At 40.6% G+C, this 57,671-nt stretch carries 57 protein-coding genes (2 of these 57 cut by a window edge); 1 reads left to right on the top strand and 56 read right to left on the bottom strand.

The annotated features are described in order from the left end of the window. The 41 genes from hypF to G631_RS17520 all read right to left on the bottom strand — a co-directional run. On the bottom strand, positions 1-1,895 hold the 5' portion of the coding sequence (gene hypF / locus G631_RS17550; protein ID WP_051196680.1) for a carbamoyltransferase HypF. It extends 493 nt beyond the left edge of the window; only the first 1,895 of its 2,388 coding nucleotides appear in the window; its start codon is at positions 1,893-1,895; its stop codon lies beyond the left edge, outside the window. Next, complete coding sequence (locus G631_RS19780) at positions 1,895-2,410, bottom strand: 4Fe-4S dicluster domain-containing protein (protein ID WP_051196678.1); 516 nt, start codon at positions 2,408-2,410, stop codon at positions 1,895-1,897. The genes hypF and G631_RS19780 overlap by 1 nt, the downstream gene beginning before the upstream one ends. Before the next feature lie 47 nt (positions 2,411-2,457). Then, positions 2,458-3,540 (bottom strand): hydrogenase large subunit, encoded by a 1,083-nt coding sequence (locus G631_RS0100510; RefSeq protein ID WP_026487752.1) that lies wholly within the window; start codon positions 3,538-3,540, stop codon positions 2,458-2,460. A 13-nt stretch (positions 3,541-3,553) separates the two neighbouring features. Beyond that, positions 3,554-3,886, bottom strand: a complete 333-nt coding sequence (locus G631_RS0100505; protein WP_026487751.1) for an NADH-quinone oxidoreductase subunit C — start codon at positions 3,884-3,886, stop codon at positions 3,554-3,556. After that, entirely contained in the window at positions 3,886-4,554 is a 669-nt protein-coding gene (locus tag G631_RS21495; protein WP_026487750.1) for an NADH-quinone oxidoreductase subunit B family protein, read from the bottom strand. Before G631_RS21495 ends, G631_RS0100505 begins: the two co-directional genes overlap by 1 nt. Positions 4,555-4,581: 27 nt before the next feature. Further along, complete coding sequence (locus G631_RS0100495; protein ID WP_051196677.1) at positions 4,582-5,460, bottom strand: respiratory chain complex I subunit 1 family protein; 879 nt, start codon at positions 5,458-5,460, stop codon at positions 4,582-4,584. Then, positions 5,457-7,382 (bottom strand): NADH-quinone oxidoreductase subunit 5 family protein, encoded by a 1,926-nt coding sequence (locus G631_RS0100490; RefSeq protein ID WP_026487748.1) that lies wholly within the window; start codon positions 7,380-7,382, stop codon positions 5,457-5,459. Before G631_RS0100490 ends, G631_RS0100495 begins: the two co-directional genes overlap by 4 nt. A 39-nt stretch (positions 7,383-7,421) precedes the next feature. Continuing rightward, positions 7,422-7,730, bottom strand: coding sequence for a metal-sensing transcriptional repressor (locus tag G631_RS0100485; protein WP_026487747.1), 309 nt, complete (start codon positions 7,728-7,730; stop codon positions 7,422-7,424). Positions 7,731-7,830: 100 nt separating this feature from the next. Further along, complete coding sequence (locus G631_RS0100480; protein WP_026487746.1) at positions 7,831-8,274, bottom strand: MarR family winged helix-turn-helix transcriptional regulator; 444 nt, start codon at positions 8,272-8,274, stop codon at positions 7,831-7,833. 73 nt (positions 8,275-8,347) lie between these two features. Beyond that, positions 8,348-10,771 carry an HAD-IC family P-type ATPase gene (locus G631_RS0100475; RefSeq protein ID WP_242829037.1) on the bottom strand — a complete coding sequence of 808 codons (2,424 nt, stop codon included), beginning with the start codon at positions 10,769-10,771 and terminating at the stop codon, positions 8,348-8,350. A 2-nt stretch (positions 10,772-10,773) separates the two neighbouring features. Further along, positions 10,774-11,055, bottom strand: a complete 282-nt coding sequence (gene minE, locus G631_RS0100470; protein WP_026487744.1) for a cell division topological specificity factor MinE — start codon at positions 11,053-11,055, stop codon at positions 10,774-10,776. 16 nt (positions 11,056-11,071) lie between these two features. Continuing rightward, positions 11,072-11,851: a septum site-determining protein MinD gene (gene minD, locus G631_RS0100465; protein ID WP_026487743.1), complete on the bottom strand. Its 780-nt coding sequence runs from the start codon at positions 11,849-11,851 to the stop codon at positions 11,072-11,074. A gap of 16 nt (positions 11,852-11,867) precedes the next feature. Next, entirely contained in the window at positions 11,868-12,611 is a 744-nt protein-coding gene (locus G631_RS17540) for a septum site-determining protein MinC (protein WP_051196675.1), read from the bottom strand. A 119-nt stretch (positions 12,612-12,730) separates the two neighbouring features. After that, positions 12,731-13,684 carry a translation elongation factor Ts gene (gene tsf / locus G631_RS0100455; RefSeq protein WP_026487742.1) on the bottom strand — a complete coding sequence of 318 codons (954 nt, stop codon included), beginning with the start codon at positions 13,682-13,684 and terminating at the stop codon, positions 12,731-12,733. A gap of 107 nt (positions 13,685-13,791) precedes the next feature. Continuing rightward, positions 13,792-14,544 carry a 30S ribosomal protein S2 gene (gene rpsB, locus G631_RS0100450; RefSeq protein ID WP_026487741.1) on the bottom strand — a complete coding sequence of 251 codons (753 nt, stop codon included), beginning with the start codon at positions 14,542-14,544 and terminating at the stop codon, positions 13,792-13,794. A gap of 293 nt (positions 14,545-14,837) precedes the next feature. Next, the gene (locus tag G631_RS19775) at positions 14,838-15,626 is read right to left on the bottom strand and encodes a hypothetical protein (protein WP_051196673.1); all 789 of its coding nucleotides are present in this window, start codon (positions 15,624-15,626) and stop codon (positions 14,838-14,840) included. Between the two features lie 35 nt (positions 15,627-15,661). Next, on the bottom strand, positions 15,662-16,702 hold the full coding sequence (locus G631_RS0100440; protein ID WP_026487740.1) for a DUF6115 domain-containing protein: 1,041 nt from the start codon (positions 16,700-16,702) through the stop codon (positions 15,662-15,664). 50 nt (positions 16,703-16,752) lie between these two features. Next, entirely contained in the window at positions 16,753-17,145 is a 393-nt protein-coding gene (locus G631_RS0100435) for a hypothetical protein (protein WP_026487739.1), read from the bottom strand. A 29-nt stretch (positions 17,146-17,174) separates the two neighbouring features. Beyond that, positions 17,175-18,752: a DUF342 domain-containing protein gene (locus G631_RS0100430; RefSeq protein WP_026487738.1), complete on the bottom strand. Its 1,578-nt coding sequence runs from the start codon at positions 18,750-18,752 to the stop codon at positions 17,175-17,177. A 5-nt stretch (positions 18,753-18,757) separates the two neighbouring features. Then, entirely contained in the window at positions 18,758-19,531 is a 774-nt protein-coding gene (locus G631_RS0100425; RefSeq protein WP_026487737.1) for a FliA/WhiG family RNA polymerase sigma factor, read from the bottom strand. Positions 19,532-19,559: 28 nt separating this feature from the next. Next, the gene (locus tag G631_RS0100420; RefSeq protein ID WP_026487736.1) at positions 19,560-19,913 is read right to left on the bottom strand and encodes a hypothetical protein; all 354 of its coding nucleotides are present in this window, start codon (positions 19,911-19,913) and stop codon (positions 19,560-19,562) included. Further along, complete coding sequence (locus G631_RS0100415) at positions 19,910-20,395, bottom strand: chemotaxis protein CheD (protein ID WP_026487735.1); 486 nt, start codon at positions 20,393-20,395, stop codon at positions 19,910-19,912. The genes G631_RS0100420 and G631_RS0100415 overlap by 4 nt, the downstream gene beginning before the upstream one ends. A gap of 15 nt (positions 20,396-20,410) precedes the next feature. After that, the gene (locus tag G631_RS0100410) at positions 20,411-21,043 is read right to left on the bottom strand and encodes a chemotaxis protein CheC (protein ID WP_026487734.1); all 633 of its coding nucleotides are present in this window, start codon (positions 21,041-21,043) and stop codon (positions 20,411-20,413) included. 14 nt (positions 21,044-21,057) lie between these two features. Continuing rightward, complete coding sequence (locus G631_RS17530) at positions 21,058-21,552, bottom strand: chemotaxis protein CheW (protein WP_035789074.1); 495 nt, start codon at positions 21,550-21,552, stop codon at positions 21,058-21,060. A gap of 43 nt (positions 21,553-21,595) precedes the next feature. Next, complete coding sequence (locus G631_RS0100400) at positions 21,596-23,731, bottom strand: chemotaxis protein CheA (protein ID WP_026487733.1); 2,136 nt, start codon at positions 23,729-23,731, stop codon at positions 21,596-21,598. Positions 23,732-23,872: 141 nt separating this feature from the next. Further along, positions 23,873-24,943 carry a protein-glutamate methylesterase/protein-glutamine glutaminase gene (locus G631_RS0100395; RefSeq protein ID WP_051196671.1) on the bottom strand — a complete coding sequence of 357 codons (1,071 nt, stop codon included), beginning with the start codon at positions 24,941-24,943 and terminating at the stop codon, positions 23,873-23,875. 2 nt (positions 24,944-24,945) lie between these two features. Beyond that, positions 24,946-25,668: a flagellar brake protein gene (locus G631_RS0100390; RefSeq protein ID WP_026487731.1), complete on the bottom strand. Its 723-nt coding sequence runs from the start codon at positions 25,666-25,668 to the stop codon at positions 24,946-24,948. Between the two features lie 32 nt (positions 25,669-25,700). After that, complete coding sequence (locus tag G631_RS17525) at positions 25,701-26,627, bottom strand: MinD/ParA family protein (protein ID WP_035789073.1); 927 nt, start codon at positions 26,625-26,627, stop codon at positions 25,701-25,703. Between the two features lie 11 nt (positions 26,628-26,638). Next, positions 26,639-27,904 (bottom strand): flagellar biosynthesis protein FlhF, encoded by a 1,266-nt coding sequence (flhF, locus tag G631_RS0100380; RefSeq protein ID WP_026487730.1) that lies wholly within the window; start codon positions 27,902-27,904, stop codon positions 26,639-26,641. 1 nt (position 27,905) lies between these two features. Further along, complete coding sequence (gene flhA, locus G631_RS0100375; protein ID WP_026487729.1) at positions 27,906-29,963, bottom strand: flagellar biosynthesis protein FlhA; 2,058 nt, start codon at positions 29,961-29,963, stop codon at positions 27,906-27,908. 53 nt (positions 29,964-30,016) lie between these two features. After that, entirely contained in the window at positions 30,017-31,168 is a 1,152-nt protein-coding gene (gene flhB / locus G631_RS0100370; RefSeq protein WP_051196669.1) for a flagellar biosynthesis protein FlhB, read from the bottom strand. Beyond that, a complete protein-coding gene (locus G631_RS0100365) occupies positions 31,143-31,928 on the bottom strand; it encodes a flagellar biosynthetic protein FliR (RefSeq protein WP_026487727.1) in 786 nt (261 codons plus the stop codon). Before G631_RS0100365 ends, flhB begins: the two co-directional genes overlap by 26 nt. A gap of 12 nt (positions 31,929-31,940) precedes the next feature. Next, positions 31,941-32,213 carry a flagellar biosynthesis protein FliQ gene (gene fliQ, locus G631_RS0100360; protein ID WP_026487726.1) on the bottom strand — a complete coding sequence of 91 codons (273 nt, stop codon included), beginning with the start codon at positions 32,211-32,213 and terminating at the stop codon, positions 31,941-31,943. Between the two features lie 14 nt (positions 32,214-32,227). Beyond that, entirely contained in the window at positions 32,228-33,091 is an 864-nt protein-coding gene (fliP, locus tag G631_RS0100355; RefSeq protein WP_442855798.1) for a flagellar type III secretion system pore protein FliP, read from the bottom strand. A gap of 28 nt (positions 33,092-33,119) precedes the next feature. Beyond that, positions 33,120-33,470: a flagellar biosynthetic protein FliO gene (locus G631_RS0100350; RefSeq protein WP_026487724.1), complete on the bottom strand. Its 351-nt coding sequence runs from the start codon at positions 33,468-33,470 to the stop codon at positions 33,120-33,122. A 22-nt stretch (positions 33,471-33,492) separates the two neighbouring features. Continuing rightward, complete coding sequence (fliY, locus tag G631_RS0100345; protein WP_026487723.1) at positions 33,493-34,731, bottom strand: flagellar motor switch phosphatase FliY; 1,239 nt, start codon at positions 34,729-34,731, stop codon at positions 33,493-33,495. A gap of 4 nt (positions 34,732-34,735) precedes the next feature. Further along, positions 34,736-35,719 carry a flagellar motor switch protein FliM gene (fliM, locus tag G631_RS0100340; RefSeq protein WP_026487722.1) on the bottom strand — a complete coding sequence of 328 codons (984 nt, stop codon included), beginning with the start codon at positions 35,717-35,719 and terminating at the stop codon, positions 34,736-34,738. A gap of 44 nt (positions 35,720-35,763) precedes the next feature. Beyond that, positions 35,764-36,303: a flagellar basal body-associated FliL family protein gene (locus tag G631_RS0100335; RefSeq protein ID WP_026487721.1), complete on the bottom strand. Its 540-nt coding sequence runs from the start codon at positions 36,301-36,303 to the stop codon at positions 35,764-35,766. 21 nt (positions 36,304-36,324) lie between these two features. Next, positions 36,325-37,158, bottom strand: a complete 834-nt coding sequence (locus G631_RS0100330) for an OmpA/MotB family protein (RefSeq protein WP_026487720.1) — start codon at positions 37,156-37,158, stop codon at positions 36,325-36,327. Next, positions 37,158-37,958, bottom strand: coding sequence for a motility protein A (locus G631_RS0100325; RefSeq protein WP_026487719.1), 801 nt, complete (start codon positions 37,956-37,958; stop codon positions 37,158-37,160). The genes G631_RS0100330 and G631_RS0100325 overlap by 1 nt, the downstream gene beginning before the upstream one ends. A gap of 57 nt (positions 37,959-38,015) precedes the next feature. Continuing rightward, positions 38,016-38,201 (bottom strand): flagellar FlbD family protein, encoded by a 186-nt coding sequence (locus tag G631_RS17520; RefSeq protein WP_035789072.1) that lies wholly within the window; start codon positions 38,199-38,201, stop codon positions 38,016-38,018. A gap of 1,212 nt (positions 38,202-39,413) precedes the next feature. On the opposite strand from G631_RS17520, the gene G631_RS17515 reads away from it, so the two are divergent. Then, positions 39,414-40,274 carry an alpha/beta hydrolase gene (locus G631_RS17515; protein WP_051196667.1) on the top strand — a complete coding sequence of 287 codons (861 nt, stop codon included), beginning with the start codon at positions 39,414-39,416 and terminating at the stop codon, positions 40,272-40,274. A 115-nt stretch (positions 40,275-40,389) separates the two neighbouring features. Here G631_RS17515 and G631_RS21270 read toward each other — a convergent pair whose 3' ends face one another. The 15 genes from G631_RS21270 to topA all read right to left on the bottom strand — a co-directional run. Beyond that, a complete protein-coding gene (locus G631_RS21270; RefSeq protein WP_051196665.1) occupies positions 40,390-43,557 on the bottom strand; it encodes a flagellar hook-basal body complex protein in 3,168 nt (1,055 codons plus the stop codon). Between the two features lie 209 nt (positions 43,558-43,766). Next, complete coding sequence (locus tag G631_RS0100300; RefSeq protein WP_026487718.1) at positions 43,767-44,195, bottom strand: TIGR02530 family flagellar biosynthesis protein; 429 nt, start codon at positions 44,193-44,195, stop codon at positions 43,767-43,769. Between the two features lie 109 nt (positions 44,196-44,304). Continuing rightward, positions 44,305-45,021: a flagellar hook capping FlgD N-terminal domain-containing protein gene (locus G631_RS19765; protein WP_051196663.1), complete on the bottom strand. Its 717-nt coding sequence runs from the start codon at positions 45,019-45,021 to the stop codon at positions 44,305-44,307. Between the two features lie 54 nt (positions 45,022-45,075). Next, entirely contained in the window at positions 45,076-46,650 is a 1,575-nt protein-coding gene (locus G631_RS0100290; RefSeq protein WP_026487717.1) for a flagellar hook-length control protein FliK, read from the bottom strand. A 110-nt stretch (positions 46,651-46,760) separates the two neighbouring features. Further along, on the bottom strand, positions 46,761-47,702 hold the full coding sequence (locus tag G631_RS17495; RefSeq protein WP_051196661.1) for a hypothetical protein: 942 nt from the start codon (positions 47,700-47,702) through the stop codon (positions 46,761-46,763). A 17-nt stretch (positions 47,703-47,719) separates the two neighbouring features. Beyond that, entirely contained in the window at positions 47,720-48,175 is a 456-nt protein-coding gene (locus G631_RS0100280; protein WP_026487716.1) for a flagellar export protein FliJ, read from the bottom strand. A gap of 56 nt (positions 48,176-48,231) precedes the next feature. Further along, entirely contained in the window at positions 48,232-49,590 is a 1,359-nt protein-coding gene (gene fliI / locus G631_RS0100275; protein WP_035789070.1) for a flagellar protein export ATPase FliI, read from the bottom strand. Positions 49,591-49,623: 33 nt separating this feature from the next. After that, positions 49,624-50,499: a FliH/SctL family protein gene (locus G631_RS0100270; RefSeq protein ID WP_026487714.1), complete on the bottom strand. Its 876-nt coding sequence runs from the start codon at positions 50,497-50,499 to the stop codon at positions 49,624-49,626. Further along, positions 50,492-51,535 (bottom strand): flagellar motor switch protein FliG, encoded by a 1,044-nt coding sequence (gene fliG / locus G631_RS0100265; RefSeq protein WP_081671171.1) that lies wholly within the window; start codon positions 51,533-51,535, stop codon positions 50,492-50,494. Before fliG ends, G631_RS0100270 begins: the two co-directional genes overlap by 8 nt. A 30-nt stretch (positions 51,536-51,565) precedes the next feature. Then, positions 51,566-53,185: a flagellar M-ring protein FliF C-terminal domain-containing protein gene (locus G631_RS0100260; RefSeq protein WP_026487712.1), complete on the bottom strand. Its 1,620-nt coding sequence runs from the start codon at positions 53,183-53,185 to the stop codon at positions 51,566-51,568. An 85-nt stretch (positions 53,186-53,270) separates the two neighbouring features. Next, complete coding sequence (gene fliE / locus G631_RS0100255) at positions 53,271-53,609, bottom strand: flagellar hook-basal body complex protein FliE (RefSeq protein WP_026487711.1); 339 nt, start codon at positions 53,607-53,609, stop codon at positions 53,271-53,273. 80 nt (positions 53,610-53,689) lie between these two features. Then, positions 53,690-54,136 carry a flagellar basal body rod protein FlgC gene (flgC, locus tag G631_RS0100250; RefSeq protein WP_026487710.1) on the bottom strand — a complete coding sequence of 149 codons (447 nt, stop codon included), beginning with the start codon at positions 54,134-54,136 and terminating at the stop codon, positions 53,690-53,692. 66 nt (positions 54,137-54,202) lie between these two features. Continuing rightward, positions 54,203-54,598 (bottom strand): flagellar basal body rod protein FlgB, encoded by a 396-nt coding sequence (flgB, locus tag G631_RS0100245; RefSeq protein ID WP_026487709.1) that lies wholly within the window; start codon positions 54,596-54,598, stop codon positions 54,203-54,205. A 215-nt stretch (positions 54,599-54,813) separates the two neighbouring features. Further along, positions 54,814-55,593, bottom strand: coding sequence for a GTP-sensing pleiotropic transcriptional regulator CodY (gene codY / locus G631_RS0100240; RefSeq protein WP_026487708.1), 780 nt, complete (start codon positions 55,591-55,593; stop codon positions 54,814-54,816). A gap of 180 nt (positions 55,594-55,773) precedes the next feature. Then, positions 55,774-57,671, bottom strand: partial view of a type I DNA topoisomerase gene (gene topA / locus G631_RS0100235; RefSeq protein ID WP_051196659.1) — the 3' portion only. It continues 211 nt past the right edge of the window; the window shows 1,898 of its 2,109 coding nt (coding positions 212-2,109); the start codon falls outside the window, past its right edge; the stop codon is at positions 55,774-55,776.

The following is a 57,671-nucleotide window of genomic DNA, read 5'->3' as shown; positions in this document are numbered from 1 at the left end:
TCTTTTATGCAAAGAACCGCACATACCGCATCAAAAAGGCGTCCCATACTGGAGGTCTCGAAGCAGTTAATATTATTTGAAAGAGCTGCCTTTACCAAATCTGTAGTCTTGTCATTTTTGCCTGTTGCATAATGATAACACTCTTTGACAAGTTTTGCATTCTTTGATGCATTATCTCCGCCGCATAGCTTAACATAGGACAAATGGCCTTTTCTGTCAAAATTCTGCCCCTTGCAGTACAGAATTTCTCCGCCCCATACCTTTTTATCTGTTCCAAATCCCGTTCCGTCAAAAGAGATTCCTATGGCGCTTTTTAGAGAATTTTCCGCCATAACGGAAAGAATATGGGCATAGTGATGTTGAACCTGTAAAAGGGGCAAATTTTGCAATTTACAATAGTCTGTAGCCATTCTCACAGACTCATATAAAGGATGCATATCACAAACAACAAATTCCGGATTAAATTTAAAAATATCACGGTACTGACTAATGAGTTTTTTCAGGTTCTCGTTAACTCCGTAGTCCTTCAAATCCCCTAAATACTGAGATGTAAGTATCTTATCCTTGTAGCCAAAAGAGAAAGTGCTCTTCAGATCTCCTCCAAAGGCCAGAACTCTTTTGCCAATTCCAGAGGTGTTTATTGGAAGAGGTACATATCCCCTTGCTCTTCTATTAAAGCAGGTTATTTCCTCTCCGCTATCTGTCTTTACAACAAATACAACAGAGTCGTCCTGAGGCATATTGATGCGTCTTTTATGAGTAAGAACACCCTTAACTGCAGTACTTCCAAAGGCTTCATCAAAGGCCTTATCTTCAGTGATAATAGGTTCATCAGATTTATTGGCACTAGTAACAATCAAAGGTCCACATCCATCGCACAAAAGCCTGTGAGCTCCGGTTGATGGAAGGAAAGCCCCGATATATCTGCTATCCTTGCAGACTTCGTAAGGGAAATCCTTTTTCTTTGTCAAAAGAACTATTGGCCTTGCGCTACTTACAAGCAGTTCCTTTTCTTTATCTGAAATCTGGCAGTACTCAGAAACAGCCTCCACATCTGAGAACATAACCGCAAAGGGCTTCTTCTCACGGCCCTTAATATTCCTTAGCAAAAGAGCTGCCTCATCCGTAGGCTTGCAGATAAGCTGGAAACCTGAAACTCCCTTAAAACCTAAAACAGCGCCATCATTAAGCAGCCTTATAGCTTCGTCTATGGAAGAGTCAAGACCAATTACCTTCTGTACATTTGTATCGCTTGCAGAATCCAGCTCATCACTTACGCCATATAGTTTAAGCTCAACCTGAGGTCCGCAATCAAAACAGGAAATAGTCTGGGCATGTCTCCTTCGCCCTTTTCCATATTCCGCAGCGCATTCAGGGCACATATCAAAATCTATCATAGCTGTGGTATCTCGGTCATAGGGAAGCTTATCAAGAATACTTATTCTTGGACCGCAGGAAGCACAGCTAATAAGCGGATATCTGTATCTTCTATTTGTCTCATCCAACATCTCCGCCATACAGTCATCGCAAATGCCAATATCCGGCAAAAATACAGGAATCTCAGAAGTAAGGTCAATCTCGCCGCTATTTATAATACAAAAACCGGACTCAACAATATCTTTTTTAAGATCAAGGACCTTTAATAAGTCCTCATATTCAATATTATCCAGTTCATTTTTTTCAACACTCAAAATAAAAGCACCTGCTGGATACTCGCGTGACAAATCTGAAGTGAATTCAGAAATTACATTTTCTTCACCAATCGCAAGTATTTCAACAGCTGCCCCAATATTCTTAACATAGCCACGAATTCCATATTCAGTTGCTTTTCTTAGAATAAAGGGGCGATAACCAACTCCTTGTACCGCCCCTTTAACTGTAATCTTAGAAATCATTATTTCTCTTCTGTCTTATTCTCAGACGCTTTTACAGGTGCCTGAGCTGGCGCACCTTGAGCTGGTGCTGTTCCTGTAGCATTTGTTTGTGCTGCCTGAGCTGCCTGTGCTGCTTTTGCAGCTGCAGCAGCTGCTGCACGCTCCTTGGCTGCCTTCATAAGGGCCTCCTGCGCAGCTATAGCTTTCTCAGACTGTTTGAATGTGCGTGTGACCTTCTCTGAACCTGGTTCCTGGAAACGAAGGCCCATAGAAAGACATTTCTTTGGACAGTTATCTACACAACATCTACACTGAATGCAGCTCATTGGTCTGATAGACCAGGTCTTAGCAACCTTATCTACAGTAATAGCATGTGTAGGGCACTTAATGGAGCAAAGTCCGCAAAGTACGCATACATCCATATCATTTTCAACATGTCCTCTTGTACCAGCTGGATATTCCTTCTCAGTTCTTCTGGTCTTTGGCTTAGATACAAGATTATGAAGAATTGTTGATTTAAAACTTGCAAGTGACATCTTTTATCTCCCATCTATTACAACTCATAATATCAAAAGTTGTAATATTACCTTTCTGTACAGCTGATACAAGGATCGATAGTAAGTACAAGAATCGGAACATCAGCAAGGTCGCAGCCCTTAAGAGTCTCAACCATTCCTGGAAGGTTAGAGAATGTGGGGGTGCGGACACGAAGCCTGTCTATAAACTTTGTTCCGTTAGCCTTAACGTAATACAGAGCCTCACCTCTTGGCTGCTCAATACGCATCATGTACTCGCCATTTGGCATTCCCTTAACAGGAACATCTATTTCACCGCCCTTTGGCATCTTGGCGATACACTGGCGGATAATATCAAAGGCCTGGAAAATCTCTTTTATACGGCAATCTGTACGAGCATAAGAATCACCTTCTGTGCTGATGATTGGTTCAAAATCAATATCGCCATATGCACAGTAACCTGTAGTTCTGATATCTCTGTTTACACCACTGGCACGAAGGAAAGGTCCTGCACAGCCGAGAAGGTCAGCCTGTTCTGCAGAAAGATATCCAACACCACGAAGACGAGTCTGTACTGCCTTGTCGTTAAGGAATGGCTTGGCAATAGTCTTAAGATCTTCCTCCATCTTATCAATGCGCTTAGAGAAATCTGCAAGCATTTCATCGGAAACATCTCTTCTGATACCACCTACCTTCATTACGGAAAAGATAACTCGTCCGCCTGTAGATGCCTCAAACATATCAAGAGCATCCTCTCTTAGTCTCCAACAATCCATGTAAAGAGACTCAAATCCAAAAGCATCAGCCAAAAGGCCAAGCCAGAGAAGATGTGAATGTATTCTTGAAAGCTCTGACCAGATTGTTCTAAGGAATTTAGCACGGGCTGGAACATCAATATCCATAATATGCTCAATAGCCTCAGAATAGCCAAGGCCATGACCTAAAGAACAGATACCGCAGATACGCTCTGCAACATATACCATCTCATTAAAATCTTTTTTATCAACCAGCTTCTCAAGACCTCTGTGAATAAAACCGATAGATGGAATAGCTTCTACAACCTTCTCATCCTCAAGTACAAGGTCTAAATGTATTGGTTCCGGAAGAACCGGATGCTGGGGTCCAAATGGAATTACACTTCTAGTAGACATATGGTTCCTCCAATTACTTGAATGGTGTTTCGATCGCTGTACGATAGAACTTACCTTCAAAGTCTAAATTAATCATTTTTATGTTAACACCGAAAAGATCATGCATCTCATTCTCATGAATAAAGGCACAAGGAAACGCACTTGAAATACTTGAAACTTCCTGATCCTCAGAAAGAGTTACCTTGAGCTGTTTAACTTCGTAATCCTTACCAAATGTATATAAAAGCTCATATCCATCAGGAATACGAGTAGCACACTGCTGCATCAAATGGTATCCTGCAAATTTAAGTTTGTGTGCTTCATCCAGAATACTTTCAGGAGCAACATTAGTAAAATCCATATTCATTATTTGTCATCTCCTTTCTCAGTATTAGCAGTAGCCGCGGCCTTAGCTGCTGGTGCAGCCGCAGGAGCCGGCTTAGCAGCTGGAGCAACTGGCTTATTGGATGCCTTTATCTTTTCCTCAGCCTGCTGTCTAAGAGCTTCCTCAGTAAGAACTGCATCATACTGAGTGCTTGGATCATAGTCATCAGCTGTCATATGTACAGCCATCTTGCTGTAGTCAACAGCACAATAACCAACTTTCATAGATTCCTTGAGTTTCTTTCTCTTCTCCTCAAGGATTCCAACTGCCTTGACAACGCCTTCAATCAAGGCTTCTGGTCTTACTGCACATCCAGGAACATATACGTCAACTGGAACAACCTTGTCAGCGCCTCCAAGAATGTTGTAGCACTCCTTGAAAATGCCGCCGTCGCATGCACAGATACCACAGGCAACAACTACCTTTGGATCAGGCATCATGTTGTAAAGCTGCCTGATTACAGGAGCAGTCTGAGCATTAACACCGCCTGTAAGAAGCAAAACATCAGCATGCTTGGGATTTCCAGTATTTATAATACCAAAACGCTCTACATCATAAAGTGGAGTCATTGTGGCAAGAACTTCTATATCACAGCCATTACAGCTGGAGCCATCATAATGTAACACCCAAGGTGATTTAGAAATATTCATCGATCTTCCTACCCTTCATTTATTAGCTTAAAACATCTTCAGTACGTTAAGAATCAGCAGATTAGTTCCTGCAAATACTAAGATAACACTCCATGTAACAATTAACATTGTCTTGTACTTAACACGTGGAAACAGATTATCAATAAGTGTTTCAAGGAAAAATACAACAGCACATGCAATAATTGCCCAAACAACACTGATTGGATTCTCAGTGATAAAGAACATTCCAACAATACCCATCATCAGAACTACATCATACCACTCTGCTATCTCAACAAGTGCCAGGTTACGACCTGACAGATCAGTAGTAAGACCCTTTACCATCTCCTGATGCATATGATGTGAAGTACTAAGGTCAAATGGTGACTTACGAAGTTTGATAATAAGGATAAATACAAATCCAATAAAGAAACCAGGAATCTGTGCGATTGCTGGAACCTTTGCATGGATAAGATCATCGACCATGAAACTTCCATTTGCATAGTAGAAACCAATTGCTACTAAAAGAGTCATTGGCTCATAACACATCATCTGTAAAAGCTCACGCTGTGCGCCCATGATACTGTAAGGTCCATTTGTAGAAAATGCTGCAAGAACAAGCATAACCTCAGACATTGAAAGCGCAAAAAATACAAGGAGCATATCTCCGCCTGCAAAGAACAGCGCGCCTGTAAATACAGTAAATATAAGGTATACAGTTACAAACAGAACCTGAATGCTGTTAACAACAGTAGTCTGCTTGTGAAGGAGCTTGTTAACATCATAAAATGGCTGAATAAGTGGAGGACCTACTCTTCCCTGCATACGTGCAGAAAAGACTCTGTCCATACCGGATAATAATCCTCCTACAACCGGTGCCAGGATTATATAAAGTAAAGCCTTCAAAATCATTTCTAGTGTAATCATAAAGCACCTCCAACAACCACAATAAGCATAACCAGAACAAGTACTGTTGAAATCCAGATGCAAGGCCAGAGTAGTTTCTTTTCACCAAAGAAGTCCTCCATATACCAGTTAGACATATAAAGAGCTCTCTCTCTGCCAAAAGAGTCAATGTAATGTCTGTCATCACCAGCATTAACACCAGATACATAAGACATAGTCATCTTGGAGTTCTTACCAATTGATAAGAATCTTGCTCCGACTGGAATCAGGAAGATCATGATTACCATGATCATCATGATAATGACATCGCCTCTTCCAATAACATCAGGTATATTGTCGTTAAATGCTTCATTAAGGATTGGCTGTACCATATGACCAGACATCCATGGGAATGCAAAGCACATGATAACGATCATTGCTGTAAGAGGGAAAATTGATACCATTTCACTCTTAGGTGTAATATCCTCAAGCTCGAATGACTGATGGATTACTGTACAAATCTTGCCAAGCCATTTTGCCCAGTAGAAAAGAGTTGATCCTGAACCAAAAACAAGGAAAAGGACAAGCCATACTGAGCCTGAATCTACGAAAGACTTAAGAGCAGCCCACTTAGAAACAAGCATACCAAATGGAGCCATGAACATGCCACAGATACCAATGATCATGATAAAAGCAAGTCTTGGAAGCTTGATGATAAGTCCGTGCATATCCTCGATATCACGGCTGTGCATACAGTTCTCGATATCACCAACAGTCTGGAACAGAAGTGACTTGGAAACAGCATGGAATAATACAAGCATTACAGCAGCCCAGACACCCTCTCTTGTACCAGTGCCAGCACAGGCTGTAATAAGTCCAAGGTTTGAAATTGTTGAATAAGCAAGTACCTTCTTGCCATCGCTTACAGTAATTGCTAAAAGAGATGCGGCAAAGAAAGTAAATCCACCTATAACAGTGATCATAATACCTGTAAGAGTATTCTCCATAACAGGTGAAAGTCTGATCAGCATGTAAACGCCAATCTTAACCATTGTAGCTGAGTGAAGAAGTGCACTTGAAGGTGTTGGTGCAACCATGGCACCAAGAAGCCATCTTGAAAATGGGAACTGTGCACTCTTTGTAAGAGCAGCAAAAGCAAACAATGTAACAGGAATGATTATAAGCTCAGAAGATACAGCGCTTGTAACCTGGCTCAGATTAGAAATACCAAGAGCCATATTGCAGTACATAAGACCTGCTGCAAAGCCGCATCCACCAAGAAGGTTCATCCAAAGAGCTCTAAAGGAATTATCAACAGCCTCCTGAGTTCTTGTATAACCAATCATAAGGAATGAACATACACTAGTGATCTCCCAGAAGAAATAAATCCAGGAAAGTGAATCAGATGAAATCAGACCAAACATTGCTCCAAGGAACACAAACATAAGAGCAAGGAAATAGTTAGAGCGGTCCTTGACATCTGTGTGATGGTGGTGATAGTCCTTCATATAGCCAGAAGCATAGATACAGATAAGAATACCAACAACACCAACAATAAGATACATAACAGCCGCAAAGGTATCAATACGTAAATGAGTATTACCCTCTACTGCCTTACCTGTAAGATCCATCCAGAGAACTGGAATTGTACCAGCAAATGAAATAAGTATTGCATAGTACTTCTTGTACTTGATACTAAGGAAACATACAAGACACATCAGGAATACTTCTCCTGCCATAACCAAATGATCAGGGATTTGTGTCTCCTCCAAGTACATAAACTGAGATGTATCACCGGACATTAGTACATTTACAGCAGCATAAATAGCCACACCCATAATTGCAAAGCCGCCTACAATAATTGTAAAGCTTCTAACTGGTGTAGCTTCCTTCTGAATGAAAATCAACGCTGCCATCAAGAAAGGAAAAAAGATCAGAAAATTAACTAAATTAGGAATTGCCAAGATGTTACGCCCCTTTCAAAACATTTTTTTCATGATACCTCATGAATTTTTCATAAATTTGTCGATAGCCTCATTTAATTCAATGATAGCTTCCTCATCCCCATCCTCAACTGCGTGAACAATGCAGTGACTAATATGTTCCTTGAGTATCTCCTTCCCTGTATTGTTGATCGCAGAGCGAACTGCAGACAATTGTATTAGAACCTCAGCGCAGTCCCTGTCATCCTCAACCATTTTCTTAACAGATTCAAGATGTCCGATAGCCTTGGATAGTCTGTTAGAAATGGCCTTAGTATGCTCAGAATCATGATGATGGTGATGGTGGTGATCATGGGTATGAGAACTCATAAAAAACCTCCATACAAATAAAAAGTGCGTTTTAGCTAAGTAAAACGCACACAAAGCCGCTATTTATTGTATTCCCTTGTTAAGAAAAAATCAATAATGATTATCTTACATTTCCAATAATCTTATATAAAAGAGAGTACAGTAATTCAGCATCCTTTGAAGTTAAGCTCACGCAACTTCCTATTTTACTAGGAATATTAAGAGCTTTTTCCTTGAGTTTCTCACCTTCAGGAGTAATTGTGACAACTAGATTTCTCTCATCCTCATTAGATCTTACTCTGCTGATGTAGCCCTTAGACTCAAGCTTCTTAAGAACAGGTGTAAGTGTTCCTGAATCAAGATACAGACACTCACCTAAAGTTTTTACATTGACGCTCTTCTTCTCCCAAAGAACCATCATGGTAATGTATTGGGTATAAGTCAGATCGATCTCATCAAGATATGGTTTATACTTTCTGATGATTTCCTTTGAACAAGCATACAGAGGAAAGCAAATCTGGTTCTCCAGTTTAAGTGATGCATATTTGTCTTCTTTTTTATCCATAACAATCTCCCTGATAAATAATTGAATGCTATTTAATTATATCACAAGCCATAATATAATTCACATTTAATTTTTAAATTTTATCGGAAATTAAGGCTTTTTTCTGTATTTTTTTCTCAATACTGGTAAAAATTTTAGTAAGGTAACGCATAAATGGTTCTGTTGCTATAGCAAACAAAACAAAAAGCATAATACACTCAACTGAAACATAACTGATTGAAAACAGATCATGGAAGAAAAATGCTCCCGCCATCATCCCGATAATACATCCTAAAAGAACCTTTACCCTATATGCATTAAATGGAGCCGAAATATTGGCAAGAATAATAAATCCTACAATTGCCAAAAGAAATGTTGATGCAACAGATATATCCTCCGGATTAACACCAAAAGTATTTCCAAACACAACAAGGGCAGCTATTGCAAAAAAGTCCGTCAAAGCCGCCGGCATCGCCTTTAATAATACCTTTACAAGGAAATGACCTTGTATCCTTTTGTTATTGGGCTCCATAGCCAGGAAAAATCCTGGAATTCCAATATTCACAAGGCTCACCATAGTGATCTGTGAAGGTTGAAGCGGATAAGTAAGTACACTGATTATAGAAAACAGTGCAAGTAGCAGTGAAAAAATATTCTTAACAAGGAACAGTGTTGCTGTTCGCTCTATATTATTTATATTTCTCCTGCCCTCTGAAACAATCCCTCTCATTCTGGAAAAATCGCTATCCAAAAGTACAACCTGTGCTGCCTGGATTGCAGCATCAGACCCGGCTGCCATAGCTATAGAGCAGTCGGCATCCTTCATGGCAAGAATATCATTGACGCCATCACCAGTCATGGCAACTGTTCTGCCTTTTTTCTTGAGAGCATTTATTATCTTCTGCTTCTGCTCAGGAGATACCCTTCCAAAGACAGCTGTATTCTCTACAAGTCCTGGAATATCCTCGTCCAGCATTTTGCTGGCATCAACATACCTGTCAGCATTTTCAATCCCTGCATTTTTGGCAACTTCAGAAACAGTAAGCGGGCTGTCACCAGAAATAACCTTAACCTCTACTCCCTGCTTTCTAAAAAATTCAAATGTCTCTTTTGCATTTTCCCTGATAGGATTTTGCAGCAAAACAAAAGCTATTGGAATATTTAGTGCCCCATCAAGACTCGTCTGTGGAACAGGAAGCGAAACAGGCCCATTGACTGGATCCAAAACCGTAGTCCCATCAGCTCCTCCATAGTACCTTGCAAAGCAAAGTACTCTAAGTCCCTTCTGGGCAAAAGAGTTTATCCTATCGCTATAGCTCTCATACAAGCCTCCTAGCACAAATTCAGGAGCTCCAAGAACATAGGTTGAATCCTCAAACTGAACAGAACTATATTTATACCTGGACGAAAAAGCATGAAAACTAATGCATGTCCTTCCTGTGGCAGATTTAAAATAATCCTCAAGGGCATGCATTGTAATATTATCATCAGGAACGCATCCTATATAATCTGAAATAAGCGTATTTACAGCCTGAATCTTGCCTTCAGAATCATCTATATCCGGATCAGCAAGAACAGCATCTGCTACAAGCATGCTATTATCTGTAATAGTACCTGTCTTGTCAACGCATATAGTATCTACCCTAGCAAGAGTCTCAATGCTGCGCATATCATGAAGCATTACCTTGTCCTTGGCAAGCCTAATGGTGCTAAGACCAAGCGTAATACTAAGAAGAAGATATAATCCCTCTGGGATCATACCAATAAGAGCCGCAACAACAGAAGGTACTGTTTCAGCAAAAGAATTTCCCTGAATGTAAAAACTCTGTATAAAAAGAGCTATTCCAATAGGAATAATGGCAATACCCGCTGCTATTACTATCCTGTTAATAGACTTGACCATATCAGACTGGTCAGAAGCAGGCATCTTCTTGGCTCTTAGCATGAGCTGTGATATATATGAGTCAGCTCCCACCTTGGTTAATCTTGCAAGACATTTTCCAGAAACCACAAAGCTTCCAGACATGAGTTCAGATCCTTCCCCCTTAATGATCTCATCTGCCTCGCCTGTCAAAAGAGCCTCATTGACAGCAATTTCACCTTCAACCACAACTGCATCTGCGCAGATCTGGCTTCCAGCAGTCAAAACTACTACATCTCCAAGGACAAGCTTGTCTATAGAAACAATATCCTCGGAGCCATCTCTTATAGCAGTGGCTGTAGACTGATTCAAAACGTTTAAACGATCCAATACCTTTTTAGCTTTAAGCTCCTGTGCTATACCTATAAGAGAATTACAGATAATAACTGGTAAAAAAGTAAGCGAATTAAAGGCACCAGAAACTATCAGCAGAATAGCCATTATAAGGAAGATTAAGTTGAAATATGTAAAAACATTTTCCTTAATGATATCTGCTGTAGTCTTGGCGGTATTATCTACCTGAGTATTACCATACCCCTGGGCATGGAGTTCTTTTGCCTTTGCTGTCGAAAGTCCAACGTTTATCTCTTCGTACATATTCATTTCTTCATGTTATGATTCATATTCTTGATAGGGATGTTAGCATAAAGAGCTGGCACAGTCTTGCCATCATTTTCCTCTGTATCCATCTGGGTAAAGTTAATATCAATACCCTCCATATCAATCTCAGCGTATTTAGAAAGTACCTCTATGATATCGCTTCTGATTCTCTGCATTATTTCAGGGGAACATGTGGCACGATCTGAAACAAGTACAAGCTTAAGTCTGTCTTTCGCAACATCACTTGAAGATTTCTTTTTGAAAAAATCTGATAGTTTCATTAGTCCCTCCCCCTAATTATTTCTTCTTAAACCAAGAGAAAATTCCTTTCTTAGCATCAAGATCTAAAAATGGAACCTGTTCACCTATTACTCTGCGACAAATATTCATATATGCCTGTCCAGCAAGTGAATTATCGCCAACTAAAGGCTCACCGTTATTAGTAGCAACAACAATGTTCTCGTCATCAGGAACCTGGCCGATCAGATCGATTGCAAGGATATCGATTACATCCTCTGCAGACATCATATCCCCTCTCTTGACCATATCTGGACGAAGTCTGTTGACAATAAGGGCGGTCTGCTTGATCTCATTGGCTTCAAGAAGGCCAATGATCCTGTCTGCATCACGTACAGCAGAAACCTCAGGTGTTGTAACAACAAGTGCTCTATCAGCACCAGCAATGGCATTCTTAAATCCCTGCTCGATTCCAGCCGGGCAATCCAAGATTATATAGTCATATTCCTGCTTGAGTTCTTCTGTAAGTTTCTTCATCTGCTCAGGAGTAACGCTTGTCTTATCCTTGGTCTGAGCAGCAGGTAAAAGAAATAATGAATCATATTTCTTATCCCTGATAAGAGCCTGCTTGAGTTTGCAGTTTCCCTCAATTACATCAACAAGATTATATACAATCCTGTTCTCAAGCCCCATGACAACATCAAGGTTACGAAGTCCTATATCTGTGTCAATAAGTACAACTTTCTTGTTAAGTTTGGCAAGGCCTGTACCAAGGTTAGCAGTTGTAGTAGTCTTACCTACACCGCCCTTACCAGATGTTATTACGATAACTTCTCCCATATTATCCTCCAATAATTTACTTACTAAACTGTCTAAGGAACGAAGGTCCATAAGAGGTCTTAACAATATGACCATTCTCTATGTAAGCAACCTCCGGCTCATTCTCATCAGTTTTTAGTCTCTTTTTCTTGAATTTGAGCTTAGGCCCTTTCTCGGCATCAGGTGAAATAGCAATAGCATCCGCAATCCTGACCTGAAGAGGGTTGAGTTTAAGAGCCATTACTATGGCGCCATGATCTCCGCCAGCTCCAGCAAAAGCATTGCCTCTTAGCTCACCAAGGATAAAAATACTACCATATGAAGTAACACTTGCGCCTGGCTTGACATCGCCAAGTATCACCACATTTTGCTTGCAGGAAACATCCTGACCAGAACGAAGATTACCTACTAAAACCTGCGCATTATTATCGCTGCCTGAAGGTACATCTGTGGACTTAACTTCTACAGGAACAACATCTTCGTCAGCTTTATCCTGATGGCTCTTCATAGTGAATAGTCTCTCTGTCTCAGATTCCTCATCAATTATGCAAGTAATCGTCAGCTGAGTATTATCTGCAATTATCTGCATAACTTCCTGTTCCTCTTCTTCAGAAAGATTTCTCCCTCTAACGATAAGTCCCATCTTGTTCTTGCCAAGGAATGAAGATGCCTCAATAAAGTGGCTCTTAATTTCCCCGCGAAGATCTGAAAATGCCACGTCAGGATCGAGTACTAGAATTATCCCCGATTTAGTGCCTTTAATAGTTACAGAACTGTTCAAAACTTAATACTCCCAACAAAATCTTCTAAAAAATCGTACCTTATTAGTATACAACAAAATCCTAATAAGAAAAGAGCTCCGGAAAGATTTCCGAAGCTCCGTAAAAATCTAATTATAAATTAGTTAAGACCAGCTGCCTGCTTAGCAACTTCCTCAGCGAAGTTCTCGTTCTTCTTCTCTATACCTTCACCAGTCTCGAAACGTACAAATCTCTTGATTGAAAGGTTAGCATTGTTAGCCTTACCAACCTGTGCAAGGTACTGTCCAACTGACTGCTTGCCATCCTCAGCCTTTACATAAACCTGATCGTTAAGGCAGATTTCCTTGAACTCCTTGTTAAGACGTCCAATAAGCATCTTCTCGATGATCTCCTGAGGCTTTCTCTTGCCTTCTGGAAGCTCCTCGTTCTCCTTCATAGCCTGTGCAAGAAGGATCTCCTTCTCGTGATTTCTGTACTCCTCTGAAATTTCATCAGAAGAAACAAATTTAGGATTAAGAGCTGCAACCTGCATAGCTACGTTCTTAACAGCTTCTTTGATTTCATCGTTAACAACATCTGTAGCAGCCTCAACGATAACAGAAATTCTTCCGCCACCATGTACATAAGGAACTACAATACCATTCTCTGCAACAACCTTCTCAAATCTTCTGATAGAAATCTTCTCAGAGATAACTGCTGTGATCTCTACAAGTGCATCATTTACTGTCTGAGCCTCGTTCTGGTTCCACTTCTCAGCCATGAATGAATCCATGTCCTTAGAATCAGAATTAACTGCCTGTGTAGCAACTGCCTCAACAAATGCCTGGAACTTTTCGTTCTGAGCAACGAAGTCAGTCTCTGAGTTAACCTCAACAACTGCTGCTGTCTTGTCGTCCTTTGTAGCTACTCTTGTAAGACCCTCAGCTGCGATTCTGCTAGCCTTCTTCTCAGCCTTCATAATACCATTTTTTCTAAGATACTCAACGGCTGCATCCATATCTCCGTTAGTCTCTGTAAGAGCCTTCTTGCACTCCATCATACCTGCGCCAGTTGACTCACGTAACTCTTTAACCATTGCTGCTGTGATAGCCATTTTGTTTTCCTCCGTATATTTGATTGTATAAAAATCATGAGACAAGACTCAGAATCACAAAGGATTCTGAGTTTCGGCATCCGCCATCACTTGTCTCATTAAAAAAATTACTCGTTAACTTCCTCAGTCTCTGCCTCAGCATCCTCTGCAACATAGTCAGCTGCAGCGTCAGACTCAGCACCCTGATTAGCCTCGATTACAGCATCTGCCATCTTACCAACGATAAGCTTAACAGCTCTGATAGCATCATCGTTACCAGGAATGATGAAATCAAGCTCTTCAGGATCACAGTTTGTATCACCGATACCGATAAGTGTGATTCCAAGAGACTCAGCTTCCTGAATGCAGATTCTCTCCTTCTTAGGGTCTACTACGAAAATAGCGTCAGGGATTCTCTTCATATCTCTGATTCCGCCAAGATTAGCCTGAAGCTTAGCAAGCTCTTTCTTGAGCTGAGCAACTTCCTTCTTAGGAAGAACATCAAATGTTCCATCTTCCTGCATCTTCTCGATAGCTTTCATTCTAGCGATTCTGCTCTGGATTGTCTTGAAGTTTGTAAGCATTCCGCCGAGCCATCTCTCGTTTACATAGTACATACCGCAACGCTCTGCCTCAGTCTTAACTGCGTCCTGAGCCTGCTTCTTAGTACCTACGAAAAGGATTGTTCCACCCTGCTGTGCAATCTCGAATACTGCCTTGTAAGCCTCATCAACCTTAACAACTGACTTCTGAAGATCGATAATGTGGATTCCATTTCTCTCTGTGAAGATGTAAGGAGCCATTTTAGGGTTCCATCTTCTTGTCTGGTGACCAAAGTGTACACCTGCCTCAAGTAACTGCTTCATTGATACAACGCTCATGTTATTACCTCCATTTGGTTTAATCTTCCGCACATCCCTGGTCAGGTGGTTCGCAGAAAGCGTCATCTCTGCGCCTGGCTCTCTGGCTGATCAGTTATAACTGACACCGGCTAGAGAATTAGATATGCGTGTATAATATTGTTACTGCCATTAGCAGTCTGTAATTATGGGCATAACTATCCCACAAATCAACAGCTTTCTAATATTAGCATAGCATTTATCAGATTTCAACACTTTTTTGAGAATTTAAAACGAAAAAAAGAGATAGAAACACCATTATCATGTTCTATCTCTTATCCCTTACATATTATTCTGGCTATATCTTCATAAGAAGAACCTGCAGGAATGGTCTTAACTCCAGACCTGATGACCCGGTCCATCTTTCTTTCTATCAGGTAAGTATTAAAACTGGCAGCATTATCAATAACTCCTTCTTTATAAAGAATCTGCGCCACCTGATCAGATCCAAGTCCTCCCGGAATAGTAACTGTCTTGGTAGTAGAAGTTGTACTTCCAAGAACAGAACTTGTTTCTGTTTGGGTACTTGTCGTCAATTCTGCAGCTGCGGAAACTGTCTCTTCATTTTTTTCCTGTGAAATACCTGCAGTAGCATTATTGGAAGATTCAACTGCGGTATCAGAATTAGTAGAAGTCTCACTGGAAGTTTCTTTTGTAGATTCAGTTTCTGTTTTTCCCTTTTCTGATTCCTTACTGCTATCCTTTTTTTCATCTTTAGCCACTTCCGAAAGTGGTTTACTTGCACCAGCGACCCCTTGGTTGATTTCTTCAGAAATTTCTTCTCCTTCTTTATCCAATGACGTAACGGATGCAGATGAATCATCTGTGATTTCCTCACTTTCGACAGTAGCTTCAGAGTTAAAACTACTGCTAGTTTTGATTTCCTGTTCAGCTTCAGATGACTGGCTCAAAACGCCGCCATCCACCATTCCAAGAGCCTTGGCTCTTTCTATAACCTCGGCATCACTAATGGTAGCTTTCCTGCCACCAAGAGCAAAGCCCATAACAATCGCAGTAAGTATTATGCCTATACCCATTCCGCGAAGATAGTACTTTAGTTTCATACGTTTCTGTCCTTAATTGTAATGTAGTAAAAAAATCATTTAACTTTCCTGTGTTTATTGGAAAGATCAATAACAAGCTTAACTTCTCCAATTCCAAGCCCCAGCTCTCTTGCTATTACCATATTGGATTTGCCGGCTTTGTGCATTTCAATTATGCGTCTGTTCTGAGAAATAGGGTCATTAGCAGTTAATTCCTGCATATTTCTGTCAGGATTATCTATTCTGTCTGTTATTGGAACCACCTTGGAATTTTCAGGCTTATGGCCGATAACCCTAAGCTTTTTAACCTCTTCTTCAGGTATGACCTCAGCAGCGATGTCATGAAGTTCCTTTATATCCTTTTCAGAAACATATCCGCTTTCTATGGATGTATCATAATCCTCTTCATCATTGACAGGTCTGGCAGATATTTTTTCAACCTCATTATCTCCATGATCTTTAATGTCTTCGCTGTCATTATCTTTTTTGTCTGAGTCTTTCTCCTTATAAGGAATTCTGATACCACTAAGTTTATCTTCATCCTCATCAAGAAGGATTGCTCTTACATTTTTTTCTGGTTTATTCAAAGAATTAGTAAGATTTGTACTAGCTTCCTGAGCCATAGAAACAGAAGCCTTAGCATCTCTTGCAGCATCTTCGGCATCACGAACAGTAGCCTCAGCGTCTCTTACAGCTTGCTTGGCTTCATCTGTCTTTTTGGCAACCTCAGATACAACATTAGTAAGGTTCTTGTGCTTGTCATTTAGCATATCGTACATAAACATGACTTCATCATGATTCTTGTGAATGTCATTTATGACAGTATCCGAATATTCGTTTATTGCGGAAAGTTTCTCATTAGATATGCGCTCCATAGCGCGCTCTGTACGATCAAGAGAATTATCTACGGTGTTATCCACCATGTTTTCGATGGTTTCCTTCTGATCCTCAACTTCACGACGAACAAGCTCACGAATCTCCCTCTCCATGAGCATTTTGTCCTCCTCGTCCATCTCTTTTCCAGCTGGTAGAAGGTACCCTAATATGATAGCTGCAAATCCTGCAACTATGAGAACAATCTCAGTAATGCTAATCATCTCCGCCCAATCCCCTAAGTAAAATCAATTACTATTATACCGTAAACATATCAAATCTTCAAATCAAAACCTGACGAAATACCAAAATCTACAGGCTTGCCATTCCGGTCAAGAACATGGCCTGCAATCTTCTCCATTTTGTCGGCAGACAGCTGTTTTTCAAGGATAGGATTCTTATCTTTACCCTCTTTGGATCCGCGTCTATTCCTGCCACCATCGCCCATGTACTCGTTGCTACCCTTGTCCTCGGCGTCTGAATGAAGTTCCCCCGAACTTACATTTTCTTTTTCGGTAACCTGGCTTCTCTGATTGTCTACTTCCTGATTAAACTGAGCCTGGAAATTGCGCTGATCCATCAAAGGCCGCGCATCTTCCGCCGCCTTGATAGTCCCCACTTCACTTGTGGCCGCCATCACGCCAAAATCAATATGGTTAATTGACATGGCACCCACCTCCTTCCAAGCTTATTTTATCATATTGGAGCCAGTCTTACATCACCTTCTTTTATAATAAATCGGCTATATTGGACTGGTTTTTTAACAATCATTGATAATTCTCCAATATTTACAATAGTACCTGGATATGCAGTTCCTTCTACGATTACATCAGCCTCCTTTTGCTCAGCAAGCTTTTCCATTAGTTCCTGATATTCTGTAGAATCATCCTGAATCTTCTGAGTCAGAGTTTTATTAAGTCCAATAAGTTTTTGAACGTTAGCAACCTGATCTGGTGTAAATTTTGCTCCTGCTTTTAGCATCTTGGAAAAGCCTTCAACAGTTGGCTTTATTCCCTCAAGAGTCTTTTGAGCCTCTGCCATACCTTTTTGAAGTTCTTTGAGTCTTAGCTTAAGCTGCGGATCAGCGCCAACTTCAATTACTGTGTTTGCTCCCATTTCAGATCCCAGGATCTTGGCCTGAATCCTATCAGCAGCACAAACCTTGCCTCCTGCAATAAAACCTCTTTTACCTGTAACATTTATCTCTGTTCCTGAAGTTACTGTAGAATGAAGGATACATTCACTTGATATACCGCCCTTTGCTGTCACGGTGGCATTTTCTATAAACTTGGCTACAACATTCCCATCGGCAGTGATCTTGCCACCCGCCTTAACACCACACTCTAATATAACGTCAGCGCCGGAAATTATAGTTGCATCCTCAACTATACCTTTTACAACAACGTTTCCGCCAGCCTTTATAGAGAAATTGGAGGCAACAACTCCTTTTACTTCTACGCTTCCCTCCGCATCTATGTTTCCAGTAGAAACATCGACGTTTGCCAGGACAAGTACATCTGAAACTGTTACCTTGCCTTCTTTTATAGTAACATGGCCTGCCTTTGCTGCTGTAAGTGTCATTTTATCTTCGGAAAGAACTGTATTTTTTCCAAACTTGATGTAAGTAGACTTTACATTGGCAGGTTTTATATTTTCACCAAGAGTATTTATGCCAGGTTCTCCGGGGACTTCCGGATGAAGGGTTGCAAGGAGCTGTCCCTCCTGGACATTATGGATAAGATCAAGGTTAAAATAGTCAACACTTCCATCTTCTTTTACAGTTGGCTTTGGTCGTTTATTAACGCTAAAATGATATTCCACCTTGGCATTAGTTCCCTGCTTGACCGGTTTTCCCTCGGCGACAACAATCTCTGTGCAATACTGTCTGTGTTCAAAGAACTCATGGATATTTTCTGTTTGTACACCATAAACGATTTTTCTGTAGGCAAGCGTATCCAGGATTTCTTTTTCTGTGAGCAATTCTGCTCCCTCTGTAGGAGGATAAAAAACAGCTGTGACAGTCATCCTATCCTTGGAAGATTCAATCCTGCAGTATTCTCTTTCGGGCAATATTTTAGCTTCCGTAAAAACAACCACAGTCTCATCCTGATTTGTCACAGCTTCGTTTATCTTAACAACGTCATATTGAATTTTCTTGTCATCCAGATAGTCCCTGACCATATTTACATCCAAAGGAGTTCCGTCACCTGTAGGCTTGTAAACCTTGATTCCTGTTCCTTCTTCAGTAACAACAAGCTGAAAATATCCGTTCATATAAGCTACCTCGAATTTGTTAGTATGCCTAAATAATCGCCAAGCTTCTCACGCATTTTTTGAAGAGCCTTAGTGTGGAGCTGAGATACTCTGGACTCAGACACTTCCAGAACTTCACTTATTTCTTTCAACGTCAGTTCTTCGTAGTAATACAATAAAATAACCTTCTTTTCTTTATCAGTAAGAGACTCAAGGGACTGAGCCAGCATTTTCTTAAGTTCCTCTTTTTCTATTGCCTCTTCAGGTTTAACAAAGCCAGAGCCCCTGTTATTAGAATCTTCAGGAATGTCTGCTCCCTGATCCATGAACTCATTTAAAGATACAACGCCTGTAACCTTCATCTGGTTCTGCCAGTTAGCATATTCATCTTCGGAAATTTCCATTTTTGCAGCTATTTCAGCATCAGTAGCTACATGGCCTCCATCTCTCTCGATTTCCCGGATAGCAGCCTCTATCTTTTTCTGTCTCTGCCTGATGGTCCTTGGTATCCAGTCCATCTTGCGGATCTGGTCTAAAATGGCACCTCTAATACGAAGGCTTGCGTAAGTCTCAAACTTAACATCCTTCATAAGATCAAACTTATCGATTGCATCAATAAGTCCAAAGATACCATAACCAACAAGATCGTCGTACTCAACATTAAAGCCAAGATACATACTAAGTCTGCCAGCTACAAGTTTAACAAGTGGAGCATACTCAAGTATCAGCTTTTCTCGAATATCTGCTGATTTAGTATTATGATATTCTTCCCATAATTTACTTCTTTCTGCTTCATCCATTAGTCATGTCCCCAAGTCATATATTTTTTTAGAATTCAGGCGGAACATAATTCTCATCATCAACTCTGATATTATCAGAATTAACGTCTACGCCTTCAGCTTCCATTGCAGCCCGAGCTTCATCCTCTAGTCTTCGGGCTTCTTCTAATTCTGCCATTTGTTTTTCGTAGTTTATATCAACGAACTTTGTTATCATCTTTTCAACGATGAGGCCTATAACAAGAAATATAACTACGCTCATACAAACAATAACAAACCAATCCCCCACTGGATAGCGCTTAAAGTAAGCATAGATTGCAATGATAGCAGTACAACTAAGCACTATCAGTGGTGTGATCAGTTTAGTGTTAGGTTTTTTAATTTCTTCAGTGTCGGTATTCATATGATTTTTTCAGGCTTTCCTACAGCTCTGATTACAAAATTACCATTTTCTGGATAAAATATGACCGTTCTTCCATACGAATCGCCAGTGTCCTGGGCCAGAACAGGAATATTCATTTCTTTAAGTTTCTTTAAAGTAGCCTGAACATTTCTGTCTCCAACTCTCATAGTGTTGTTATTAGTCTGGAACGCGAACATCTGCGCTCCTCCGGCAATCTTGGCAACAAGCCTTGATCTGCTGGCGCCTTTAGCAACTATTTGCTTTATCAGTTCTTCTATACCTGTATCAGCAAACTTCGGAATATTGGAGTTATTCTTTATCTCAGTGGAATCTGGCAGCATTATATGCGCTAGGCCCCCAATCTTAGTGACGGGGTCACGAACAGCAATACCAACACAAGAGCCAAGGCCCAGCGTAGTAATGCCATCGGGGCTTACACAAATATTCAGATCAGCCATACCAACCTTAATTATTTGACTCATATTTGCCCCTTCGCTTTATAAAGAAACATCGCCTAATCCAAGTGATGAAAGAATCTTTTTATAACCATCCATATCCGGCAGCAGGATAAAATAGCCACTAAGCTTAAGTTCATCAAAGAACTGGGTCTCGATCAGAAGAATATTATCTCCCATCATTCCAAACTGAATAGCAGGAACAGAAAGGATCGCACCAGCCATATCAATTGCTACAAAAGGAATTGACGGAACAAGCTTAAGATTGGTCATCATGGAAAGGGAATTCAGGTATGATCCGGTAATAATATTTCCTACCTCTTTAAGGGCAGAAAGCTCAACTTCGTCAAACTCAGCCTCCTCTGGCTTTGGTCCCGTTCCCATAAGTTTATCAACAAGATGTCTGGCTGCATTTTTGTTTAAAAGGAACATGATACTTCCATCAATATCCCCCTCAACAGCCAGGTAAATGCCAGCCATTATCTGTTCTGCACCGCCCATCATATCCCCGACATCCTTAAAATCAAGAAGTCTTACCTGGGGAACTGACATATCAACCTTAGTTCCAATCATCTGTGCCAGAGCTGTCGTCGCATTCCCTGCACCAATGTTACCCAGCTCTTTTAGTACGTCAAAGTACTGGTTGGATAACTGGTCTAAACTCATATCACCCATTTATAATCCTCCGATCAACTTGCGGTTGTAGCTGCCTCTTTTGCCTGCCTCTCTGAAACAACAGCTTCAAGATCAAGAATAGAAACAAGACCACCTTCATAGTGTCCAACACCACTTACAAATGAAGCATTTGTCTTATCCTTCTTGTCGTCATAACGCATCTTCTCAACGTTATTAGAATCAAGCGTCAGAACCTGATTAACCTGGTCAACAATAATTCCTACAAGATCACCGCCTTCTGTCTTTAAGATAATGATCCTGGACTTATTTGTGATCTCGTCCTCGGCAAGTCCCATTTTCATCCTGACGCTCATTACAGGAACAATCTCGCCTCGAATATTGATCACGCCCTTAAGATAATCATCAACCTTAGGTACACGAGTGATCTGCTGCATTCTTACAATATTGTCAATGAATTTGATATTGATACCATACTGCTCATCATCAATTTTGATTACAATGTACTGAATAAGTTCGCCTACATCAGCACCTTCTCTAAGTTCATTCATTTGCTCTTCTTCCTTTCTAAAAGTTAACGGTCTTTAGTAACTATCAGAAAATTGAGTTAGTATCAAGGATAAGTGCTATCTCACCATCACCAAGAATAGTAGCACCGCTGATAAGCTTACATTTATTTGTGTACTTACCAAGAGGCTTGATAACGATTTCCTGCTGTCCCATAAGTTCATCGATAACAAGGCCAGCAAGCTGATCGCCCTTTCTTGCAATAACAACAACCATGTCCTCATCAGGTGCTTTGGTTGAATCTGTATCAAGAACTTCATTTAATCTTATAAGAGGAAGAACGCTACCACGAAGATTGATAACTTCTTTATTCTCTACAAACTTAATATCTGAAGGTGAAACATCCTCAATACTCTGAATAGAATCAAGAGGAATAGCATATTTTTCTTCGCCAATAATAACCATCAGTGCCTGGATGATAGCAAGAGTAAGAGGAAGTCTGATAATCCAGGTTGATCCTTCACCAAGTTTTGTCTTAACTGTTACTTCACCAGAAAGAGACTCAACCTTGGACTTAACTACATCAAGACCTACACCTCTACCAGAAATTTCTGAAACCTGCTTGGCAGTTGAGAATCCAGGGTGGAACAATAGCTCTACACACTGTTTTTCTGTCAAAAGAGCTGCCTGTTCAGGAGAAACAACCCCCTTCTCAATGGCTTTATTCTTGACAGCTTCTGCGTCTATACCATTACCATCATCGCCAACCTCAATAACAACGCTGTTACCATCCTGGAAGGCATGAAGGAAAATCTGTCCAACTTCAGGTTTACCACGCTGAGCACGAAGATCAGCTGACTCAATACCATGGTCTGCACTATTTCTGATAAGGTGCATCAAAGGATCACCAATCTCATCAACCACAGTACGGTCCATTTCAGTATCTTCACCAGTCATGGTGAGTTCCATCTTCTTGTTAAGAGTCTTGTTAAGATCTCTTATCATACGTGGGAATTTCTGAAGTACACTCTCAATAGGAACCATTCTTACCTTCATAACTGATTCATGAAGATTTGTAGTTACACTCTCGAGGTACTCAATCTGCTCATTTACATTGCTGACACCGGAGGTATTAGCTGCGGAAATAAGCGAGTTTTTAGCGATGATAAGCTCGGAAACAAGGTTCATGAGAACATCAAGCTTTTCTATATCTACACGGACTGTTCTGTTAACAACTGGCTTACCAACAGCCTTCTTGTTGCCAGCGGCTCCACCGCCTGCCGCTGCTGCAGGTGCAGGAGTATTTGCAGCTGGTGCTGCAGGTGCTGCAGGAGTTGCTGCCGCTGCTGTTTCAGCTGCAGGTGCTGCCTCATCTTTTTCTTCTGCAGGCTTAGCGCCGCTTGGATCAAACTCACCACATTCGCAGCCATCAACTTCAGAAACAGCCTTAACAATCTCTTCAACCTTTTCCTTAGATTCATCTGTTATAAGGATAAGACTGAATGAGAATTCAAATTTTTCATCTTCAATATCTTGTGTATTAGGCTCAGAACAAGCAATCTCTCCGATTTCTTCCAGGCCTTTGAAAACAAGGAAGCCACGAGCAGCCTTAAGAATACAGGATTCCTGAATGTGAACTGTCACACCATAAATTTTCTTACCCTGTGATTTAGCTTCCTCTAAAGTAGATTTTACTGATGGATCAAGACGAATTGCCCTATAGTCTGTTGTGCCGTCAGCACCAGGTGCAGGGCCATCCGCAGATGCAGGCGCAGCTTCATTAGCAGGAGCTGCAGCAGGTGCAGGAGCAGCAGCTGCATCGCCAGCAGGTGCTCCGCCGCCACCATTTCTGATGTCTGCAAGAGATTTAATGATATCCTGATGTTCTTCAGTACCCTCGTCCTGATTCTCTGTAATACTGTCAACATATGCCTGAATAGCATCAAGACACTGTAACAGAACGTCGATATCAGCAGACTTGATCTTAATCTTGCCCGCACGAACATCTGAGAATACATCCTCCATGTCATGAGTAAGATTCTGCATTCTGGTATAGCCCATGGTTCCAGCCATACCCTTCATAGAATGGGCTGATCTGAAGATTTCATTGATACAATCTTCATTTTCAGGATCCTGCTCAAGAATCATGATGTTGTCATTGAGAGATTGAAGATGCTCTTTAGCTTCATCAAGAAAGACACTTAGATACTGGGAAACATCCATAACCTATTTACCTCCATAAGAAAAGTGATAGTATTCAAAAGTAAACGGTATATCGCATACTCCTGAATTTATTATCGGCTTTTGAATGGAGGAATAAAAGAAAATAAGCATTAAAGAATAATTAAAAAGTAATGAAATACCTCAATTCACGCCGACATGCATTATTATTTCCTGGGCAACGTTCTCAAGTTTTACAACCTGATCCACAAGTCCAGCTGTAGCAACTGCCTTAGGCATCCCGTATACGGTGCAGGTACTTTCGTCCTGCCCGATCACAAATACTTTTTTCTTACCCTTTAAATTCTTTATTCCCTCGGTTCCGTCAGCTCCCATTCCTGTCAGAACAACGCAGCATATTTCATCGTAATCCGAATCCATAAGAGATTCGTACATAAAGTTGGCACAAGGTCTTACGCCTTCTCTTGTAGGGCCATCCATGTAATGGATAGTACTCTTTGAACCACTTTTAATTACATGCATATGCTTGCCGCCCCTGGATATATAGACTGTTCCCGGAGCAAGTACATCGCCTTCCGCAGCTTCTTTAACTTTCACCTCCGAAAGAGAATCAAGCCTCTCTGCAAGCGAAGCTGTAAAGCCCTCTGGCATGTGTTGTACCAGGACAACAGGGGTCTTTAGATTTTTAGGTAGTTTAGGAATAACAGATTGAAGCGCTCTTGGTCCACCGGTAGAACTTGCGATTGCAACTATTCTGTTACCCGTTATCTTGCTGGCTGATTTGCTGACTAGCTCCACAACCTTTTTGGTTTCCTTGGCTTCCACCATTGAGAAAGCCTTGGCAGGTGCGGGAGCTTTTGACTCAGCAACAGCTGCAAGAGTATTGATAAACTGCTGTGTAAAGTTTTCGCCTCTACATTCAGAAGCCCTGTCAGGCTTATGAACAAAATCGAGAGCTCCAAGATCAAGACAGTCCATGGTTACCTTGGCACCTTCTCTTGTGTCGGTGCTAGCCATCATGATCTTTGCTTTGATCTTTAACTTCTGAACTTCCTTGAGCATCGTAATTCCGTCCATTCTAGGCATATTAATGTCTAGAACAACCGCATCATACGTATTCTTTTTTAGAAATTCCAGTCCCTCAAGTCCGTCCTTAGCCTTATCAACTACCTGAAATCTAGGATCTGAGTTAATAATATCACTGAGAACGGTTCTCATGAGTGCAGAGTCATCAATTAATAAAATTTTTCTCATAATTAAGTTTGCTTCTTTCTTATTTTTCGTTCTTCCTCGAAGATAAAATGAATAATATCTTCTCTGGAAGACTCATCAATAACTATGTATTGGATACGATGTTCAAAGAGTCCTGGTCTACTCTCCAGCTCATTAACCTTTAAGACATTACATATCATTTCGTACTCTTTATCGTTGACATTTCCAGGTAATCGATAAGCGCAATAGATTGTATTGCCCTCCTCATATCTGAAATTAGCCACAAATCTAAGCCCGCCTCCACTTATATCAACAACTACGCTCTTTTGAAGGGACTCACCCGGGTCTACCAAATATTTTCTGTTCATCTCATAAGCTTCAAGTTCCTCCTTGGTACAGAGTCTTGATTTAAGCTCAAGAGCACAACTAAATCTGTAATATTCGCGCCTCTGAAGCTTTGAAAGTTCGCTCGTAAGATCAAGGACCAGAATATACATATTGTCGCTTCTGTATCTGTCTACAATCCTTGAAAAGCACTGGAATAAACCTTTTTGGCTGTAAAAACAAAGGCTATATTCTCCATCCACCGGAAGAAGTACAAGTCGCCCTTTTTCATATGGCATCAATACCTCTATACGGTCATCTGAAGTAACATCCATAACCTTGCTCATATATATTTGTTTTGTCCTGGCATCATCATCCATCCATATTTTGCCAGTTGCCTTAAGTTCCACCCTGTTGCCGGGAGAAATATAATCTGCCAACATACTTTTTTAGTCTCCATTCTTAGGATATAAAATTAAGCTGGTAAATTTGGTGTAGTATTTAAATTCTGAGGTGTAGCACTTAGTTTCCTGCTGTTTATGATGTGTGAAAAGAAAGCAGCCATTCCTCGTTGCTTAACCTCAGCAGTATATCCCGGATTCATAAGCTTACCTGCTATAGTCTCAAAAGCCTTAACGGATTTAGCGTTTGGATAAGCAAGTGATACAGGACTCTGCTGCATAACACCTCTTGCAAGCATCTGATCCTGCGGGATAGCTCCCATATATGTCAAAGGAAGTTTCAAATACCTGGCTACAACAGCATTTAACTTATTAAAAAGCTGTTGTCCCTCTTCTTCTGACGAAACTCTATTTGATACCACTTTTACCTTCGTATCCTCTCTTGAAAATCTCGGGCTCTGATTAAGAGCCTTTAAAAGAGAATATGAATCCGTTATAGAAGTTGGCTCAGGAGTTGTCACTAAAATAACCTCTCCACTTGCCACTAAAAACTCCATTACTGCATCTGAAATACCAGCTCCCGTATCAATTATAATCACATCTGCGATAGCATCAAGTTCTGCCAGATTAACTATAATATAAACAAGATAATCCCGGCTTAAATTATACATTCCTGAAATTCCCGAACCGCCAGAAATAAAACCAACGCCCTCAGGTCCCCAGGTAATGATCTCTTTTATGTTCTTGCCCTGATATATCAGATCGCATAGATTATGCTTGGGAACTGTTCCAAACATGATTTCTATATTAGCAAGGCCAAAATCCGCATCGAGAATTATCACTCTTTTACCCATCTTGCGAAACTGGATTGCAAGATTTATGGCCACATTAGACTTTCCAACACCGCCTTTTCCACTAGTCACAGTAATGATCCTGGCTAGCGGTCTTTGAGGCTTATTGGTATTTTTAATAATATTTCTAAGCTGCGTAGCCTGGTCCATAATATACCCCGTTAACTCTTTCCACCCAACAGATTCTTGACAATACGCTGAGCATCAAATACAGCAATATCGTCAGGGACATTCTGTCCATTTGTGATATAGGCAATTGGCGCGCCCGTATGCATCCTTACATTATAAAGATTTCCCTTGGCGCCAGTTTCATCCATCTTGGTAAAAATAAGCTTATAAGCTACAACCTCGGAATAGGAATCAGCAATTTCAAGAAGATCTCTATACTTGGTGGTAGCAGACAGAACAAGGAAGTTCTCACATTCCATAATATCTTCCAGTGCCCTTATATAAGCTTCAATATCGTTTTTGAGTTCCTCATTGTGCTGGGAATGGCCGGCTGTATCGACCATGATGTAGTCATAGTCCTTAAAATCCTCGGCAGCAGCAATGATCTCATCAACTGAATATATGACCCTGAAAGGAATTTCAAGGATTGAAGCATAGGTCCGAAGCTGTTCAGCAGCCGCAATCCTGTATGTATCAACTGTCAAAAGAGCTACCTTCTTTTTCTGGGTTACTGATAGTTCAGAAGCAAGCTTTGCAATGGTAGTTGTCTTGCCAACGCCTGTAGGGCCTATAAAGATTTCAGCTTTGGGCCCATTTCCTGTCAAAGAAGGGTCAATTGGCTCTGACTTGCCAAACTTAAGGACCATTTTCTGGTAAACATTTGCAAGGGCAAAATCAAAAGCCATTCCAGGCTTACTTATCTTTTCAACTTCATCAGTAAGCTGGTTAACATAAATCTCATCCACTTCATTCTCTATAAGAGTATTATACAACAATTTGATAAAAGACAGACTTTCTTCCGATATACTACTTCTGTCTTCACTCTTTTTGGATGAAGGCTCTTTTTCAGGAATATCAGGCTCTTTATCATCTTCCTTTTCGCTGAATTTAATGTTCTTTTCTAGAAGACTTGAAAGATTATCAAGCTTCTCTTCAATAGCACTTCCCTCATCAATGATATCAGGAGACTTGTTAATCTTGATGGCAGGTCTTACTGTATCCTTCTGACTGCCTTCTACAAGTGGATTTCTAGGCGTAGGTTTTACGCCCTTATCAGGAGTCAGAGTCCTTGTAACAGGCCTTTCTGTTTCCTCTTCAAGCGCCACCGTGACCTCAATCTTCTGAGCCTGGAAAAGAGAAAAGAATCCGCTCTTTTTTAAAGGCCTCACATTCATTACAACAATGTTCTGCCCAAGTTCCTTTTTAGCCTCATCGGTTGCTTCAGTTTCAGTTTTTCCAACATACTTTTTGATAATCATATTAAGCAGTTACCATCCCCACAGATTGTAATTCAATATTAGGTTCCACTTCGTTGTAAGAAATCACAATCAAATCTTTATAGTAATCCTCTGTCATCTTCTTAAAATACATACGCACAATAGGAGATGCCATGATGATTGCCATTCTGCCAGCTTCCTCAAGCTTTCTGACCTGTTCGCCAACGGCACTAAGAATCGCCTTTGTTCTTGCAGGATCAAGTGTCAGATAAGCACCTGTCTCAGTCTGCTTGACACTACTCATGATCTCTTGTTCTATCTTAGGATCAAGTGTAACAACACTGGTAGTTTCTCCTGGAATAAAATATTTGCTGGATATAGCTCTCTTTAAACTCTGCCTCACATATTCTGTAAGAATATCCGGATCTCTGGTCGACGGTGCAAAATCCGCAAGCGTTTCAAATATCGTAACTAGGTCTCTGATCGATACGCCTTCCTTAAGAAGGTTCTGCAGTACCTTCTCTATCTCACCAAGACTCATCAGCTTAGGAACAAGTTCCTCAACAAGTGCCGGATTGTTTTCCTTGAGATTATCAACAAGATTTTGTACATCCTGCCTTGTCATAAGCTCAGCGATATGCTCTCTGATGATCTCAGTAAGGTGAGTTGCAATGATAGATGGAGGATCAACAACTGTATATCCAAGACTCTCTGCCCTTTCTCGCTGACTTTCAGTAATCCAGATAGCCGGCAGATGGAAAGAAGGCTCAAAGGTTGGAATACCTGTAATCTCATCTTCAACATGTCCTGGATTCATGGCCATATAGTGGTCAAACAAAATCTCTCCATCACTTACCTGTATACCTTTAATTTTAATGATATATTGATTAGGATTCAACTGAATATTATCTCGTAGTCTGATGATTGGAACCACAGTACCAAGTTCCAAAGCAACCTGCCGTCTTATCATAACTACTCTGTCCAAAAGGTCGCCGCCCTGATTTACATCAGCAAGAGGAATAATTCCATAGCCAAACTCAAGCTCGATAGGATCAACCTGCAAAAGACTTGTAACATTCTCTGGCTGTCTGATTTCCTCTGCCTGGGTTTCTTCAGGAGACGCTACTTCAGCTTCCGTTGAAACCTCCTCAATTGTCTGAGAAGTTATTCTGCCAAGTAGTATAAATCCTGCTCCAAAGGTAACGTATAACACTGTTGGAAGAGGTGAAAAAATACCAAGTCCTGCCACAACCCCTCCAACAAGATACAAAGTCTTGGGCATTCCAAAGAGCTGATTGATAAGAAGATGACCAAAATCCGCCTCCTTGGAGCCCTTGGTTACCAAAATACCTGTAGACATTGAAATCATCAGGGAAGGAATAGAACTTACAAGTCCATCACCCATAGTAAGAATTGAATAGGTATTTATGGCTGTATTGACATCCATTCCCTTTCTGAGAATTCCCATTGCAATTCCGCCAATAAGGTTTGTAGCCGTTATTATGAGGCCAGCTGTAGCATCTCCCTTAACATACTTGGTGGCACCATCCATAGCTCCAAAAAAGCTTGCTTCTTCCTGAATCTTATCTCTTCTTGCCTTGGCCTCTGCATCAGTTATGGCACCGGTATTAAGGTCGGCATCAATAGCCATCTGCTTACCAGGCATAGCATCAAGTGTAAATCTGGCAGATACTTCTGCAACTCGTTCCGAACCTTTGTTGATGACCATCAGCTGAACGATTATAAGAATAACGTAAACAATAGCTCCTACAATTAGATCGCCACCACCTACAAAGGAACCAAATACTGTAATAACCTGTCCCGCACTTCCCTCCGTCAGAATAAGTCTTGTGGAAGAAACGTTTAGCGCAATTCTAAAGATTGTTGTAAACAACAGGATAGTTGGGAAAAAGCTCATCTCCAGCACATCCGTTGCAAACATGGCTGTAAACATTATCACAAAGGATAAAGACATATCAAAGGCAAGTAGTATATCAAGGATCCAATCCTTCAGAGGAATAATGAGCATTACAATAGCTGCAACAATATACAGAGCAAGACCATAATCATATATTCTGTTTACGATGCGCTTTCTATCCATCTCTTATCCCCCTTTCCAAGTTTTCTTATAAACCAAAGCTTTAAGGAAAGGAATTAAACCTTGCCTTTTAAGTGGTATACATATGCAAGTACTTCTGCTACTGCCTTGTAGAGTTCTGGAGGAACCATCTCTCCCACTTCTACATTGGCAAAAAGCATTCTGGCAAGCGGCTTATTTTCTACAATCTCAACATCATTTTCTCTCGCCACTTCCTTGATTTTCTGAGCAAGGTAGTCGGCACCCTTAGCCACTACGATAGGAGCTTCTGACTCCTGAGCGTCATAACGAATTGCAACTGCATAATGAGTAGGGTTTGTGATGACAACGTCTGCCTTGGGAAGTTCCTGCATCATACGTCTTCTTGATGCCTGCATCATTCGCCTCTTCTGGGCTGACTTTATTTCAGGATTACCTTCAGTATTCTTAAATTCATCCTTGACCTCCTGCTTGGTCATCATCATATCTTTCTTAAACTTGCGCCTCTGGTATATCAGATCTGCAAATGCAATTATCATGTAGGCAGCAGCTATCCTGATCCCCAGATCTATTATGAAATTCCCCATAAGGCCTATGGCCTGTTTAAGAGGGATATCATACAAAAGAAATATTGACTCCGTTCTACCATTAAAATAGCTGATAATAACGATTGCCATAATTGCAAGCTTTAAAATTGACTTAGCCAGTTCAAAAAGTTTTCTTGTCGAGAAAATCTTCTTCATACCGCTTATAGGATTTAGTTTTGAAAGCTTAGGCTGAAGCGGCTTACTGGTGGGTTTAAATCCAACCTGCACAAAATCGCATACAAAAGCAATCATAAAGCCTATTAAAAAAAACGGAGCACAGATAAATAAAATTGTCAAAAGAGCATTATTTACAGTACTACTGATATAGTTATAGGGAAGATTACCATCATAGAGCCTTGCCACATAAGGAATGTTGTTATACACTCTTTCAAATTCTGCCTTAAAATTTTCTCCTATAAAACCATAGCCCAGCCTCAGGATAAGGAAGAAAGCAAGCAGAGAAAAAGCTGTAGCTATTTCCTGGCTCTTAGCAACCTGGCCTTCCTTTCTGGCATCATCAAGCTTTTTGGCAGTAGGTTCCTCTGACTTTTCAGCGCCGTTTGCGTCCTCAGCAAAAAACTGTAAGTCGTATTTAATTAACGGTTCGTAGCCTGCATCAGCCACTTCTAAGACTGTAAACAAAATCTTCCATCAGCTCCTTCATATTGATAAAAACAAAATTAGAAGCATCATTGAGCATTGTAACAGTAACAAACATTATCAAAAGCCCGATTATTATCTTTATCTGAATACCAACAGCAAACATGTTCATCTGTGGTGAAACCTTAGCAAGGACACCCAGTACCACGTTTGTAATAAATGTGATGATAAATATCGGCAGACAGATCCTAAATCCTATTACTATGTAATCCCTCATAAATCCAAGTATTGAAGCAAGGAGTTTATCTGAATTTATCACTGCCCCATTTATGGGAACCAGAATAAAGGTATCTGCCAAAGCTCGTAATATATACTGATACATTCCAGTAAGGATCAGCATCATAGTAAGTATCTGTGAATAAAGACTTCCTGTAATAGTAACCTGCTCATTTGTATTTGGGTCAAAAATATTGACCATGGAAAGACCTATCTGCATATCAACAATAGTTCCAGCAAAGGCCGCTATCATCTCGCATATCTGAACTGCGTAGCCTATAAGAAAGCCTGTCAGGACCTCTTTTAACACAATAACTGTATATCCTATGATAGTGTTGTAATCTGGAGCGTTGAAAGGCACAGCCCCATAAAGCAAGATTGATAACAGAAGTCCAAATCCAATCTTAACAAGGTTTGGCGTCTGCCTTCCTCCAAAGAAGGGACATACAAAGATAAAGCTTGTAACTCTTACAACTATAAGAAGAAAAACTTCTAAATCCCCATAACTAAAGCTGTAATCGATCATACTGCCCCCTTTTTAGCGGACATACTTGGAAAAATCCGACCACAGAGTAGTTATGAATCCAGAAAGTTCAGTTGCCATCCAGTTTCCCATGAGCATGATCATAATAAAGACTCCTAGTACCTTTGGAACAAAAGTAAGAGTCTGCTCCTGAATAGATGTAACTGTCTGGAAAATAGAGATCACAAGGCCAATAGTCATTGAAGTAAGCAGCACAGGAAGAGACATTTTAATAACCATAAAAAGCGCAGAACTGACTATCTGATTGATATCGTCAATTGTGATCATTTTGCCTTCCTCCTTTAGTAGAACGATTTGACCAGGTTACCAATAATAAGGCTCCAGCCGTCTGCCAATACAAAAAGAAGAATCTTAAATGGCAGAGATATGGTGGTTGGCGGCAGCATCATCATACCCATACTCATAAGCACTGAAGCTACAACCATGTCGATTACAATAAATGGAATATAGATCATAAATCCAATTATGAAGGCTGTACGAAGCTCACTTACAATAAAACTTGGTACTAATACGACGTTAGGGATACTGTCAAGTTCTCCGTCCCACTCTATGCCGTCGATATTCATAAACAGTACAACATCTTTTTTCTGAGTCTGGCCATACATAAACTGCCTAAAAGGCTTCATGGCTTCTTCAAAAAACTCCTGCTGGTCCATCTGCCCATCTTCAAACGGAATAACAGCATCGTTATATGCGGCAGTAAGCGTAGGTTGCATTATAAAAAGAGTCATGAACAAAGCTATACCAATTATCACCAGGTTGGGTGGTGACGTCTGGGTTCCAATGGCTGTTCTCGTAAAATGAAGTGCAACGATGATCCTCGTAAAAGAAGTCATCATCACAAGAAGAGTTGGTGCAAGGGAAATTAAAGTAAGTGTGATAAGAATCCTAAGAGCACCATTAAGAGAACCATTTCCATTGTCATAGGTAATAGTAACCGTATTAGCAATGTTGAGTTTCTTAAGATCCTCCGGATCCTCAGAAGAACCAGGTTCATTTATATTGGTCCTCTCTCCCTGAGAACCAGTCAAATGCGTTTCCTCATCCGTAGTCGGATCAGTAGGTGTAGTATCAGAAATAATGTTTTCAGTGGCAAGTGCCATAACAGGCATAGTCACAAAACCACTGGCAAACACAAAAAGCATCAGAACAAGTAATAAGAAAAGCTTATGCCTATTTCCCATTTGTCTCTTTTTTCTCACCCTTTATTTTCTCCAGTACATCCTTAAAACCTAGACTGTTATCTGCCTCAGTCTTAAGGATCAGTTCATCAGGATCAACATCTCCAAGATTAGTGACCTGTTCCCCTGAAATTGCAAGGGCCACGTGTCTTTCCCCTATCCTAATGATCTGAATGTACTTGTTAGTAGATATCTTGCAGGTATCAATGATTTCTATGTTCTTACTAAGGTTTGCACCCTTTTGGTAATTAGCCATCCACTTTGTAACGTACAAAGTGGCGGCCAGGACCACAATGAAAATAATAAGAACAGTAACTAGTTGTAAATATGAATCTACTCCCATAAAAGTCCCCAACAATACGTTTTTACTGAACTATCTCAGTTACACGGACGCCAAAGCTTTCTTCGATGACAACAACCTCGCCCTTGGCAACAAACTTACCATTAACAAGAACATCTACTGGTTCGCCTGCCACCTTATCAAGCTCGATGATAGTACCCGGTGCAAAATCGAGGATATCTGAAATAGGCTTGGCGGTTCTTCCAAGTTCCACAGTAACTTCAAGTGGTACATCCTTGATAATGCCGATGTTCTCGCCACCTGCCATGATAGTTGTACCACCAGCAAAGTTCTGGAACTGGGCCGGCTGGATATTCATGTTCATCATCTGCGGCATAGGCATCTGCATAGGCATGCCCATGCCCATCTGAGGCATACCCATACCCATTTGTGGCATTCCGCCTGCCATCATGTTTGGATCCATCTGCGGAGCAGCACCCATTCCCATGTCTGGTGCCGGGCCTGGCGCAGGAGCTGGCGCTGGTGCTGGTTCCGGTGCAGGTGCTGCTTCTGCTTCACCTCCATCTGATACAACTGTATCTTTTAGAGCCTTGGCAAAATCTATAGGATACAACTGCATAAGCGTTGAATCCACCAGGTCTCCAACCTGCATCTTAAAAGAAATCCTGACAAAAGTTCCTGTAAGGAATTCAGCAATATCAGAAGGATCATCATTGATCATATCAAGAACAGTGGCCTGTGGCGGGCTGATATCAACCTTCTGATTGATCATTGTAGAAAGAGATGTGGCAGCAGCACCCATCATCTGGTTCATAGCCTCAGAAATGGCTGACAACTGCAGTTCACCAATCTCACCCTCTGTGTTAGTACCATCACCGCCCATCATAAGGTCAGTGATGACCATAACATCATGCTCTTTCAAGATAAGAATATTGGTTCCATCAAGACCAACCGTGTACTTGATCTGAATAAATACACAAGGCCTCTCATAATTGTTAATAACAGTTTCCCAAGTCGCAAGCTCTACTTGAGGAGTTGTGATATTAACCTTTTGATTTACAAGGGAATACAGCGTTGTAGCTGATGAACCCATACTGATATTAGCAACCTCACCGATTGCATCCTTTTCAGAATCAGTCAAAAGAGATTCATCAATTCCGCTACCTCCCGCTGATGCAGCTTGTGCCTCCTCTGGCGCGCCACCCTCTGCAGGAGCGTCCCCACCAGCAGCAGCGTCGCCGCCACCAGAATCCATGCCGGCTAGCAAAGCATTAATTTCGTCCTGTGATAACATTCCATCCATGCTGCTACTCTTCCTCCTCTCTTACAACCGAAGTAATTCTTACGGCATACTTATCTTTTGCTGTACCAGGTAGTGCAGTAAACTTTCTGATATTTCCTACATATACCTGCATATCAGTATTAACTCTGTTATCTAGCCTTATAATGTCTCCCGCCTGCAAATGAACAAAATCACTTACCGAAACATTACATTTACCAAGTATGGCTTTTACAGGGACATCCACGTGCTTGACCATGGTTTCCAATGTATCCTGATAATCCTCATCAGCATTTTTCTGCATTGTAGAGAACCAGAACTTGGTATTAAGCTTGTCCATTACACTCTCCAAGGTGAAGTATGGAAGGCAGACATTCATAAGTCCTTCTGTTTCTCCAATCTTGATATTAAGAGTTACAATGGCAATCATATCTGTAGGAGATATTACCTGCGCAAACTGTGGATTAGTCTCAATTCTCTCCATTACAGGATTTATAGCTACTACATTCTGCCAGGGCTCAACCATAAGCTGCATGCAGATAACCACAAGCTTTTCTATAAGCGGCATCTCAATGTCGGTAAAGGGTCTTGGCTTATCCAGGGTTCCCCCTTCACCTCCAAGCATTCTGTCAATGAAGGAAAAACCTATATTCGCCTGAAGTTCCAGGATGATTGTTCCCTGAAGCGGAAGAAAATTGATAACTCCCAAAATTACAGGGTTTGAAAGAGCGTTACTAAACTCTGAATAAGTTACAGTCTCTGAGTTAGCAACTGATACCTGGACATTCTTTCTAAGATACAGTGGCAAAGTCGTGGATAAGAGTCTTCCATAATGTTCATAGATCATCTCAAGCGTACGAAGGTGCTCTTTTGAGAACTTGGCAGGACGTTTAAAGTCATAATCTTTGACTTTCTTTTCGTCCGCGTTCTGCATTTGATCTACGTCCAGCTCACCTGTACTGAGTGCTGCCAGCAGACTATCTATTTCATTTTGTGACAGGACTTCACTCAAACCTTTGTTTCTCCTTCCTCCTTTTTCTTTTAGAAAAGGAATCTTTACTGATATAGAACACTTGAGAAAGTTACATCATAGATAAAGTTAGAGTTATAAAGCTCCTGCACTTCCTCAAGAATCTTCTCTTTTGCAGCTGTATCGTCAGCCTGGAGTTCTTCGATAGTGTATGAAGAAAGAGTATTTGTAACCTTACCCTTTATAAGATCCTTCATTCCTGCCAGCGCTTCCTCTGTTCCAAGGGTTGCATAGTCTGCACTGGCTGTGTTCATAGAAAAGACAACTTCAACCAGCATGTAATGTGCTTTGCCGTCAGCCCCAGGTTTTAGGTTGATAGTAAGCTGCTCCTCACCAGTAAATCCAAAGGTAGCAATATTTCCCACTCCTACATTTCCAGAAGCTGATCCAGAAAAGCCCCCTGTATTTCCGCCATTAGCCTCAAGCTCAAGAGCAGCGGCAATATCAGAAATTAGCTTGGCTGTCTGGGAATTAGTAGTCATAACACTCAGCAGCATAAAACTGGTCATTCCAATATTCACTACAAGAAGTGCAAGAATAATGATTGACAGTAAGTTCTTTTTCATAGTATTTCCTTCCTCCACATTTTAATAATTGGCACTCAAAGGATTGTAAATCTTTATCTCTACACGTCTGTTTCTGGCTCTTCCTTCATCAGTGGAATTATCTGCTATAGGGTCGTATTCGCCTCGACCTGTGTGGACTAGATTTGCAGGATCAAGGTAGGTATTTTCTATCAGATAGTTAAATACCGAAAGAGCTCTTCCAGAACTAAGTTCATCATTATTGCTATATTTGCCGCCAGAATTCATAGGTCGGTTATCAGTATGGCCCTCTATTTCAATAGTTCCTCCAGCGTAGGATTCAAGGATCTGTCCTACCTTATCAATTACAGGAAGCGCATCCTCTTTTAGCTCAACCTTTCCAGAGTCAAAAAGAATTGAGCCCTGAATTGTAAGCTGTACATACTGGCTTGTGTAATTAAGAGATACTTCGTTGTCTATATCCCCTTCATCAATTGCAGCCTGTATCTTTTCAGCAAGCTCTTTTGAGGCCTCCATCTGTTCTTCTTCTGCAGCCTCCATAAGTTCTTTCTGGTCCATTTCTCCGACTGCATCAGTTTCTGCATCTGAATCTTCGCCGCTCTGAGCAAGGCCCATGGATGTGATATAAGCAGATAGCTCAGTGAGCTGGGATACACCATCTCCAATAAGAGCGCCCTTTCCAATTGCCATCTCACCACCAGAAAAGATGCTAAACGCCGAACTAAACGATGCTGCAACTTCTTCGAATTTGGCTGCATCCATGGAAGCCATAGAAAAAAGCAAAACGAAGAAGCAAAGAAGCAGATTCATCAGATCTCCAAATGTTCCCTGCCACGCCGGCAAGCCAGGTTTTATTTCTTCTGGTTTCTTTGCCATTATTCGCCTCCATCTCCTGTACCATTCTCAGCTTCATAAGCAGCTCTGTCAGCAGGTGACAGGAATGATTTAAGCTTTTCCTCTGTAACACGAGGGTTTTCACCAGCCTGAATAGAAAGAAGTCCCTCAATAACAATACTCTTTGCCATATATTCAGCATTACTTCTTGCTTTTAATTTGTTTTCAGCTGGATAACAGAACCAGTTAGCAAGAACTGATCCATAGAAAGTTGTGATCAAGGCAACGGCCATGGATGGTCCGATAGATGAAGGGTCTGACATGTTCTGAAGCATAAGAACCAGACCAAGAAGTGTTCCGATCATACCCCAGGAAGGGCCCATTCCGGCGATGTCTCCGAAAATAGAATAGTTTTCCTTGTGACGCTCTGACATAGCATCGATCTCGGCTTCCAGGATACTTTTAACAAGTTCAGGTTCAGTACCGTCTACGATAAGACCTACACCCTTTTTCATAAAAGCATCTTCTAGGTTGCCCGCAGCTTCCTCAAGAGCAAGAAGACCTTCCTTACGAGCTGTATTTGACAGGTCTATGATCTGCTTAATCGTACCTTTGGTATCATCAGCAGGCATTTTATAGATCAAAGTATAGGATTTAAGGCCGTTGATGAAACTCGGCATGCTTCTTGAAGCGAGAACCGCCATGAAAGCTCCACCGAACGTAATCATAGCTGATGGCGCATCAAGGAAGTACTGTACACCGGAAATACCAGCACCAAATACAATACTTAAGATCATGAAGATGAAGCACAATACCATTCCGGCTAATGACGCAATATCCACAACATATCCCCCTCTCATAGTGATAGTGAGTATATTCGCAAGAACTAAAAAAATTAATTATCCGTTTTGAAGCATATTGTATATTTCTTCAATTGTTTCTTTTACAAGTAGTTTTCGTCCGCCACTTAGGATTATCACAGTATCAGGGCTGGCTTCCACAGTCTGGATCTGATTCTTGTTGATCAGGATCTTTCTCGTATCCATCTTGGTTAACATCAAAACTGTCTTTTCTCTGTTATCCATTTGCCTTCCCCACTCTGCCTTTATAACTTCTTGAACGCAATAATGAAAATGCCTTCAAGAATCTATACTTATGAGCCTTTAGAATTATTTCAAAATACCAGAAATTTCATTCAGAAATGAAATTTTGTTTCTACATACATTAATTTTACCACTTTTTCGATTACATTGCTTTGGGTTTTGTTCACATTTTGTACATATTTGCAACACAATTTCAACACACGCTTTTTTGTTTGAAATTATGTTACTGTTTTCAAAACTTTTTCTATATTTTTGTGATTTCGTTGCATAGTTCCACTACATATTGTGGTATTTAAATTCATTGTACCACTTTTATGTACACTGTACACTACTTTTTTCGTTTGTTTATGTTTATTTTTCCGTTTATAGCTAGATTTATTAAGGTTGCAATGTTCGGAATGTCGTATACATGGAGTTCTCTTAAGGCCCCCTCCCCTGAATATTGAATTTACCTATGACCTGGGCATTACTTACACGAAAATGCCTTTAGAAATGTTTTCGTGTAAACGCTGTTTGTTTTTGCATTACATGAAAATCACATGTAACGTAGGTTTCGTGTAATGCCATAATCTGCGGCCTCTCGTTGGTCTTATATGCAAATCTACTTCTCCTAAATTTGCATATAAGGATTTCTGAAGAGCCATTGATCCTGTCCTAAGCGTCGCTTATACGAAATCGGCTTTTTACTGTAGTTTCGTGTAACCACTATTATTTTGTGACTTACACGAAAATTACATGAAGCACACATTTCGTGTAAGGCCATAATCTGCGGCCTCTCGCTAGTCTTATATGCAAATCTACTTTTCCTTAAATTGCATATAAGGTTTTGTGAAGAGCCATAGGCCTTGGCCTGAGCGTTGCTTATATGAAATCGGCTTTTTACTGTAGTTTCGTGTAACCTCTATTATTTTGTGGCTTACACGAAAATTACATGAAGCACACATTTCGTGTAAGGCCATAATCTGTGGCCTCTCGTAGGTCTTATATGCAAATCTACTTTCCCTTAACTTGCATATAAGGTTTTGTGAAGAGCCATAGGCCTTGGCCTGAGCGTTGCTTATAAAGAGACCGGAAAGGCAACAACTATGCATTAGGTAGCAATATCTTTGAAGTAATGCAAGCCACAAAGAAATATAATTAGAGAGCACAATATAAATGTGAAAAAAATAGAAGAATCAAAATCAGGAGGTTACAATGCAGTACACATATGAAATGCCAGCAGAAATGCTCATAGAAATTCCCGAAAAAGGAACAATAGAAACATTTGAATATGAGTCTCAAACATATAACGACCCAGAAATAAAGCCTATTCACAAAAAGGCCAGAGTTTATCTTCCATATGGCTATGACAAGGAGAAGAAATATGATGTTCTCTACCTTCTTCATGGAGGCGGCTTTATGCAGGAATGGTGGTTTGATATGTTCCCAGATACAGCTACAATTCTTGATAACATGATTGCAAAAGGCCTATGCAAGCCCGTTATCGTGGTAGCACCAACTTTCTATCACGATGAAGAAAGCAAGAATACACATGATGAAGCAATCTGCGAGAACTTCAAGACAGAACTCAGAAAAGATCTCATTCCTGGAATTGAGTCATACTACAGCACATACGCATGCGGAGATGTTTCAGAAGAAAACCTTATCCGCACCAGAAACCACAGAGCTTTTGCAGGTCTCTCACTTGGCTCTATGACAACCTACAGAGCAGCCTTTTATAACAACTATGACCTCTTCTCCTACTATGGTCCATTTTCTGGCTGCTGTGGCCCATTTGGAAATCACGATCAGGAAGTTAAGCGCATCTGCGAAACCCTTGAAAAAGGCCACGAGAACGGCTATGAGCTTGACTTCATGTTCTGTGCAAACGGCGATAATGACATTGCCTTTGAAGAGCACAAAGACATTATGGGTAAGGCCGTATCAGCTTCTCCATATCTCACCCCAGGTCAGAACTACGACTTCTTTATAATCCCTGGCGGTGTCCACGACATGAAAGCCTGGCAGCTTCACCTGTATCACGCACTGCAGGTATTCTTTACAAAAGAACAATGAGTCACAAAAAGACTCTATGCGTATTGAAATCCAAATTATAAAATCAGCCCTGTATCCGACCGAAGATACAGGGCTGTTACTTTGCCTATGATATGTTAAAAGAACTACCTATTCATTATCTCTTAAGGTTTGTAAGTTCCTCAAGAAGTGTATCTGATACTGTGATGATACGGCTGTTAGCCTGGAATCCACGCTGAGTTGTGATCATCTCAGTAAACTCTTTTGAAAGATCTACGTTAGACATTTCAAGTACACCAGTGTTCATGTAGCCGCCATCTGTTGTGATATCCTGGATTGTAGCCTCACCAGAGTTAAGAGTTGAAGCATAAAGGTTATCACCCTCTTTAGAAAGACCTGACGCATTAGCAAATTCAGCAGATGCAATCTGGCCAAGGAGCTTTGTCTGGCCGTTTGAATATGTAGCGTAAATTGTTCCGTCTGTACTTACTGTTACACCATTCATCTCACCAACTGCACGTCCTGTATTAAGAGAAGACTTATCTCCCTTTACAGCCTTGATTGTTGATGATCCATTAGTGTTGTAGTTAGTAACTGTACTGAAATCTACTTCTATAGTACCAAGCTTAGCAAGCTCGTCAGCGTCATTAGGGTTCTTTACCTGGAATCCAAATGCTTCGTTTCCTGTTACAAAGCCTGATTCAGTCTTATTATTTGCAAACTTCATGCTGACTTTCTGTGTATCCTTGTTGCCGCCTGCTGAAATGATCTTACCTGTAGCAGCATCAAACTTAAGCTGAACAGTCTTTTCACCAGTTGAAAGAACAATTGTGTCATCACTTACTATCTTGTACTTACCATCTGCACCATATGCTCTTGCATCAGAATCTGTAATTCCATATACATCTTTAAGGAAACCTGCATAAGCCTTGGAAGATGTAGAAAGAAGATCTACAATATTTCCTTCATTTGGCACCTCAGTATTGTTATATGCCTGAATCTCCTGTGTAGATAAAAACTTGTAGCCAGTACCGTCATCGTTAGGAACAGCCTGATACTTAGGAGTATTTGTTTTCTCGTCCTTAACTATCTCAAGAGTTTCCTCTTCATTGTGGCTTAAGTTCATGCCACTTGCGTTAATTTTGTAAGTATATTCAAATCCCTTTGCTTCATATTCTGACTTTGTAATCCCAAAACAGTTTGTAAGAAGCTCTTCTGGAAGGTCTTCAAGATTTCCTTCACTGTTCTCTAAAAGATATGCTGTCTTATCAGAATTTACTATTGCGTAAGGATATGCATCAGCGCCCTTCTTCTGGCTTGTATAATTACTATCTGTCTTGGAAACTTCAGGCTTTAATGTTCCTTCATAGATAGTCTCATACTCTTCCTTGGGCTTTGCTCCAATGGACATTATTCCAGCAGTGCCATCAAGATCAACTATTTTAATTCCAGTGATACTTTCGCCACTAGCTTCTGCAACTGTTATCAAATTATTTATCACTGTAACATTTGTATCTGCTGTTTCATCATAAGAAGGATCTTTATTCTGCTTATAAGCAGCAAGCTTAGTTTGAATATCTGAAAGCTTAAAATTAGGACCAAATGTTGTTCCAGATATGGTCATCGTACCTGCAACAGGATCGTATGTATCCGTCGGAGACGACCCCATATAGATATTGAACAGAGAACCAACAATATCTGCAACTGAATTTCTAAGGTCACTTGTAATATTTCCTCTTTCTGCATCCTTAGTTGTGTCATAACCCTTGACCTTATACTCATCAACTGTTAGATTATGTCCATCAAATGTGTATCTGACATTGTTTATTACATTTGCAAGTGATGCAAAAGAGCCTGTCTTATCTGTAAACATGCTAGCACCTGCAGTACTAGTACCTGCAGTAACAATATCACTTGCAGACTTATTAGTTATATTCTCACCCTTATCAAGTGTTGTTAATGGAGCATATATATTTAAAGTGCTGACACCATTATCATCTTCTGTAAGTGTATATGTATATTTCTGTGTCTGATCAATGTAGTTTTTAATATCTGCTGCATCTATTCCATAAACCGTCTCCAAAGTCTTCGTATAGTCCTTAAGATCCTTACCATCGCCATAGGTTCCGGCTTCTGTAGTAGGGATAACTCTATAACCAAACTTTGTCTCCTCATTTACGTAGTAGGAGTAAATGTTCTTTGGAGAGAAGGAATAGTTTGTTGCATATTCTTTAGTTTCTGTAAAAGATTTTGTGACAATAAGGCCACTTGTTGAAGGATCAATTCTGACTGCAGAATTCTTGGAAACGCCGTCAGTGCTTGTGATCCAGTTATCATCCTTGCCATATACAGTCTGAAGAAGTCCCTTATATGGGTTCTTATTGGATGTAGCATAATTGATATCGCCAAGTGTAAGCTCATGCCCCTCGCCGCCACTTGGAACAACTGCTCCATTAAATAAAGGTGTACCAGCCTTCTGATAAACCTTTGAAGACTTAGCTCCCATTTCTACCTGATAGTCGCCTTCTTCATTTACAAGCTTTTCAAAGTCCTGGATATCGCCAAACTGAACGCCTGCAAGTCTCTCTGAACCGATTGAGTTACCATCAGAATCAATGATATCTGTAAGTTGAACTGAGAAAAGATGATCGTTAGGATCCTCAGTATCTTTGATTGTAAATTTAGCTGTGTAGAGATAACCCTTGTTGTCATAGAATTCAAGAGTTACTGTCTTACCATCGTCAGAGACGATGTTTGAATCGTTATCATCAAGGTTTCCGCTGTAAAGAGCCTGTGTAGTTGATGCTGGTGAATATGTTGTATTATCAGCGCTCATGATCTGAAGCTGTGAAAGTCCACCATTCTTATTTACTGTGATAGCTCCTGTTTCAGGATCTTCCTGAGCTACCCATCCCATTACGAAGTATCCGTTTGACTGCATTGCAAGGTTACCTGCACCGTCAACGTAGAAAGAGCCATCTCTGGTATAAAGGTTTTCTTTTCCGTTATTAACAACGAAGAAAGCCTTACCAGTAATCATGATATCGAATGGGTTGTTAGTTGTCTGAGTTGCGCCCTGACCTTCAATTGCTGTTGCAATAGCGCCTGACTTAGCACCAAGACCAATCTGACGAGCATTTACACCACCCTTTGTCTCTGTGGCGCCAGATGCTGTCTGTGTTGTCTGGTACATAAGGTCTGAAAATGTAATAGATTGTGATTTAAAAGATGTGGTGTTAACGTTGGCAATGTTGTTACCAAGTACATCCATCTTAGTCTGGTGAGTACGAAGTCCTGCAACACCAGAATAAAGTGATCTCATCATAAGGCAAAGTCCTCCATAACATGAATGATATAAGTGTCATAAGTAAAAAATGCTAATAAGCCTGCTTATTAAGCTTTTTAACTTCATGACCTGAGCAAACATGAGGAATAAGCAATTCGTATATCATTCTTAATTTTGGACGGATGCGTGAAATAGCGGATGATCCCTTCTATCGGTCGGGGATCAATAGATTTCCCTTTCGGGTCCAATCATGCAATCACTGCTCCGTCAATATTTGTAAATACGTTACTCTTTGTTTCTGTCTGGTCCATAGCTGTAACTACTGTGTTATTTGGCACATTCACGATAAAAGCAAGCTGGTCAACTAAAATGAGAGAATCTTTTATACCTTTTTCACCTGCTTCTTTTGCACCCTGATAAAGTCTGTCCATCTGGTCTTTTGTAAGTTCAATGCTTCTATCGCTTAGCCTGTTTGTAGCATGCTTTGAAAATTTAAGTCTATCTCCTGCTACAGTATTATTATCGGCATCGTCCCTGATTTTATTTAGTATCTGAGCAAAAGAATCTCCGCCAGTTACCGCAGCAGTTTTAGGATCAGTGTTCTTGGCGCCCTGGGGCTTTAAGTACTGATCCTGGACCTGACTTATTGAAGAAAATCTAAGTTCATCAATTGTCATATTCCTGCTCTCCATAATCTTTTATAGTAGATTCTTTGACGTAGTAAATATTTATAAGTAAATAATTCACTTAATTATGAATGCGACTGTACATTGATCATCCAGCAATTTATGACTCCTGCTGCAATTCTTTAAGCTTCCTAGTTGTCTCATCATCCTTGTTAAAGGTTCTGTGAACATCACCTCTAATGTCATCAATTCTGTTTACGTACTGCTGAAGACTTGTTACGTAGTTAGGATCCATCATCTTTCTAGCCTTATCATCCATTTCCTCCATGTAGAACTTGTACATGGTGTCGATTGTAAGGCCGTGTTCCTGCTCATTTACAAAATCAAGGCTTCTAGGGAGCTTATCTATTGCCTCCTGGAAATCTTTTACCTGATCCTGAGCGGCTGTAAAGTCAGCATCATAAACTTCTGTGACATCGTCAACGTTATAGGCTGTTCCATTGATTGATAGATAAGCCTTGTTGCCACTATAAGTCACATAATCAACAGTACCGATGATCTCCGAGTTCTTTCCAGTATCGGCATTAGTCTGAGTAACCTTAACTGTCTTACCTACAAGCTCTGATGCTCTTGATAAAGACATAGAGTTTGCCATGTTGTTTAGCTGCTCAACCTGAGTGAAGGTTGCGTACTGTGAAATATACTCAGTATTTGATGTTGGCTCCATTGGATCCTGATATTTCATCTGGGCTACAAGAATCTGAAGAAAAGAGTCCTTGTCATATCCTGTTTTGGCTTCAGTAGCCTTTTTATTATTCTCAAGGTTTGTAACTTCGCCATTTTTAATTACAGCACTTACCTGATTAACTTCTGCCATTTTTTATCCTCCAGGGGAAGCTATTAGCTTCCCCTCAAAATCATTGGTTGTATCTTAGGCACTAAAGTCTACTGAGTTTCCGTTTGCCGCCATCATCTGAGCTGCAATCCTGTCTGCATCTGATATGCCTTCATCGTCTTCTACAAGTTCCTCTGCAAGGTTGATTCTGCGAAGAGGCCTTGCTTTCCTTGCCTGTTCTTTGTTATAGGCTTCGTTGTTGTCTGACCCCTGCTGAAGATTTTGTTCAAATGCATGGCTTGCAATTGTAACTTCTATGGATGTAACCTTAATGCCCTGTTCATTGAATTTCTGCTGAAGTGTCTGCATCTGGGCTTCCACTGCCTCTTTTACAATCTCATTCTGAGCTGTAAATTTAGCTGTGATTCCGTCCTTACTGCTTGTAAGGAGAATGTTCAGATTACCAAGGCTTGCAGGATGAAGTGATAATTCCATTGATGATTCTGTAGCAAAAGATCTAATGGTAATGCGATCTGTAATCTGCCTTAGAATATTCTCCATCTGTGCCCTGTTTGTGTACTCAGTGGCGCCAGTTTTTGCAGTATCCATATTTTCAGTTATGTTATCAAGTAGCTGGTTAAAAAGAGTAGCACCTGGGTTATTGGTGTTTTGCTCATTTCCAGTGTTTTTGCCATTCTGCTTGGTCATTTCGCCAGTATTTTCAACTGGTTTAAATACTTCTTCGCTGGAAATCTCAGGTGTTTCTACCTTGATATCAGATGTTAGATCTTTAGACTGTGATGCCTTAAGGTCCTGTGGAAGTTCTTCCTTAGCTGCATGTAATACAATTTCGGGTTCCTTTACTTTAATGTTTTTAAGTTCAGGATCAACCTTCTCTGTATTTTCCTTTATTGCTGATAGAACATCCTCGTTAGATAAATCAAACTCTTTCATGAGCTGGCTCTTCATACCTTCCGCATCCTCAAAGAGGTCCTGCATGTTAGTATTTAGGTCTGCATCTGTTAGCAGATCAAGCGCTTTATCCTGTGTATCAAGGTTTGTAATGAGTTCTCTTATATTCTGAGGATTAAGAAGATCTGTCATCATAATTCCCAGCATATCCATCACGTCTACGATTTCTTCCTCAGATATATCAAACATTTTTGCTATATGAGCTACCATTTCCTTAGTATCTTCTTCTATAGCATTCTGTAGCTTTTTGTCGGCATCCTTGCTGGATGTTTCGTTGGTATTTGTGTCTGTAGTTGCTGTCTTTTCAAGGTTCTTGTCAGTTGCTTCTGTAGTTCTATCGTCGATATTCTTGGTATCCTGATCCTTAGCTGCGGTATTTGCCTTCGCTTTATTTGGATCATTTACATCACTACTCTTGCCTGACTTGTCATTTATCTTTTTAGATAAGTTCTGAGCATTTTGATTATTCTTGGCTACGTCCTGCCTTGCAACAAGCTTTTCAGTTGATGAATAGCTTATTTTTGCTGTTGTGCTCTTTGCCTGAATCATGGCTGATGAAGCCTTATTAAGAAGTCCATCAAATCCCGTCTGGTCCTTTGCCTGATTCTTTTTGGAATAATCAACCTTCGAAACACTCGCCACAGTACTTCGTGTGATAATAGACATCTGCATGTCTATCGTCTTTGTAGTACCGGTCATGTAACCTCCTTTCGACTTTATTTCAAGGTGCATAGATTCTCAACTTCTATATCGTCATAAGGCAAAAAAAATTCACCCTGCCGGGTGAATTTTTTAGAAATTTTATATTTTTACTTTTTCTCACCAGTAACCTGAGTAGATTCTTTCTCAAGAGCTGAAGGCTCCAGAAGCTGCGTACATTTAGCAGCATTTTCTTTTTCCATCTGAGCAAGGATATCTCCGCGGTTTTCGATGGTCATCTGGGCCAGGATTCTGCAAACAAGCTGGATCTGGTTTTCGTTTATCATTTCATCAAATATCTGAGCCGCCTGCTTGGCCTTCATGCCTGAATAGGTGGTTGCAAAGGCTTTTATAGCTTCATCGTCAAGCTCACCCTTTACAACCTGCTCATAAATCTTGGCAGCAGTGTCAGGATCTATCATAGCGTAGTATGAAGCGTAGGCAGCAGCATCTGGGGCGTAATCCCCATAAACTACACTGGCATAGAAGCTTGCTCTCTCTTCATAGAACTCTTTTTGCTGTCTCTCAAAGGGCTCAAGTCTTGTAACTTCGGCATTAAGCTTATCTATAGTGGAAGCATAGCTGCTATTTTGTTCCATCTCAGACTGAAGCATGTTTTCAAGCTTTCTAATGTAGGCATTTGCTTCTTCAAGGCTGTTTATGGAGGTTCCACCTGAGCTTTCAGCACTACTGTAGTCTACCTGTGATTCATCATAAGCGCTATTTTGGGCAGTATCAGGAAGGATCAGATTTACATAAGGCACATCCTTTAAGATTGGCGCCAGAATATCTGAGCCAAATCCGCCCACATCAAGTTTTATCAAAAGAGCCATGATTGCAAGCCAGATCAGGATGATCAGGAAGGTAATAACAATAGTTGCAAAACCTCCTGCGTTATCTCCATTTATCTCCGCTGTTCTATCAGCAAATTCCTGGGCTTTTTCCTTGGCCTCTTTTCTCTGTTCCTTTAACTTTTTCTGATATTCTTTTTTATCCGCTTTGAGCTTGGCCTTGGCGGCCTTGGGATCCTCAATGTTGCCTAAATCAGCCATGTATTATCCTCACTCATTTACATTTCGCGTTGTCTTTGGGTATAGGTAAAACTTGTGCGCTGGTCGTTTTCTTTTGCTTCTTCCTGCTTTTCTTCTTCTATCCATTCAGCGTAGGCTCTGTCTCTCAAAGTTTCCTGCATCTTGCGCTCCTGGATAGCTTTGGTAAGCTTAACTCTGGCCTTTTCAACTATTTCTTCATGCTGCTTAACAACTCTGGCCTGGGATGCAATCATAACATCCATCTGGGCTGTGGCATACTGATTATCCAGTATGTCCTGAAGCTTAAGTCTATCAGCATTTCTAAGTTCTTCCGCTTCCCTTAGATAGTTATCCTTTCTGTCAAAATAGCTTTCAAGGATATCCATCTGCTTGTTAAGTTCAGCCTGGGCAGCAGCAAATTCCATTTTGATCTGCCCTTCTGTTTTCTGCTTGATATTTAGGACGCTCTGCATCCTATAAACAAATCTCGCCATATATGCTGATTCTCCATAAGTCAGAAATATGTAAATAATCTGTCAAAAGATATCACTTAGTCATTAAACATATTTATCAGCTGACTTCTTATCTCCTCGAAGGAAAATTTCTCATCTGTTTCCTGCATAAGGAACTGATTTACTCTTTCTATCTTGGAAACAGCGTAATCAATATTTTTGTTGGCACCTGCCCTATAAGCTCCAATATTTATAAGATCTTCGGCATCATTGTAGGTCGCAAGTACGTTTTTCAGTTTACCTGCTGCTTTTTTGTGCTCCGGATCAGCTATAGCAGACATACATCTTGAAATGCTAGCCAGTACATCAATTGCAGGATAATGATTTTTTTGCGCAAGCTTTCTGTTTAAGACTATATGTCCGTCCAAGATACCACGGGCCGTATCAGTGATTGGCTCATTCATGTCATCACCATCTACAAGGACTGTATAAAGACCCGTGATGGAGCCTTTTCTAGACCTTCCAGCTCTTTCTAGAAGCTTTGGCATTTCTGCATAAACACTTGGCGGGTATCCTCGGGAAACAGGGGGCTCGCCACTGGCAAGACCAATTTCGCGCTGAGCCATAGAAAAACGTGTCAGAGAGTCCATCATAAGAAGTACGTCTTTTCCCTTATCACGAAAATATTCAGCTATTGAAGTTGCTGTCTTGGCAGCCTTAAGTCTCTCAAGAGCTGGCTTGTCAGAAGTAGCACAGACTACGATAGATCTTTTCATGCCTTCTTCTCCAAGGTCTCGCTCTATAAACTCCCTAACTTCCCTTCCACGCTCTCCAATTAGAGCAATCACGTTTATATCTGCCTGAGTATTTCTGGCAAACATACCAAGAAGTGTACTCTTACCAACACCAGATCCTGCAAAGATTCCAATTCTCTGGCCCTTTCCGACTGTCAAAAGGCCATCTACAGCCTTTACCCCAAGAGATAGAACTTCAGAAATCGGATCCCTAGTCATGGGATCAGGGGGCTGATTCTCAACTGAATAAGCAACACCGTCCTCAAGGATTGTACCCTTTCCAAAGCTTGTGCCATCTATTCTGCCAAGACCATCAAGAGTCTGGCCCAAAAGGCCTTCGCCAACATTTACTCTAAGGGGTGAATCAGTGTTTTCAACTATGCTACCGTTTCCTATTCCACTGGTATTTTCATAGGGCATAAGTTGTACATGATTGTCTTTAAAGCCAACAACTTCAGCCATTGAAGGTCTTCCCTTACTATCTGAAATAGTATCGGAATCTTTTTTCTTTGGGTAAATAAGGCATATATCACCAAGCTTAGCATCAGGTCCTGCAGACTCGATGGTAAGTCCTATTACATTAACCACCTTTCCGCTCATGCGGTAAAAGGGGGCATTTTGCATTTTTTTGTATTTGGAAAAATCAATGTTTGATGTTAGCATGTACTCTCCAATATACAAGTTTTATTGTTTCCATCAACGTCTAGATCTGTCAAAGGAAAGGAGCTTTAGTTTTCTTGATATTTCGGCAAGTTCGACCCCAAGGCTACAGTCATAAACGCCAGAATCAGACTCTATCATGCACTCATTTTCTTTTAAAAGAGGATCTTCTATGATCTCCATAGTGGTATTAGGAGATGTTACGCAGGCTTCAAGGGAAGCTTTTTCCTCTATGACATCATCATAATCATCGGAGGAAACATGAACTATAAGGTCATTGCCTGGTTCTATCCTTGATAAGGTGGATTTAAGAAGATGAAGGATTATCTCTTTATCTTCTCTAAGTTCAATGCCAAAAACATGCTCATAAATCTGGGTAAGGACATCAACCATCTCAGGCTCAAGGCCATCTACAAGCTGCTGATACTCAGCTTCAAGGTCTCCTCTTTGCTGCTCAATTTCAGCCTTTAGGGCTTCTGCAGCCATGGCCCCCTCCTGATAGCCAGCTTCATAGCCCTGTCTGTGTCCTTCCTCCTGGGCCTGAGCTATTATTGAGTTTGCCTGTTCCTGAGCATTCTGGATTATGGCATCAGCCTGTTCCTGAGCCTGCTGAAGCTTTAGATCCATCTCAGCCTGCATTGCTTCCATGTCAAACTGGGGATCAGGAAAAGAATCAAGCATGCCCTGATCTTCAGTAAGCTGCGAGACCTGTTCCATGTCTATTCCAGGAACAAAGTCCCCTTCTTCCCCTTCCATGGGGAAGCCTTCTTCTGATGCCTGTTCAGCTCTTTTCCTCTGCATTTCTGCTTCCTGAAAGGCTTCTATTTTCTGATTTGCAAGTTCGTTACTGTCAATGACATATTTTTCCGTGTCATCGTAGCTGACAAACCCGCCTTTAAACAAATTAGACAACTAGCTCATCACCTCCGCCTCTGGAGATTACAATTTCACCAGCATCCTCAAGCTTTCTGATAACGTTAACAATCTTCTGCTGTGCTTCTTCAACATCCTTCATACGAACAGGTCCCATGAAGTCCATGTCTTCCTTGATCATAGCTGCAAGACGCTTTGAAAGGTTGTTAAAGATAGCAGTCTGTACATTCTCAGTTGCTCCCTTAAGAGCAAGACCAAGATCACTGTTCTCAACCTCACGCAGCACTCTCTGAATGGATCTGTCGTCCAAAAGAAGTACATCCTCGAATACGAACATCTTCTTTCTGATCTCGTCCGCAAGTTCTGGCTCCTCGATCTCGAGAGTTTCCATGATATGCTTTTCTGTTGCGCGGTCTACTGTATTGAGGATTTCTACAACTGCATCTACACCACCAACAATTGTGTAATCCTGGTTTACAAGAGATGAAAGCTTTGATTCCAACACTTTTTCTACTTCCTTGATAGTATCAGGACTTGTTCTGTCCATGGCTGCAATACGCTTGGCAACGTCCGCCTGTCTGTCAGGTGGAATTGCAGATAATATAAGCGCACTTTGTGACGGTGACATGTATGACAAAATAAGAGCTATTGTCTGAGGATGCTCATCCTGAATGAAGGTAAGGATCTGTGAAGGCTCAGTTTTTCTGATAAATTCAAAAGGTTTAACCTGAAGTGAAGCGGTAAGCTTACTGATAACGTCGAGAGCCTTATCTTCACCGAGAGCTTTTTCAAGAAGCTCTTTGGCATAGTTGATACCGCCTTCTGCAATATACTGCTGAGCAAGGCAGACACCATAAAACTCTTCCAAAACAGCCTCTTTTATCTGAGAAGTGACACTTCTAGTATTGGCTATTTCAAGGGTTAGCTCCTCTATTTCCTCTTCCTTTAGATGTTTAAATATGGCGGATGATTTCTCTGGACCAAGTGCGATCAAGAGAATGGCCGCTTTTTGTGTGCCAGTAAAATCGGCAATCAGGCTGGCTGCGCCAGCAGCGCCAGTAGCTTCAGCATCCATATATGTTTCTCTCCCCAAGTTATAATATTATTAGACCCCGTAGTCCTCGTTCAACCAGTTACGAAGAAGGGTTGCAGCGGCTTCAGGATTCTCATCAACAAACTTCTCGATAAGTTTCTTAGTTTCAGAGCCTGTATCCATTTCAATATCTGAAAGAACTTCTTCTGGCTGAGACTCAAGAAGCTGCTCAACAGAAAGCTCCTCGGGCTCTGGTTCTTCCTCTGTCTTCTTGCTGGTCCACATACTTCTGATAACGATAAAGGCAAGAAGTCCAAGGATGATGAGAATTGTAAGAATCTGCAGAATATCAGTAACAGTGATATTTGCACCAGTCTTATCCAAAAAAACATATTGCGTATATGCCGCCATTGCAACATTTTCAGCTGCAATTCCAGTAGCCTTTGAAACTACATTTATCATATCTTCAGGTACAGTCAGTGCAACCGGCTCTGTGTTTGCTGTCTTGTACTCATTCCAGGATAAATCACCGTTAGCAGCCTTATCGTAATTTTCTTCCTTCATAACAACATAATTTATTGCTGTCACTGAAATAGATGATTCATCATATTTTATTGAGCCTGGAAGTGTTGTTCTCGTTTTAATATCTTCATTTGGAAGATAATCTCTTACTTCCTCAGAAATTGTGGAACTGGAATTTGTGTTATCCTGAGTGACATAGGTTGTCATGTCATCTTCATTGGTATCAGTTCCAGGAATTCCGCTAACGCCATTTACATTCTCTGCGTTATAGATAGATTCATGGCTTAAAACGCCCTGGGTCTGATCTTCAGCGGGTGTGTAATTATGCTCTGTATATTCCTCCTTAGAATTATCCATTACCAGGTTGCTGGCAACTTCTATATCATCGTATAGCTTAGTTCCTAAAAGGACCTTCTTAACTTCACTTTTTACAATCTGTTCAGCCTTAGTCTTAAGATTAAGCTGGGTGCTTGCAATTCCTGCGTCAGTTGTCTCTTCGCTTCCTGAAAAAAGAAGATTGCTGGCTGTATCCATAATAACTATGTCGTTAGTAGTTTTTTTACCAAGAGCTGTAGCTACGCCCTTTGCAAGAAAAACGGCATTTTCTTCATTGAAGCTGTCAGGATCAGATATGTCAAGGATAACAAAGGCAGAGGCCTCATCCTTATTGCCAATTAAAGTTCCATCGTTATCAGGAATATTTAATGTGATATTTGCAGACTCGATAGCATCAAATTTAACAATCATTTCATGCTCAAGTTCGCTTTGAAGATATTTTACATATTTTTTCTGCTTATCAGATTCGGTGGTTGAAAAACTACCTTCAGTAACATTTTCAATACTATAAGCATAGGACTGAATGTCATTTGCACCTAAAAGTAGACTGGCTTCAGCTTTGTCTTTTTTAAGAACCTTAAATTCCAGTCCGTCATCCGACATTTTATAATTGATTGAATTGGAATCAAGAAGCTCCTTTATCTGAGAAGCTTCTTTTGCAGAATCGGCCTGTGCCAAAAGATAATATTGAGGCTGGTTAAGTACTGTAACCAAAATGATAATGGTGAGCACCACAACAGTCCCAGCACCGACTATCAAAGTCTTCTGCTTGGCTGTAAACTGGTTCCACCAATCGAGAATTTTCTGCCATAAGGCTTTTAATCTTTCAGCCATGGTTTCTCCCTCCCCTCATATTCTAATCTTGTGAAAATCGCGTTATGCTAACAACTTCTTACTTCGTACTCTAGCTATGCTACTCTTACACCTGCATCTGAGTGAGCTCTCTATAGGCAGACAAAGCGCGGTCCCTCACCGCAATTGTATACTGAAGAGCTGTCTGTGCCTTCTGAAGCGCAATTGACAGATCATGAGTATTGTTGGTCTGACCAAGTGCCCATTTGATCTCCTCATTCTCCGCATCAGAAAGATATGCATTGGTAGTATTTATGTTCTCTAATGCCCTGTCGAAAATGCTGTTAAAAGAGTTATTATCATCATGAGGTCCAAGTACGTTATAGACCTTGCTGTTATATTTTTCAGCATTTCGGATAACATCAGACGATACATTTCGAAGCTGTGATATGTCAAGAGATGCCATTTATTATCCCCTCCTAAATGACCATCCATGGCTTTTAATATCTTATGTCGCTCCATTATCATGCTATTTTATTTAATTTATTATGACTGGCCAAGTTCAAGTCCTCTGGTCGCAATGTTCTTACTTGCGTTAAATGCTGTTGCGTTAGCTTCGTAAGACCTGCTGGCATCTATTAGGTTTGTCATCTCAGTAACGGTATTTACATTCGGATATGTAACATAGCCGTTGGCATCAGCGTCAGGATGTGATGGATCATAAACAATATTCATCTGAGTCCAGGTATCATCCTGCACCTGAGTTACCTTTACGCCGCGACCTGAGTAATGATCTAGTCTTTCATTTAATATTCTTGAAAAAGGTGTCTGTGTTCCTTTTTCTGCAAATCTGACTACCTTCCTTACATAAGGAGTTCCGTCAGCTGTTCTAGTTGTATTAGCATTGGCGATATTTTCAGAAATAATATCCATTCTGAAACGCTGTGCCGTCATGCCGGATGAATTAATGTTAAAGGAATCAAATATATTCATATTCCCTCCTTGCCCTTGAGGCTCTAAAGGTTACTACCACCAGTCTTTAACGTGTCACTTTAAACTTTATGATGACTTACATACTGCCTGAAGGTTCTGGAATTCTGCCTTCAGCCCTGTCATAAGTCCCTGGTATTTAATCTGGTTGGCAGCAAGGGTAACGCTCTCTGTATCAATATCAACATTATTCTTATCTAGCCTATATGAAAAATTCGAATAATCGTTAATCACGCGAGGCCTTAGCTCATGTTCTTTAAGTCCAGCCACTTTAGCATCCATAGAAACATATCTTGAATTGCCAAGTGCCCTTTCTAATTCATCCTCAAAATTAAGATCCTGTCTCTTATAGCCTGGAGTGTCCACATTGGCAAGATTGTTAGCAATAACCTCGTTGCGAAGCCAGGAAGCATCAGCAGCCTTATCAAGAACATTGATATAATCAAACGCATTACTGTTAATCATCCTTGTCCTCCTCTAAAATAGGGCAAACTACAGACACGATATCTTATTATATTAATAATATGATTTTTTGTACTAAAATACAAGCGATTTATACTTTATATAGTGTCTTTATTGCCAAAATACTACAATATTTGGAAAAACAAAATGAAGGGATTCACCCAAAATCGATAAATCCCTTCATCAATAATCCATCCTGTATAAAGTTTATCGGCAATTTACATCTCTGCCTTAAGCTTCTTGATCTCATTGAAGACTACATCATTTGTAACCTTGATGTAAGTTCCCTTCATGCCAGAGGATCTTGATTCGATTACGCCTGCACTTTCAAACTTCCTAAGAGCATTTACAATAACGCTTCTGGTAATTCCAACCCTGTCAGCTATCTTACTGGCAACCAGAACTCCTTCCATACCATCAAGCTCATCAAAGATATGGATGATAGCCTGCATCTCTGAAAATGAAAGTGTTCCAATAGCTGATTTAACTACAGCCAGCTTTCTGCTCTCTTCAGCATTCTCTTCATTGACTGCCCTTAGCATTTCAAGTCCTACGACTGTAGTACCATACTCACATAGGATAATATCATCAATGTCATACGGGGCATCAGTCTTGTAGATAAAAAGTGTTCCTAGTCTCTCACCCGCTATCTCAATTGGTGTAATGATAGCCTGGAATTTTGAAAAATCAATTCCTTCAAATCCCAAAGTCTCGAGATTTACATTTTCTTTTGTTGAGAGAATTGTAAGCAATCTCTCGTTGAGCATAGGATCAATAAAAGATCCAACATTGTCAACCAAAAGGTCGCTTAAAGACTCAACATTGGCGCTCTCGCCTATACCCAGAACTTTACCTTTCTTACTGATAACAAACATGTTAGAAGATAGAATATCGCACAACACTCTGCAAATATCATTAAATACTACCTTGCCAGAATTACTGTTGTGCAAAAGCTTGCCAATTTTACGGGTCTTATCCAGTAGCTGTACACTACTCATCAGAGTTCTCCTTTATGTTTATTTTCCCCAAGCGTATGATAATATACGCAATTCCGTAGATTACATACCTACGCTATTGTTATGATAGCATAAAAAAATAGGCGCTTCAAACAATAAAGCGCCTACAATTATGAAAATTAGCTTAAATTTTCAGAAATCTCCATTTTATGAAAATTACATTTACTTTTCTTCTTTTTGTGGTTTATCCATTACAAAGCCGCATTCCTGATTGCTGCAAGCGAGTTTATTACTCTTAGCTACCATAAAGTTACCACATTTAGGACATTTCTCTTTAACTGGTCGAGCCCAGGACATAAAATCGCATTCTGGAGCATCAATGCAGCCATAGTAAATTCTGCCTTTTCTAGTACGTTTAAGTACCAGATCCTTACCACATTTAGGACACTCAACACCAATCTTTTCAAAATAAGGCATAGTGTTCTTGCACTCAGGGAATCCAGGGCAAGCAAGGAATTTACCATGAGGGCCATATTTGATAACCATATTTCTGCCGCAATTAGGGCATATCTCGTCAGTTACTTCATCCTGTACCTGAATCTTCTCCATCTCTTTTTCTGCAGCAGCTACTGCCTCATTAAGATCAGGATAGAAGTTCTCAATAACTGTCTTCCACTTTACGCTTCCCTCTGCTATTCCATCAAGAAGTGCCTCCATGTTGGAAGTAAAGTTAACATCAACAATCTGTGGGAAGGCATCGTTCATCATCTTGTTAACTGCCTGACCAAGCTCTGTTATAAAGATAGCTTTATTTTCCTTGGTAATATAGTGTCTAGCAAGTATTGTAGAGATAGTTGGCGCATATGTACTAGGTCTTCCAATTCCAAGAGCCTCAAGATCATGAACAAGTGAAGCTTCTGTGTAATGTGGAGCAGGCTGAGTAAAGTGCTGTGCACTATCAAAACTGCCAAAAGAAATCTTGGTATTAGTGTCAAGATTCTTCATAAGGACATTCTTCTCAATCTGATCCTCATCATCTGTATAAACATTTAAGAAGCCATCAAATACAGTCTTAGAAGCTGCAACAGTAAATCTGTGCTCTCCCGCGTCAATCTTGACCGATGTTGTCTCATATTTAGCTGGAGCCATGCGACTTGCCATAAATCTTCTCCAAATCAGCTGATAAAGTCTGAACTGGTCTCTTGAAAGGAAATCTTTGACCATAACAGGAGTATTCTCAATATAAGTTGGTCTGATTGCCTCATGAGCATCCTGGATCTTGGCATCGCTCTTTTTGGCTGTTGCACCTTCAGAAAGATACTTGTCACCAAAATTATTCTTGATATATTCATTAGCAGCAGCTACAGCTTCGTCAGATACACGTGTTGAATCTGTACGAAGATATGTAATAAGACCTACTGTTCCCTGTTTGCCAAGCTCAATACCTTCATAAAGCTGCTGAGCAACTCTCATAGTCTTCTGAGTTGAGAAGTTAAGCGCCTTGGAAGCTTCCTGCTGAAGTGTTGATGTAGTAAAAGGAAGTGGAGCCTTTTTGGTCCTTTCGCCCTTTTTAACATCACTTACAACATACTTCTTCCCTTTAAGTTCAGCGCAGATCTTATCAAGTTCTTCCTTGGACTTGATTTCTTTCTTCTCATTGCCAATGCCATAGTAGTGAGCTACAAGGGGCTTCTTTTCCCCTTCTGCATTAAGATTTACGTCTAATGTCCAGTACTCACTAGGGATAAATGAATCAATTTCTTCTTCTCTATCAGCAATAATTCTAAGAGCTACAGACTGAACACGGCCTGCTGAAAGGCCTCTTTTAATCTTGGACCAGAGAAGTGGAGAAATACTATATCCAACCATTCTGTCCAAAACACGTCGAGCCTGCTGAGCATCTACAAGATTCATATCTATATCCCTTGGATGCTTCATAGCCTCTTTAACAGCGTTCTTGGTAATCTCATTAAAGGTAACTCTCTGTACCTTAGCCTCTGCATCATCAAGTTTAAGTGCCGCGATAAGGTGCCAGGAAATAGCCTCACCCTCGCGGTCCGGGTCAGTTGCAAGATAAACGTGATCGGCCTTCTTGACCTTTTTACGAAGATCAGCAAGGA

Source organism: Butyrivibrio sp. XBB1001 (assembly GCF_000424505.1).
Taxonomy (GTDB): domain Bacteria; phylum Bacillota; class Clostridia; order Lachnospirales; family Lachnospiraceae; genus Butyrivibrio.
The sequence above is the reverse complement of the archived record's forward strand: the minus strand, read 5'-3'. Positions and strand labels throughout refer to the sequence as shown.

What these genes read in the sequence shown, in the direction of transcription:
- flhA (WP_026487729.1), bottom strand. Translation starts at nt 29,963, where the DNA reads ATGGATAGAAAGCGCATCGTAAACAGAATATATGATTATGGTCTTGCT.
- fliY (WP_026487723.1), bottom strand. Translation starts at nt 34,731, where the DNA reads ATGGATGGAATGTTATCACAGGACGAAATTAATGCTTTGCTAGCCGGC.
- G631_RS0100400 (WP_026487733.1), bottom strand. Translation starts at nt 23,731, where the DNA reads ATGGATGTTTCCCAGTATCTAAGTGTCTTTCTTGATGAAGCTAAAGAG.
- G631_RS0100435 (WP_026487739.1), bottom strand. Translation starts at nt 17,145, where the DNA reads ATGTCAATTAACCATATTGATTTTGGCGTGATGGCGGCCACAAGTGAA.
- G631_RS21495 (WP_026487750.1), bottom strand. Translation starts at nt 4,554, where the DNA reads ATGAATATTTCTAAATCACCTTGGGTGTTACATTATGATGGCTCCAGC.
- G631_RS0100440 (WP_026487740.1), bottom strand. Translation starts at nt 16,702, where the DNA reads ATGATTAGCATTACTGAGATTGTTCTCATAGTTGCAGGATTTGCAGCT.
- flgC (WP_026487710.1), bottom strand. Translation starts at nt 54,136, where the DNA reads ATGAATATATTTGATTCCTTTAACATTAATTCATCCGGCATGACGGCA.
- rpsB (WP_026487741.1), bottom strand. Translation starts at nt 14,544, where the DNA reads ATGAGCGTTGTATCAATGAAGCAGTTACTTGAGGCAGGTGTACACTTT.
- G631_RS0100420 (WP_026487736.1), bottom strand. Translation starts at nt 19,913, where the DNA reads ATGAATACCGACACTGAAGAAATTAAAAAACCTAACACTAAACTGATC.
- G631_RS0100260 (WP_026487712.1), bottom strand. Translation starts at nt 53,185, where the DNA reads ATGGCTGAAAGATTAAAAGCCTTATGGCAGAAAATTCTCGATTGGTGG.
- G631_RS0100365 (WP_026487727.1), bottom strand. Translation starts at nt 31,928, where the DNA reads ATGATCGATTACAGCTTTAGTTATGGGGATTTAGAAGTTTTTCTTCTT.
- minD (WP_026487743.1), bottom strand. Translation starts at nt 11,851, where the DNA reads ATGGGAGAAGTTATCGTAATAACATCTGGTAAGGGCGGTGTAGGTAAG.
- G631_RS0100350 (WP_026487724.1), bottom strand. Translation starts at nt 33,470, where the DNA reads ATGGGAGTAGATTCATATTTACAACTAGTTACTGTTCTTATTATTTTC.
- G631_RS0100495 (WP_051196677.1), bottom strand. Translation starts at nt 5,460, where the DNA reads ATGATTACACTAGAAATGATTTTGAAGGCTTTACTTTATATAATCCTG.
- G631_RS17515 (WP_051196667.1), top strand. Translation starts at nt 39,414, where the DNA reads ATGCAGTACACATATGAAATGCCAGCAGAAATGCTCATAGAAATTCCC.
- fliE (WP_026487711.1), bottom strand. Translation starts at nt 53,609, where the DNA reads ATGGCATCTCTTGACATATCACAGCTTCGAAATGTATCGTCTGATGTT.
- flgB (WP_026487709.1), bottom strand. Translation starts at nt 54,598, where the DNA reads ATGATTAACAGTAATGCGTTTGATTATATCAATGTTCTTGATAAGGCT.
- fliI (WP_035789070.1), bottom strand. Translation starts at nt 49,590, where the DNA reads ATGCTAACATCAAACATTGATTTTTCCAAATACAAAAAAATGCAAAAT.
- G631_RS0100415 (WP_026487735.1), bottom strand. Translation starts at nt 20,395, where the DNA reads ATGAGTCAAATAATTAAGGTTGGTATGGCTGATCTGAATATTTGTGTA.
- G631_RS19765 (WP_051196663.1), bottom strand. Translation starts at nt 45,021, where the DNA reads ATGGCAGAAGTTAATCAGGTAAGTGCTGTAATTAAAAATGGCGAAGTT.
- G631_RS17525 (WP_035789073.1), bottom strand. Translation starts at nt 26,627, where the DNA reads ATGGACCAGGCTACGCAGCTTAGAAATATTATTAAAAATACCAATAAG.
- G631_RS0100475 (WP_242829037.1), bottom strand. Translation starts at nt 10,771, where the DNA reads ATGTACGAAGAGATAAACGTTGGACTTTCGACAGCAAAGGCAAAAGAA.
- tsf (WP_026487742.1), bottom strand. Translation starts at nt 13,684, where the DNA reads ATGGCTATCACAGCAGCAATGGTTAAAGAGTTACGTGAGTCAACTGGC.
- G631_RS0100410 (WP_026487734.1), bottom strand. Translation starts at nt 21,043, where the DNA reads ATGGGTGATATGAGTTTAGACCAGTTATCCAACCAGTACTTTGACGTA.
- G631_RS19780 (WP_051196678.1), bottom strand. Translation starts at nt 2,410, where the DNA reads ATGTCACTTGCAAGTTTTAAATCAACAATTCTTCATAATCTTGTATCT.
- fliQ (WP_026487726.1), bottom strand. Translation starts at nt 32,213, where the DNA reads ATGATCACAATTGACGATATCAATCAGATAGTCAGTTCTGCGCTTTTT.
- G631_RS17530 (WP_035789074.1), bottom strand. Translation starts at nt 21,552, where the DNA reads ATGAATGAACTTAGAGAAGGTGCTGATGTAGGCGAACTTATTCAGTAC.
- G631_RS21270 (WP_051196665.1), bottom strand. Translation starts at nt 43,557, where the DNA reads ATGATGAGATCACTTTATTCTGGTGTTGCAGGACTTCGTACTCACCAG.
- minE (WP_026487744.1), bottom strand. Translation starts at nt 11,055, where the DNA reads ATGAAACTATCAGATTTTTTCAAAAAGAAATCTTCAAGTGATGTTGCG.
- G631_RS0100485 (WP_026487747.1), bottom strand. Translation starts at nt 7,730, where the DNA reads ATGAGTTCTCATACCCATGATCACCACCATCACCATCATCATGATTCT.
- G631_RS0100480 (WP_026487746.1), bottom strand. Translation starts at nt 8,274, where the DNA reads ATGGATAAAAAAGAAGACAAATATGCATCACTTAAACTGGAGAACCAG.
- G631_RS0100395 (WP_051196671.1), bottom strand. Translation starts at nt 24,943, where the DNA reads ATGAGAAAAATTTTATTAATTGATGACTCTGCACTCATGAGAACCGTT.
- G631_RS0100510 (WP_026487752.1), bottom strand. Translation starts at nt 3,540, where the DNA reads ATGTCTACTAGAAGTGTAATTCCATTTGGACCCCAGCATCCGGTTCTT.
- G631_RS0100280 (WP_026487716.1), bottom strand. Translation starts at nt 48,175, where the DNA reads ATGGCGAGATTTGTTTATAGGATGCAGAGCGTCCTAAATATCAAGCAG.
- G631_RS17495 (WP_051196661.1), bottom strand. Translation starts at nt 47,702, where the DNA reads ATGGCTGATTTAGGCAACATTGAGGATCCCAAGGCCGCCAAGGCCAAG.
- G631_RS0100430 (WP_026487738.1), bottom strand. Translation starts at nt 18,752, where the DNA reads ATGAACGGATATTTTCAGCTTGTTGTTACTGAAGAAGGAACAGGAATC.
- G631_RS0100330 (WP_026487720.1), bottom strand. Translation starts at nt 37,158, where the DNA reads ATGGCAAAGAAACCAGAAGAAATAAAACCTGGCTTGCCGGCGTGGCAG.
- G631_RS19775 (WP_051196673.1), bottom strand. Translation starts at nt 15,626, where the DNA reads ATGAAACTAAAGTACTATCTTCGCGGAATGGGTATAGGCATAATACTT.
- G631_RS17520 (WP_035789072.1), bottom strand. Translation starts at nt 38,201, where the DNA reads ATGGATAACAGAGAAAAGACAGTTTTGATGTTAACCAAGATGGATACG.
- G631_RS0100505 (WP_026487751.1), bottom strand. Translation starts at nt 3,886, where the DNA reads ATGAATATGGATTTTACTAATGTTGCTCCTGAAAGTATTCTGGATGAA.
- G631_RS0100335 (WP_026487721.1), bottom strand. Translation starts at nt 36,303, where the DNA reads ATGAAAAAGAACTTACTGTCAATCATTATTCTTGCACTTCTTGTAGTG.
- G631_RS0100425 (WP_026487737.1), bottom strand. Translation starts at nt 19,531, where the DNA reads ATGGATGAAGCAGAAAGAAGTAAATTATGGGAAGAATATCATAATACT.
- flhF (WP_026487730.1), bottom strand. Translation starts at nt 27,904, where the DNA reads ATGATTATCAAAAAGTATGTTGGAAAAACTGAAACTGAAGCAACCGAT.
- G631_RS0100290 (WP_026487717.1), bottom strand. Translation starts at nt 46,650, where the DNA reads ATGACCGGTACTACAAAGACGATAGACATGCAGATGTCTATTATCACA.
- codY (WP_026487708.1), bottom strand. Translation starts at nt 55,593, where the DNA reads ATGAGTAGTGTACAGCTACTGGATAAGACCCGTAAAATTGGCAAGCTT.
- fliP (WP_442855798.1), bottom strand. Translation starts at nt 33,091, where the DNA reads ATGCTTTTTGTGTTTGCCAGTGGTTTTGTGACTATGCCTGTTATGGCA.
- G631_RS0100390 (WP_026487731.1), bottom strand. Translation starts at nt 25,668, where the DNA reads ATGTTGGCAGATTATATTTCTCCCGGCAACAGGGTGGAACTTAAGGCA.
- G631_RS0100300 (WP_026487718.1), bottom strand. Translation starts at nt 44,195, where the DNA reads ATGACAATTGATGAACTTAGATTTTCTTCAATAAGTCAGGTCCAGGAT.
- fliG (WP_081671171.1), bottom strand. Translation starts at nt 51,535, where the DNA reads ATGGATGCTGAAGCTACTGGCGCTGCTGGCGCAGCCAGCCTGATTGCC.